Below are 56,500 nucleotides of genomic sequence, written 5' to 3'. Positions count from 1 at the left end.
GGAACGGCTGTTCGCCCAGCTCGGCGACGGCCTCCTTGCGCTCGGCAGGGCTGAGGTCGGCAAGGTGTCGCGGGGGCTTGGCGCCGCGCGGCGCGACAAAGGTCAGTTCTCCGGGCTTAGGCATGGTCCGTCCAGTGTCGCAGACCGCGGAACCTCCCCATAAACGGCGAACGGCCCCCGAATCGGAGGCCGTACCGGTCGGGCGCCCGTCAGTTGCCGACGAAGACCGTCAGCAGCAGCCAGACCACCGGGGCGGTCGGGAGCAGCGAGTCCAGGCGGTCCATGATGCCGCCGTGGCCGGGGAGCAGGGTGCCCATGTCCTTGATGCCGAGATCGCGCTTGATCATGGACTCGGCGAGGTCGCCGAGGGTCGCGACGACGGCCGCGCAGCCGCCCAGGATCAGGCCCTGCCACCAGGAGCCGCCGTCGATCAGGAAGTGCATCAGCAGCGCGCCGGCGATCATCGACAGGCCGATGCCGCCCGCCAGGCCCTCGCGGGTCTTGCCGGGGCTGATGGTCGGGGCGAGCTTGGTGCGGCCGAACTTGTAGCCGACGGCGTACGCACCGGTGTCCGAGCAGATGGTGACGACCAGGAACAGCAGGATCCGCCAGGCGCCGTCGTCGGCGGCCAGGATCAGCGCGACGAAGGTCGCCAGGAACGGCACGTAGAAGGCCGTGAACACGCCGGCCGTTATGTCGCGCAGGTAGTTCTCCGGCGGCGTGGCCATCCGGGCGACCATCATCGCCAGCCCGGTGAGCGCCAGGATCGCCGCCGCCCACTGGCCGCCCTCGAAGTAGCCGGCCACCACCATGCCGACGCCGCCGACCAGCAGCGGGATCTGCGGGACGTGGATGTCCTTGCGCTCGGCGAGCCGGCTGGTGAGCTCCCAAATGCCGACGGCGACGGCGGCGGCCACCACCACCATGAAGACTGCCTTGACCACGAACAGCGAGGCCGCGATCACCGCCCCGAGGCCGACTCCCACACCTATCGCGGCGGGCAGGTTGCGGCCGCCGCGCGGCTTGCGGGGCTGCTGTTCGGTCTGGGCCACGGAGGTCTCCTGGGCGGGGGGCATGAACTGAGTCTGTGCCGCGCCGCCCCCTTCGCCATACCGGAGGCCGCCGCGAGTGACCCGTTTGGTGCCGGCCCGGGTCGAGCCGCGCCCCGGGCCGGGCGGATGAACCGCCGGTCCGGGGCGTACGCGCGAGGGTCTGGGGTCAGACCTCCAGCAGCTCGGCTTCCTTGTGCTTGAGCAGCTCGTCGATCTGCGCCACGAACTTGGCGGTCAGGTCGTCGAGCTCCTTCTCGCCGCGGCGGCCGTCGTCCTCGCCGATCTCCTTGTCCTTGACCAGCTTGTCGATCGCGTCCTTCGCCTTGCGGCGGACGGAGCGGACCGAGACCTTGGCGTCCTCGCCCTTGCCGCGGGCCTGCTTGATGTACTCGCGGCGGCGCTCCTCGGTGAGCTGCGGCAGCACCACCCGGATGACGGAACCGTCGTTCGACGGGTTGACGCCCAGGTCCGAGTCGCGGATCGCGGTCTCGATGGCCTTCAGCGCGGTCTTGTCGAACGGGGTGACCATGGCCATCCGCGGCTCCGGAACGGAGAACGAGGCCAGCTGGTTGATCGGCGTCAGGGTGCCGTAGTACTCCGCGACGATCTTGGCGAACATCGCCGGGTGTGCACGGCCGGTGCGGATGGCGGCGAGGTCGTCCTTGGCGACCGCGACGGCCTTCTCCATCTTCTCCTCGGCCTCGAGGAGGGTCTCGTCAATCACTGTGTGCTCCCTGTCCGGTTCATCTGCTGTTGTCCCGTACCGGTGCCCCGGACGGCTGTTGCTGCTCGGTGCCCCCGACGCCTAGGCCCGGGCGGAGTCCTCGCTGATGAGTGTGCCGATCTTCTCACCCTTGACCGCACGGGCGATATTGCCCTCGGCGAGCAGTTCGAAGACCAGGATCGGCAGACCGTTGTCCTTGCACAGGGTGATCGCGGTCAGGTCGGCAACCTTCAGGTCGCGGGAGATCACCTCGGTGTAGTCCAGCGAGTCGAACCGGACCGCGGCCGGGTTGCTGCGCGGGTCGGAGTCGTAGACGCCGTCGACGCCGTTCTTGCCCATCAGCAGGACGTCGGCGTGGATCTCCAGCGCGCGCTGGACGGCGGTGGTGTCGGTGGAGAAGTACGGCATGCCCATACCCGCGCCGAAGATCACCACGCGGCCCTTCTCCAGGTGCCGGATCGCGCGCAGCGGCAGGTACGGCTCGGCGACCTGACCCATGGTGATGGCGGTCTGCACACGGGTCTCCATGCCCTCCTTGATCAGGAAGTCCTGGAGCGCGAGGCAGTTCATCACGGTGCCCAGCATGCCCATGTAATCGGAGCGGGCCCGGTCCATGCCGCGCTGCTGAAGTTCGGCGCCGCGGAAGAAGTTGCCGCCGCCGATCACGATGGCGACCTCCGTCCCCGCGCGGACCACCGTGGCGATCTCACGGGCGATGGCGTGCACCACGTCCGGGTCGACGCCGAGGCCGCCTCCGCCGGCGAACGCCTCGCCGGACAGCTTGAGCAGTACCCGGCGGCGGGTGCCGTCCGGTGCGGTCTCCTGCGTCTCCTGCATGGACTTTCCCTTCTCCGCCTGCTGGTCAGCAGATCTGCAAGTGCTACTCACGCCACCGGGCGTGCGGGCCCGGTGCCGTGTACACGAGAGGAGGCCACTGCCGCGGGAACCGGTACGGTCTCCTGCACGGCAATGGCCTCCTCGTCGTTCATGGTGCCGACGCCGCCCTCATGGGGTACTGGAGGGCGCGATCGGCGCGTTCCACCGTCCCTGCGGACGGGCGCTCTCCTACCTTATGTCCGGCTCGGGGCCGGTCCTGGCGGGAGGAGCTGCGCGGAACGGTCTCAGGCGCCGACGCGGAAGCGAACGAAGCGCTTGAGGGTGACGCCGGCCTCGTCGAGGACCTTGGCGACGGACTTCTTGTTGTCCTTGGCGAACGCCTGCTCCAGGACGGAGTTCTCCTTGACGAAGCCGGTGACGCGACCCTCGACGATCTTCGGCAGGGCAGCCTCGGGCTTGCCCTCCTCACGAGCGGTGGCCTCGGCGACGCGGCGCTCGTTCTCGAGCTCCTCGGCCGGGATCTCCTCGCGGGAGAGGTACTTCGGCGCGAACGCGGCGATGTGCTGCGCGACGTCCTTGGCGGTCTCGGCGTCTTCCTTGTCGAGCTCGACGAGGACACCGATGGTCGGCGGCAGGTCCGGGTCCGACTTGTGCATGTAGACCGCGACGAAGCCGTCGTTGTCGAACTGGGCGAAGCGACGGAAGACGATCTTCTCGCCCAGGGTCGCGTTGGCCTCGTCCACGAACTGCTGGACGGTCTGGCCCGCGGCGATCTCGGAGGCCAGGGCGGCGTCCAGGTCGGCCGGGGAAGTGGCGGCAACGTGCGCGGCGATCGCGTTGGCGACCTCGACGAACTTGCCACCCTTGGCGACGAAGTCGGTCTCGCAGTTCAGCTCGACCAGGACGCCGGACTTCTTGTCCTCGGCGATCAGCGCGGCGACGGCACCGTTGGAGGCGTCGCGGCCCTCGCGCTTGGCAACGCCCTTCTGGCCCTTGATGCGAAGGAGCTCGACGGCCTTCTCGACGTTGCCCTCGGCCTCGTCCAGGGCCTTCTTGCAGTCCATCATGCCGGCGCCGGTGAGCTCACGGAGCTTCTTGACGTCCGCGGCGGTGAAGTTCGCCATGGTGTGATCTCTTCTCACGTCTCGCGTGTCTGCGTGGGAAAGTGCCGGGGCCCAGGGTTGTGGGCCTCGGCACGGGAGAGAGGGGCACCCACCGGCTCAGCCCGGCCGGTGCCCCTCACCCTGGTGGTACGTCAGGCCTGGTCGGCCTCGGCGGCCGGAGCCTCGGCCGGGGCCTCGACAGCAGCCTCGGCGGCGGGGGCCTCGGCGGCCTCGACCTCGGCGGCGGGGGCCTCGGCAGCGGGGGCCTCGGCGGCCTTCTCGCCCTCGAGGATCTCCTTCTCCCAGGCGGCCAGCGGCTGGTCGGCGCCCGGCTCGGCCTTCGCGTCGCCCTTGGCGACACCGGCGCGGGACTTCAGGCCCTCGGCGACGGCGTCGGCGATCACGCGGGTCAGCAGGGTGACGGAGCGGATCGCGTCGTCGTTGCCCGGGATCTTGTAGTCGACCTCGTCCGGGTCACAGTTGGTGTCGAGGATGGCGACGACCGGGATGTTGAGCTTCCGGGCCTCGCCGACCGCGATGTGCTCCTTCTTGGTGTCCACGATCCAGACAGCGCTGGGGACGCGCTGCATGTCGCGGATACCGCCGAGGGTCTTCTCCAGCTTGTCGTACTCGCGCTGGAGGACCAGGAGCTCCTTCTTGGTGAGGCCCGAGCCGGCCACATCCGTGAAGTCGATCTCGCCGAGCTCCTTGAGGCGCTGCAGACGCTTGTAGACGGTCGAGAAGTTGGTCAGCATGCCACCCAGCCAGCGCTGGTTGACGTACGGCATGCCCACGCGGGTCGCCTGCTCGGCGATGGCCTCCTGGGCCTGCTTCTTGGTGCCGACGAAGAGGACGCTGCCGCCGTGGGCAACGGTCTCCTTGACGAACTCGAAGGCGCGGTCGATGTAGTTCAGCGACTGCAGGAGGTCGATGATGTAGATGCCGTTGCGCTCCGTGAAGATGAAGCGCTTCATCTTCGGGTTCCAACGACGGGTCTGGTGACCGAAGTGGACGCCGCTCTCCAGCAGCTCCCGCATCGTGACGACGGCCATGTGCCGTGCTCCTCTGTGTCGCCCGGCGCGCCGCGAGGCAGGTGCGCTCTGCGGGGTGCCGGGGCTCTCGGTTGTCCGTGTCGGTCGGGCGACCGCCACGCCTGACGCCCCGACGTGCCAAGCCGCTTGGCCTGCTCGGGGCTTGCGGCCTCGGCAGGCTCGGCGGACCGAGCGGCACTCGCACCGTGCGACCGTTCCCGGAGGGGCGGCCGTTGGTGGCGGGGCGTGCGAAGTCGACCCGGCAGACCGGGTCGCGTGTGAAGTGTACGGGAAGCCCCGAGCGGCGGGCGACTCCGTGCGGTCCCGCCGCCCTGTTCAGCACCGCTGCGGGCGGCCCGGCGACCGGCGTTCACCCCTGCGGGGGACGGCAGTTGTCCACAGCCCGGGGTTTGTCCACAGCTTCCGGAATCGGCGGGTGCTACGGGCGGTCCGGCCTCCATGGTGGGGGACGCGCCCGCCGAGCGGGCTTGTCGTGGTGTGCGCCGTGTTCGCCGTGCGAGGGAGGAGGTCGGGTCGACGTGGGGCTGGTCGGGGCGTTTCGGGTGGGGGTGGCACTGGCGGTCGCGCTGGTCGCCCCGGTGCTCGCCGGTGCGGGTGCGGGTGCGGGTGCGGGTGCGGGTGCGGTCGAGCGTCCGACGGCGGTGGTGGCCGCCGTGGGGCCTGCGGCGGTGTCGGTGTCTCCCCCCGGGCCGGGGCGGGTGTGGCCGGTCGGTGACCGGTCCGGGTTGCTGCGGCGGTTCGACCCGCCTCCGGCGCGCTGGGCTGCCGGGCACCGGGGCGTGGATCTGGCGGCTGCGGCCGGGGCGACGGTGCGGGCGGCCGCGCCCGGTGTGGTGACGTTCTCCGGGCAGGTGGCCGGGCGTCCGGTCGTGGTGATCACCCACCCCGGCTCGGGCACTCCCCCGCTGCGGACCAGCTACCTTCCGGTCGCCGGGTCCGTCCCGGTCGGCACCGCGGTCGCGGCGGGCGACCGGATCGGCGAGCTGACCGGCGACTCCGGGCACTGTCCTGTCGACTGCCTGCATTGGGGCCTGCTCCGCGGCGCCCGCTACCTCGACCCGCTCGCCCTGCTCGGCACCGGCCGCGCCCGGCTGCTGCCGCTCGACGGCCCCGCCGCCGGATCAGCCCGGGGCCGGACCGGGCTCCGGCTCGACCTGGGGCGCAGCGACGGCGCCGGACCGGAGACCGTCCAGCGCGAACCGCACCGCCGTGTCGGCGATCTCCGTCCCGTCGGCGGCCTCCCTGGCCCGCTCGATCTGGCGGACCGCCGCCTCCACCACGCCCTGGAGCAGCGAGGCGGCGACGGCCGGCCTGGCGTGACCGAGCTCCTCCAGGGTGTGCACCACCATCGCGGTCAGACCGGTGTGCGCGGCCCTGATCCGCGCCCGCGCGGCATCGTCGAGTTCGTACTCGGCGACGGCCACCAGGGCGCGGTGCACCGGGTCGGTGGCCAGCGCCAACTGGCCCCGGACGTACGCCTCGATCCGCTCGGCCGCGCCGTCACAGGCAGCCATGCCGGCTTCGATCTCGGCGGCCCACAGCGGAAGGTCCACCGCGCAGAGCGCCTCCACCAGCTCCGACTTGGACCGGAAGTACTCGTACACCGAGGACCTCGCCAGGCCGGTGCGCGCAGCGAGGGCGCCGAAGTTCAGCGCCTCCCTGCCGCCTTCGGCCAACAGGACGCGCGCAGCGTCCAACAGTGCTGCCTGCTGCAACTGTCGATGCTCGGCCACCGTGGCCGCCCGGATTTTCGGCACGCACCAACTCTACGGACGCCGACGGCCGACGGGGGCGCACACCGCGCACCCGCCGACCCGTCGACCGTCGCGTCGTGGCCCGCTCTCAGCGGACGTCCGACATCTTCGCCCGCAGTTGCAGCACCGACTTGGTGTGGATCTGGCTGACCCGGCTCTCCGTCACCCCGAGCACCTGGCCGATCTCGGCGAGCGTCAGGCCCTCGTAGTAGTAGAGCGTCACCACGGTCTTCTCCCGCTCGGGCAGGGTGTTGACCGCAGAGGCCAGCAGGCGGCGCAGCTCGCGGTCCTCGGCGATCTCGACCGGGTTGTCGGCGCCGTTGTCCGGCAGCGTCTCCATCAGGGTCAGCCGGTCGCCGCCCTCGCCCGCCGAGTGCAGCAGTTCGTCGAGCGCCACCACGTTGGCCAGCGACAGCTGACTGAAGATGGTGTGCAGTTCGTCCAACGCGATGCCCATCTCCGCCGCGACCTCGGGGTCGTGCGGCGTCCGCCGCAGCCGGGCCTCCAAGGTGGCGTAGGCCCGCTCGACCGCCTTCGCCTTCTGCCGCACCGACCGCGGGATCCAGTCCAGCGCCCGCAGCTCGTCGATGATCGCGCCGCGGATCCGGCTGATCGCGTAGGTCTCGAACTTGATCGCCCGATCGATGTCGAACTTCTCGATGGCGTCGATCAGTCCGAACACCCCGGAGGACACGAAGTCCGCCTGCTCCACATTGGCCGGCAGCCCGACCCCGACCCTCCCCGCGACGTACTTCACCAGCGGCGAGTAGTGCAGGATCAGCTGGTCGCGCAGCCCCTGGTCCCCCGTCTCCTTGTACGAGCGCCACAGCGCCTTCAGCGCCGACTGGTCGCTGCCCTTCGCCCCGCCCCGCTCCCCTCCCCCGCTCGGGTTCTCCGTCCGGCCCTCCGCGACACCCGCTGCGGGCGCGGGAGTGGGCACAGGCACGGACGCGGGCGCAGGCACGGACGCGGGCGTCGGTGCCGCGGCCGGCCCGGGCAGCACGACCGACGGCGGGCCGACCGGCGACGGACCGACCGACGGCGGACCGACCGACGGCCCGGGCTGCGACGCGTCGCCTTCCGGCTCCGGCTCCGTCTCCGTCTCCGGTGCCGGGGCGGGCGTCTCCACGGAACGTTCCGCCTCCGGGCCGTTCGCCTGCCTGCGAACCTGCGAGCTCCGGACCGGAGGCTCGCCCGGTTTCACCTTCGACCGCGCGCCGCGCCTGGACTGACCACGCACCGCCCGACCGTTCGAGGCCGCCGCCTCGGCGGCGGAGGCGCTCTCCGCTGGTTCGTCGGCTGCGGTCCGCCCGAACGGCGGCCCGCCGTCGCCCGGGCGGTCGGCGCCCGGCTGTTCGGCGCGCGGCCCGCCGAACGGTGCCGACCCGCTCGGTGGACCGTCGGGCTCCTCGGTGCGCGGCCGGGGTCTGGCCGCGGAGCTCGACGGCCCTGTCTGTGGGCAGGGCAGCAGTTGGCCGTGGCGCTCGACGGGTGGGCGCGTCGAGGACTGCCGGTCCGACGGCCCCTGGGGGACGGGGGGACGGGGAAGGGGCGAGGGCGAGGCGGGACGGGCCTGGGACTGTGGGGTCGCGGTCGGGGGGGTGCCCGACCTCGTCATTCCCACGACTCCCGAGGGCCTGGCCCGCAGCTCCGCGGCGTTGCGGGTCTCGGCCCCCGTCCCGTCCGAGGACCGACCGTCACCGGTCACCCTGTGTCCGGGAATGTGAGTGGGCATGCGTTGGTCTGCGCCGTTCTGCCGAGTCATGTGCTGATAGGGACGCCATAAGGGAGCGTAGCGTGACCACGTAGCTGCACAGTGCTACCGCCACTCGGGCGTCCCCCGATCCGGTGGCAGTGGCGGGCTTCACCGGCGCGTCGCGGAACGCGCCCCGACCGGCCGCCGAGTGCGCCGTCCCCGCCGGGCCGCCGACCAGCGCAGACCTCTCCCGACACGTCGGAGCCTCCGCGTCACACTGGTTCACCGTTGTCGCCCACCCGGGCTCGGCCGCTTCGGCGCTGCTCTCAACTCACCTGGGGTTCCTTCCTGTTGACGGCGTGCTCCGTTCGGTCGACTTTCCGTGTCCGCTGTTGCGCAGATCCGATCACTTGCGTCGCACCAGCCTCCAATGCGCCCCGTGCCGCTCGACGAAACCAAGCGAGCTCAGCTCGTGCAGGTGGTGCACGGTCTCCTGGTCGGAGAGCGCGGCGTACTGGGCGAGTCGCTGCACCGGCGCGCCGTCCGCGCTCGCCGGCACCGCTTCCAGCACGCGGGCCACGGGCGGTGCCAGCGCGTCGCGCGGAAGGATCGGGCCGGCTCGCTCCGGTGCCAGGTCGTCGCCGATGGAGCCGATCAACTCGCCCACCTCGGCACCGTTGGTGACGAGCGTCGCAGCGCCGCTCCTGATCAACGCATGGACTCCTGCGGAGAGTTCGGACGTCACCTGGCCCGGGACGCCCATCGTGTGCCGGTGGAGGTCCAGGGCGCGTCGCGCGGTGCTGAGCGCTCCACTGCGCGGCGCCGCCTCGACCACGACAGTGCCTCGGGTGAGCGCCGCTATCACGCGGTTCCGCAGCACGAACCTGAACCTGGTCGGGTTCATCCCGAGCGCCAGTTCGCTCACCAGCAGCCCGGCGTCCCCGATCCGGGCCATCAGTGACTCGTTCCCGCGCGGGTAGCAGATGTCTACGCCGCTGGCCAGGACCGCGATCGTCATCCCGTTGACGGCCAGCGCGCCCAGGTGGGCCGCCGTGTCGACTCCGTACGCCGCTCCGGAGACCACCACCCAACCGCGCTCGGCCAGTTCGGAGCCGAGTTGGCCGGCGATGTGCCGCCCGTAGGCGGTGCAGGCCCGGGATCCGACGATGGCGACCGACCTCAGTGCCAGCAGGCGCAGCGAGGGAAGTCGTGGCCCCGGCCGGCCCCGGATCCACAGTCCGACCGGGCGGCCGTCTCCGAGGTCGTCCAGCTGTGAGGGCCACTCGGTGTCGCCCGGAATGATGAACTTCCCACCGAGCTTGGCGATTCGTTCGAGGTCCGTGGCCGGGTTGAACTTTCGCAGCCTCTCCTGGTAGGCGGCGATCCGGTCTGCTCCCAGCCCCAGCCGGTTCGGCGATGCTCCGTGGTAGAAGCCCTGCACCAGGCCGACCGCGCCGAGGCGTTGGATCGCCCGGCCGATGGCTGCGTCGCCCGGTTCGATCAGCCGGGTGAGCGCCGCCCTGGCCACCCGATCGGGCTCGGGCGGGTCCGGCGTGGTCGCCGCCGCGGCCCACCTGGTGGGGCGGATGGCTCGCGGGTCGCCCCGCGCCGCGCCCGTGCGAGTGGAATGACTCGCGGTGGCCGGTTCGGCGGTGCAGTGCCGGCTCGTCGTGGCGGTGGGGGCGGCATGCTGTTGGGGCGTGGGAAGTGCTGCGGTCATGGACATTCTCCAGCGGTGGTTCGGTGGGCGGGCGGTTCGGTGAGCAGGCGGTTCGGTGCCGGGTGACGGGCGGTCAGAGTTCGCCTCCCGGGTCGACATCCGTGTCGTAGTGCGGGTCGGGCCGGCGGTCGGTCGGGCGGGTGACGCGCTGGACTCCGGTGCGGAGGGTGAGCGCGGTCTGGACGTCGGTGCGGGTGGGGCGAGGCCGGCGGGCGAGGTCGGCGACCGTCCAGGCGACGCGGAGGATCCGGTCGAGGCCTCGTGCGGTGAGCAGGCCGCGGTCGAGGTCACGCTCGGCGTCGGCGAGCGAGCCGGGTGCGAGTTGCCAGCGCGTGCGCAGTTCGTGCCCGGGCACTTCGGCGTTCGTCCGCCACGGGGTGTCGGCGAGGCGAGCGGCGGCTCGGTCGCGGGCTTCCCGTACGCGTTCGGCGACCGTGGCCGTGCTCTCGGCCTTTGCTCCGTGCTGCATCAGCTCGGCTCTGCTGACCGCGGAGACCTGAACCTGGAGGTCCACTCTGTCGAGCAACGGCCCGGACAGTCTTGCCTGGTAGCGGTTGACCATGACGGGTGTGCATTCGCAGCCTTCTCCTCTCAACGAATAGCGGCCGCAGGGGCAGGGGTTGGCGGCCAGACAGAGCAGGAAGCGGGCGGGCAGCCGCATCGAGCCTGCGGCTCTGGCGATCATCACCTCTCCCGATTCGAGGGGTTGGCGCAGGGCGTCGAGGACCCGGGCCGGGAATTCGGGTGCCTCGTCGAGGAAGAGCACGCCGCGGTGGGCGAGGGAGACGGCGCCGGGTCGGGGCAGTCCCGTCCCGCCGCCCACGATGGCGGGCATGGTGGTCGAGTGGTGCGGCGCGCAGTAGGGCGGGGTGTCGATCAGTGGGCGGTCGGGTGGCAGGAGGCCGGCCACGGAGTGGATCGCGGTCACTTCGAGGGCTTGGGCTTGGGTGAGCGGCGGGAGCAGGGCGGGGAGCCGTTCCGCCAGCATGGTCTTGCCGGCTCCGGGCGGCCCTTTGAGGTACAGGTGGTGGCCGCCCGCTGCGGCGATCTCCAGGGCCTGTCTGGCTTCGTGCTGCCCGGCCACGTCGGCGAGGTCGGGTCGGCAGGCCTGGTCCGAGGTGACGTCGCGGACGCCGAGCCCGGGGAGCAGGAGTCCGGCGAACGAGGAGTCGGGGCGGCCGGTGGACGGGTCGGGCGGTTCGTCGGGGACGGGGGCGTTGGTGAGGATCGCGATGAGTTGGCGCAGGGTTCGCACCCCGAGGACGGAGACGCCCGGCACCAACTCGGCCTCGGCAGCAGTCTGTTCGGCGACCACGATCTGGCGGTAGCCGGCGTCCGCCGCGGCGAGTACTGCGGGCAGGACGCCGCGCACCGGGCGTACCCGGCCGTCCAGTCCGAGCTCGCCGATGATCAGCAGGCCGTCGATCGACGCGGGGTCGAGCCGTTCGGCGGCCGCCAGTACGGCGCAGGCGACGGCCAGGTCGTACCCGCTGCCGCTCTTGGGTACGGAGGCCGGGGTGAGGCCCACGGTCAGTTTGCGCAGCGGCCACTTCTCACCGCTGTTGGAGACGGCTGCGCGGACCCGGTCGCGAGCTTCCAGGAGGGCCTTGTCGGCGAGGCCCACCAGGCTGAAGGCAGCGAGTCCGGGTTCGAGGTCGGCCTGTACCTCGACCACGACGCCGTCCACCCCGACCAGGGCGACCGAGCAGGTACGGGCGAAGGCCATCTCACACCGCCCCGCGCAGGTGCTCGACCGCGGCGGCGCCCCTGAGGGGGTTGACCACGGCGACCAGGTCGATGCGGACTCCGCCCGGCGGCGGGGGTGCCGGACCGGTGGCCGCGACTTCGTCCGGCGGTTCGCCGTCGTCGCCCAGTTCGGCAGCCAGTGCCAGTCGGGAGAAGTGCATCGGCCAGCGTTCGGCGAGCCACCGTTCGGCAAGGTGGCGCAGTCGGTCGGCCTTGGTCCGGTCGATCGCCTCGGACGGCTGTTGGAAGCCGCGCTCGGACCTGGTCTTCACCTCGCACACCGCGAGGGTGTCCCCGTCCAGCGCGACGATGTCGAGCTCGCCCTCGGCGCAACGCCAGTTGCGCTCCAGGATGCAAAGCCCGCCCTCCGCGAGCCGGCGGGCGGCGACCTCCTCGCCGTAGCGTCCGAGGCCGCTGGTGGAAATCTTGTTGGGATTCTGCACGGCAATCACCTCCGGCCGGAAGGTTGCCGCCACGGCCGGGAAGTGGGCCACCGAAATCGCCGGACCTGTGGATAACTCGGGCCTGTGGATAACTCAGGTCGCTCGCCCGAGTGACAAATCCAAAAATGCGCTGGACAACCGGAGATCTCAGCGACCAGTCTCGGTGGCCCGGGCATCGCCGCAGGTCATTACGGTGCGGCCGCTCGGGGGAAGGGCGCGGTCGGCCGCGCCGTTCCTCGCCCACCCCGGGCGGTCGGGCCCGGGGCGCTCCCGGGCCGGCCGTTCAACCGCAGAGCGGTCAGTTCCCGAATGCGGAGTCGTCCGAGGGCAGCTCGAGATCGCTCTTCGCCAGCTCCTCGATATTCACGTCCTTGAAAGTCAGCACGCGGACCTTACGAACGAACCGGGCCGGTCGGTACATGTCCCAGACCCACGCATCCGCCATCGACACCTCGAAGAACACCTCGCCCTGCACCGAGTGCACCTGCAGGTCGTAGTCGTTCGTCAGATAGAAACGCCGCTCGGTCTCGATCACGTACTTGAACAGGCCGACGACATCCCGGTACTCCCGGTAGAGCTTGAGCTCCATCTCGGTCTCGTACTTCTCGAGGTCTTCGGCACTCATTCCAAGCGTCCCCTCACTCGTCACGTCCACCCCATTGTGGACCACCGGGCCAGTGCTCAGAGCCGTACTGGCGGTTCTGGCGGTCCTTCCGCCACAACCTGCTCGATCAACGCGGCCAGTCCGCGCGGGTACACGGTCTCCGCAGTGGTCCTCAACTCCCCCGCCGTCCACCAGCGGAGGCCCAGCAGCAGCGCATGCTCCTCCGCTCCGCTCTGGCGCAGTGCCACCGCGCGCCGACCGGTGCGGGCCAGGTGGAACCACTGTTCCTGTTCGTAGTCCCTGCCTCGGAAGGAGAACTCCACCGTGCCGTACGCAACCAGCGGTCCCCACTCCACCTCGGTCAGCCCGATCTCCTCGCCGAGTTCGCGCCGGGCTGCTTCGACCGGGCTCTCGCCCGGCTCGATGCCGCCGCCCGGCGTGATCCACCACTCGGCGCCCGGCGTGGCCGGGTCGATCCCGTGCAGCAGCAGGACGCGCCCGTCCGGATCCAGCAGCAGCACGCGAACGGCTCTGCGACGCTCGACCGCCACCTGGTTCAGCTCCGTCCTGAGGTTCTGCGCGCGTTTCCGGGCCGGCCCCGGGGTGCCGCCGGCCCCCGGTTCAGGCCTTCCGCCGCCCCTGCAGCTTGCGGCCCAGCGAGACCGCCCAGCCCGCCGCCGAGGCGAGCACGATCAGGGCCGCCCCGCCGACCGACGTCCAGGCGGCGGGCAGCAGTGCGCCCGCCTGGTGCGCACGCGGCGCACCCAGTTCGTCGAAGGCTGTGGTGCGCCCCTCCAGCCCTGCCCGGGACATCGGCAGGATCGCCGCCTCGACTCTCGCCTTCACCGCGGAGGCGGGAACGGAGCCGGAGGCCACGTCCAGGTGGCTGCGCGAGTCCAACGAGTTCCCGCGGAAGTCTCCGAGCAGGAACAGCCGCCCCTCGGGCACCGTCACCGAGAACTCGGTGGTGAGCACGGTGGCCTTCGCCAGGTACGGCTCCTCCACCCGGTGGCCGTTGACGGTGATCCGCCCCTCGCGGTCGCCGGAGACGGTGTCGCCGCCGACCGCGACCACCCGCTTGACCAGGGTGGCGTTGCCCCAGTCCGAGTCCTGGAGGACCACGATGTCGCCGCGTCCGATCGACTTCCCGTCGGCGGTGTGGGCGAGGACGGTGTCGCCGATCTGCAGTGTGGGGGACATCGACCCGGTGGGGATCTTGTAGGGCCGGTACTGGACGGCGAGCACCGCGAAACCCCCGACAAGCATCACGAATCCGATCGCGATCACCAGGCCCTGCACGATCGACGCCGAACTCCGGCGGCGAGCCGGTCGGGCCTCGGTGGGCGGTGTCCGCTCCGCGACGCTGCTCATCGGCTTCGCCCTCTCCTGGCGCTCACGCGCTCCGGGCGAGCGCTCGCTGCCGGCCCGGCCCTCGCTGTCCTGGGCTGGACAGCACTGCGGGCCGTGGCACGTGCGAGCAGACTACTCACGAGTACCACGGCCCGCGCAAGAGTCGGTCGCGGACAGGATGCGACCGGTCAGCGACGGCGCTTGCGCACCCACCACACGGCGGGGGCAGCCAGGGCCGCACCGGCCAGCGGCGGGGCGAGCGGCCCGCCGGCCGCCAGACCCTTCTGGTCGAAGGTGTCGGGGACGGGCAGCGTCGCCCAGTCACCGATCGGCCAGGCCACCACGAACGCGCGGCCGACGACGTTTCCGACCGGCACGGTGCCGCCGCCCGGCTGGTCCATGTGGTACCGGGAGTCCAGGGAGTTGGCGCGGTGGTCGCCCATCACCCAGATCCGACCGTCCGGCACCTTCACCGGACCGAACGGCTTCTCCCCGCACGGGGTGTTGCCGGCGAAGATGTACGGCTCGTCGAGCGCGAGGCCGTTCACCTTGACCGGGCCGGACCCCTGGCACTCGACGGTGTCGCCGCCGACCGCGATGACGCGCTTGATCAGATCCTTCTCGTCACTGGACGGCATCAGCCCGATGAAGCTGAAGACGTCCTGGATGCCACGCACGAAGGAGTTGCTGCTGCGCTGGGCGGGCTCGTCGTTCAGCCAGCCGCCCGGGTCCTTGAACACCACCACCTCACCGCGCTCCGGCTCCGAGCCGAACCACGGGGTGAGCTTGTCCACCAGCACGCGGTCGCCGACCTGCAGCGTGTTCTCCATCGAACCCGACGGAATCGAGAACGCCTGGACGAAGAAGGTCTTGATCACCAGGGCCAGGATCAGGGCGATGCCGACCAGGATCGGCAGTTCCTTCCAGAAGGAGCGCTGCTTGGGAGCCTTCTTGGCCCTGCCCGACGATTCCGAATCGCCCTCCTCCGCCGCGTCGGACTCGGCCGCCCGCAGGGCGTCACCGTCCTCCACGTGCCGGCCCTCGGCATTGCCCGAAGGCTCACCGTCGGGCTCCGGAGCACCTGAGCGGGCACCGATCACCAGATCCCCCACGACATCTCCTCCCTGCTGTGCGGACGCCTGCGCGCCCGCGCTCACCAGTGCCGCACAGCGGGCACCACACTCTGCGATCGATCGAAAACCCGCCTCTGGCTTGCCCTACTCGGGCACGCCCGACACCAGGCCGGAACCGAGCACTTCAGCACTTCTCTATCACTCCCGGTCGGCCAGCCCGTGTTTCCACGCGCCGACCGGAACATCAGTCAGCCATCGGCCCGGCCCGACGGCGCGCTCTCCACCGCCGAACAACGACCGGGAGGACGCCCAACACACCCATAACGAGCGGGGGTTCCGCAGGAATCGGCCCAACGGCGGATGATCCTGCCACTCGCACCGGCAGAGAGGAGAGTGAATCGGAAACACCCAGTTGACCGAAGTGGGAGAGCGGCCATGCGACCACGAACGCACGGCCGACCACGTTCCCCACCGGCACGGTCCCGGAACCCGGATTGCCCATGTGGTAGCGGGAGTCCGCGGACAGATCGCGGTGGTCCCCCATCACCCAGATCCGGCCCTGAGGAACCGTCACCTTGAAGGTGATCCGCGACGGCACGTTGCCCGGCGCGATGTACGGCTCGTCCACCGGGGTGCCGTTCACGCTCAGTCGGCCCTGGGCGTCGCAGCACTCCACGGTGTCGCCGGCGACACCGATCACCCGCTTGATCAGATCCCGCTCGTCGTCGGAAGGAAGGAGTCCCACCGCGGAGAACACCGACTTCGCCCGGTGCAGCACGGACCCGTCGGGGGACGACGTGCGGTCGTTCTCAAGCCAGCCGCCCGGGTCCTTGAAGACCACCACCTCGCCGCGCTCCGGCTCCGAGCCGAACCACGGGGTGAGCTTGTCCACCAGCACGCGGTCACCGACCTGCAGGGTCGGTTCCATCGAACCGGAGGGAATGACGAACACCTGGACCAGAAAGGTCTTCAGCACCACGGCGATGACCAGCGCCACCAGCACGATCACCGGCAACTCGCGAAGAAAGGAGTGCCGACCACGGCGCGCGACCCGCTTGGCAGTGCGCCGCCGCTCGGCGCGGCCCCTCCCGGGCCGGCCGCCCATGGCGCCGTCACCACCGTCCTCGGCCGCGCCCTCCACCCCGCCGTCCTCGGCCGTGCCCCCGACCCCACCGGTCCTGTCGGCGTCGTCGACTCCGCCGGAGTCCTCGGGAGCAGGGTCGGGCAGGTACACGGATTCCGGCGGCTCCTGGGGCGAGTCGTGGTCGGGGCGGCCCCCGGTGCCCGCCGTGCCGTCGGTGGCGGCCCGGGGTCTACCTCTGCTCCCCATGGCCACCGGTCCCCTCAATCGCGGCGAATGCCGCCGGCCGGTCGAGCGAGGTCGTCCGGTCAAGGGGGAACATCAGCCAGTCGGCGCGTCCGATCACCCGGTCCACGGGCACGGTGCCGCCTCCGGGCTCTCCAAGGTGGTCCCGGGAGTCGCGGGACGCGCTGCGGTGGTCTCCCATCACCCACAACTTGCCGGAAGGAACCACGATGTCGAACGGTACCGCCGACGGTGCGTCGCCGGGGAGCAGGTAGTCGCTCTCGTCCAGCGGGACTCCGTTGATCCGGAGGCGGCCGTCGGAGCCGCAGCAGGTGACCCGGTCGCCGCCCACGCCGATCACCCGCTTCACGTAGACCGTGTCACCGGCCGGGGCCAGCCCGGCCCCGCTCAGGAACCGCTTCACCCCGGACGGTTCGTCCCGGTAGGGCAGAAAGGAGCCGATGCCGTCGAAAACCACCACGTCGCCCCGCTGGGGGTGCCCGCCGAAGGCGTAGGCGAGCTGGTTGACCAGGACGCGGTCACCGGGCCGCAGCGTCCCCTCCATGGAGCCCGAGGGCACCGCGAAGGGACGGGCCACGAAGGCGTTCACCAGCAGCAGCACGACCACGCACACCGCGCCGATCCACAGCAGGTCCCGCGACCACCGCCGCCCACCGGTGCCCTCGTCGCCGGCGGCTTCGTCGCCGCCCGCGTCACCCGAGACCTCACCGGCACCACCGACACCGTCGGCACTACCGGCACCGCCGGCACCGCCGGTGCCCTCGGCGCCCTCGGTGCCCCCGACGCCACCCCCGGCGTCCAGGTCCGGCCCGGAAACGGCAACGGACCGCGCCGGTGTGTCCGTACCCGTGGGTGCGGGACTGCCGTCGCGGTCCGTCGGTGGCTCGTGCGTGCTCATCGGGGGTGAGCTTATCCTCCCGGTCTAAGCCGGTCGGAGGGCCTTCCCCGTCGAGCCTGCGCGATCACGCGTCGCGCTTCTCCTTGATCTTCGCGGCCTTGCCGCGGAGGTCACGCAGGTAGTACAGCTTGGCGCGGCGGACCGCACCACGGGTCACGACCTCGATCTTCTCGACGATCGGGGTGTGCACCGGGAAGGTGCGCTCGACACCGACGTTGAAGCTGACCTTGCGAACGGTGAAGGTCTCACCGATGCCGGCGCCGTGACGACGGATGACAACGCCCTGGAAGACCTGGACGCGCGAGCGGTTGCCTTCGATGACTCGGACGTGCACCTTCAGGGTGTCGCCGGAGCGGAAGGCGGGGATGTCGGTACGCAGCGAGGCCGCGTCGACAGCAGCGAGCTTGTTGCTCATCGTTGCTCTCCATCGCAGGCGCCACGGGCCGCCCACGGAAATTCGTCTCAAATGGTTGGTGCTGTGGGCCGCTTCGGCTGGCGGTGAACCCCCCGTGGCGGGGGCACCGGTCCACTGACTCCCACGGAGGGGAGCCGGGCGACAGACAACAGTCGCCTATTCTTCCACAGGCTCTACCGCAGACCGAAATCGGCCGGCGGAGTCGTCCCAGGCCAGGCCGAGGACGCTGAGCGCCTCGCGTTCCTTCTTGGTGAACGCGTCGCGCGGCCAGCGGGCGACCAGGTCGGGCCGGTTGGCGAGGGTACGGGCGAAGGCCTGCTCGCGCCGCCACTGGGCGATCTTCCCGTGGTGGCCGCTCAGCAGGATCTCCGGCACCTCGCGGCCGCGCCACTCGGCGGGCTTGGTGTACACCGGGCCCTCCAGCAGATCGGCCATGGCGCCGGGGGCGAAGGAGTCGTCCCGGTGCGACTCGGCGTTGCCGAGGACGCCGGGCAGCAGCCGGGCGATCGCCTCGACCATCACCAGCACGGCGACCTCGCCGCCGGCCAGCACGTAGTCGCCGATGGAGGCTTCGACCACGGGCATCCGGGTCGCGGCCTCCTCGATGACCCGCCGGTCGATGCCCTCGTAGCGGGCGGGCGCGAAAGCCAGCCAGCTGCGGGACGCCAGGTCCTGGGCGAGTTCCTGGGTGAACGGCCGGCCGCTGGGAGTGGGCACCACCAGGGTCGGCACCTCGCCCTCGGGTCCGGCGGCAAGGACGGAGTCCAGCGCCGCGCCCCACGGCTCGGGCTTCATCACCATGCCGGGGCCACCGCCGTACGGGGTGTCGTCCACGGTGCGGTGGATGTCGGTGGTCCACTGCCGCAGGTCGTGCAGGTGCACGTCGAGCTGGCCCCGGGCCCGCGCCTTGCCGACCAGCGAGACGTTCAGCGGCTCCAGGTACTCGGGGAAGATCGTGACGACGTCGATCCGCATGTCGGTCACGCCGCACCCCCGGCCGCACCCTCGGAGCTGTCGGAGCCCTCAGAGTCCTCGGACCCCGCAGAGCCCTCAGGCCCTTCGGAACCGTCAGCGGCGCCGGCGGAGCCCTCCTCGCGCGACGAGGCGACCACCGCGTCGACCGCGTCGACGGGGTCGATCAGGCCGGGCGGCGGGGTGATCACGGCGCGCTGCTCGTCCAGGTCGATGGTGGGAACGATCTGCTCGACGAACGGGATCAGCACCTCGGTGCCGTCGGGGCGCTGGACGGTGAGCAGGTCCTGGTACGGAAGGTGGACCACCTCGGTGAGTTCGCCGATCAGGGTGCCGTCGGTGAGGACGACGTCCAGGCCGATCAGCTGGTGGTCGTAGTACTCGTCGGGGTCATCGGGAGTCTCCTCCGGGTCGACCTCGGCGATCAGGAAGGTGCCGCGCAGCGCCTCGGCGGCGGTGCGGTCCTTCACTCCGGCGAAGCGCAGCAGCAGGCGTCCGCTGTGCACCTTTCCGGACTCGACGGTCAGCGGTCCGATGCCGGCCGGGTCGGTGAGGAGGACCGCGCCGGGTCCGAGCCGCAGTTCCGGCTCGTCGGTGCGGACCTCGACGCTGACGTCCCCTCGGATGCCGTGGGCGCGGCCGATCTTGCCGACGACGAGCTGCACGGTGATCGTTCTCCTGAGATCAGCCTGGGTGAGGCGAGCGTGATGGTGAGGGTTCGGAAGAACCCGGAAAACGGGAAGGACCGGCCGGGACGGATGCGTCCCGGCCGGTCCGGAAACCCGGTGGTCGACCTGTCGATTGACGTTGCCGGTCGATCGCGGAGGTCAGCGAATGCTGTCCACGTCGACCAGGTCGACCCGGACATTGCGACCGCCGAGGGCGCCGACCACGGTGCGCAGTGCGCGAGCCGTGCGGCCGCCCCGGCCGATCACCTTGCCGAGGTCGTCGGGGTGCACCCGCACCTCGATGGTGTGACCGCGACGCAGGTTCCGCGAGCGGACCTGCACCTCGTCGGGGTGCTCGACGATGCCCTTCACCAGGTGGTCGAGGGCTTCCTCGATCATGCTCAGGCCTCGGTGGAAGCGGCCTCGGCCTCGTCAGCCTTGTCCGACTTCTTGGCCTTCGGGGTGATGGCGACACCAGTGGTGGCGTCCTCGAAGCCGGCGACGGCCTTGGCGAACAGGTGCGAGAAGTCCTCGACCTTGGGCTCGGCGACCTTCAGCGGCTCCGGAGCCGGCAGGCCCTTGAACTTCTGCCAGTCGCCGGTCAGCTTGAGGATGGCGAGCACCGGCTCGGTCGGCTGGGCGCCGACGGACAGCCAGTACTGGGCGCGGTCGCCGTCGACCTCGATCTTCGAGGGGTTGTAGGTCGGCTGGTAGATGCCGATCTCCTCGATCGCGCGGCCGTCACGCTTGGTGCGCGAGTCGGCGACGACGATGCGGTAGTGCGGGGAGCGGATCTTGCCCAGACGCTTCAGCTTGATCTTGACAGCCACGGGTGTGGATTCTCCTGGTTTTGACGTGGGTGAGCAGCGCTCCGCCGCGTGGGGCTGCGGCGCGAGGTGCCGTTCAAGGGACACGCCAGCCGTTAGGAGAGAGGGTCCTGCCTGGCTGCCGAGTACTCAGCTGTCCATTCTGCCACATCGCGGATACCCCCGAACCGCGCCCTCGCCCCGAACGAGCCCCCGAGCGAGCCCTGCAGGAGCCCGCCAGAAGCCCGGAACATGCCCGACGCGAGCACGGAAGGAAGCCGGGAAGAGCCCGGAAAGACCCCGGAAGAAGACCCCGGAAGTAGGCGCTGGAAGAAGGCGGTAGAAGAAGGCGCTGGAAGAAAGCTCCGGAAAGGGCCCGGAAAAAGTGATGTCGACCGCCCCCCGAAGGGGCCGGCCGACTCGTGGCCAGGTCCGCGGGCACCCCGCCCGCGGCCCGGAATCAAGCGATCTTGAACGGCTGCTGGCAGGCGCCGCAGACGATCGACGCCTGCGCCAGCACCGACGGGACGACGCGGACGTTGCGACCGCAGCCGCAGACCGCCTTGACCCGCACGCCGCCGCCCGAGGAACCGTGCCGGGCGGCCGGTCCGCGGAAGGCGCGGTGGTTGCCCTCGCCGGCGACGGCGAGCTGGTGCGCGCCCAGCGCGCGGTCGAGCCGCTCGATGGTCTCGGCGTAGCGCTCGCGGGTCTCGTGACCCATCGTCACCTGGGAGAACCCGCTGCTGGCGTGCGGCTCGACCGGGTGGGCCAGGCCCAGCTCGGAGGCGAGCAGCAGGAAGCGGCGGTTGTGGTAGCGCCCGGCCCGCGACGTGTCGCGGATCTCCCGGGCGGCAGCCAGGCCGTGCGCGGCCTCGTGCAGCAGGCGCTCGAAGTTGAGTCGGGTGCCGCAGGCCGACGAGGACTCGCCGATCAGCGCCTCGGGAGACGCCAGGTCGGGCAGGTCCCGGTGGTGGGCCTGGATGTCGCTCCAGGCGGCGGCCAGTTCGGCCGCAAGGACGAGGGGCTGTGTCGTGCTCACGCTGTACCAACGATGGGGAGAGAGCCGATGTTCCGCCGGACCCGGTGGTTCGGGAATTCCCAGCGGACTCTCAGGAATGCACTTCCGCGCACGAATTGCGCGGTTCCGGACTGACGCAAGACCAACCCCCTGCACGTTTGGACCCGGCGGGATCGCCGGGGCTCTCGGCACCCGTCGCGGAGCCCAACATCCCCACGGCGGACGGCCCGCGACACTGTCCGAAAATTGACAGGGCCACGGGCCGTATACCGTACCGCTTGTCAGGTACCGCCGGGAGTTGACTGGGCAGTAGTTTCAACTACCGGTATGCGAACGGGGGTTAACGTTTCACCCGGCCCGTTCGGGAGCTTCGCAGCTCACTGCGGTGATCACGCTCCGCACAGGGCCCCCGGGCCGAAGCCCGGGGACGCTGCCCGAAGATCGGATCAGTACGCGCGGGCGACCAGGGCGACGTTGCCCTCCTGGTCGTCGGCGGCCGGCACGGAGCCGTCGGCGGCGACGATGCAGCGCACCGACACGCCCTGCTCGGCCAACTTCGCCTCGCCCTCCGGACCGAGCTCGGCCCAGGAGATCCGGCCCCAGCCGGTGGCGGCGGCCTCGACGGCCTCGTCGATGGTCTTGACGTCGACGGTGCGCGACTCGCGGCGCTCGCGGGACTCGCGCAGCAGCTGCTCCTGGTCCTCCTCGAGGATGCCGGGGACGATCGCGGCCAGCGAGTCGACCTGGACGGGCGCCTTGCCGCCGGCGATCCGGCGGACCAGCATCGCGGTGCCGGCCTCCAGGTCGCGCGGGCCGACCTCGATGCGCAGCGGCACGCCCTTGAGCTCCCAGTCGACGGCGCGGCGGCCGAACGGGGTGTCGGTGCGGTCGTCGACGACGACGCGCACGCCCACGGCCTCCAGCTGGGCGCCGATCTCGCGGACCTTCGCCAGCACCGCGTCCTCGCCCTTGATGGCCAGGACCACGACCTGGACGGCGGCCAGGCGCGGCGGAACCCGCAGGCCGTTGTCGTCGCCGTGGGACATGATCAGGCCGCCGACCATGCGGGTCGAGACGCCCCACGAGGTCTGCCAGACGTACTCGCGCTCGGCGCCCTGGAGCTGGTAGGTGGTGTTGAAGGCCTTGGCGAAGTTCTGGCCCAGCTCGTGGCTGGTGCCCATCTGCAGCGCCTTGCCGTCACGCATCATGCCTTCGAGCGTGAGGGTGTTGATCGCGCCGGCGAAGCGCTCCTTGGCGGTCTTGCGACCGAGCACCACGTCGATGCCGAGCACGTTGGTCATGAAGTCGCCGTACACGTCCGTGTGGATCCGCGAGGCGTACGCGCGGGCGTCCTCGTAGGTGGCGTGGGCGGTGTGGCCCTCCTGCCAGAGGAACTCGGTGGTGCGCAGGAAGACGCGCGGGCGCAGCTCCCAACGGACCACGTTGGCCCACTGGTTGATCAGCAGCGGCAGGTCGCGGTGGCTCTGCACCCACTTGGAGAAGTACTCGTTGATGATCGTCTCGGAGGTCGGCCGGACGACCACCGGCTCCTCGAGCTCCTTGCCGCCGCCGTGGGTGACCACCGCGAGCTCGGGGGCGAAGCCCTCCACGTGCTCGGCTTCCTTGGTCAGGTACGACTGCGGGATGAACATCGGGAAGTACGCGTTCTGGGCGCCGGCCTGCTTGATCCGGGCGTCCATCTCCTGCTGCATCCGCTCCCACAGGCCGTAGCCGTACGGTCGGATGACCATGGTGCCCCGCACCGGACCGTTGTCGGCCAGCTCTGCCTTGTTGATGAGGTCCTGGTACCAGCGGGGGAAGTCTTCCGCCTGGGGGGTGAGAACGGGTGCCTTAGCCATGGGCCGAATGGTACGGGGAGCGGCGGCCCGACCGTGAATCCGTTTTCCCCCGCCCCGGCCCGCGGACAGGGCGGCAGCACGCCCGCGCACACCCCGGGGCGCACACCCGCAGCGCGCGGAGACCTGCTCGCACCCCTCTGGACGACGGTGGCGACCCGCTGTTCGCTGAGAGGGGCCGGGGGGTGCCGGGCTGCGGCACACGCAGCCGATTCCGAGGACCGACGTGGACCGATTGGGAGGCCGCGATGGCTTCAGCGCAGGTGACCGGCAGCACCGTGGACCGGGTACGGGCGGACGGTCCGGCGGAGCGGTGCGGTCGGGCGCGGGACTGGGCGGAGATCCAGGAGCGCATGCTCGTCCCCCTCTACCAGGACGTTTACCGCCGGCTGGAGGTCGGCCCGGCGACCAGCTTGCTCGGGGTGGGGTGCCGGTCGGGGCTGGCGCTGCTGCTCGCCGAGGGGCGCGGCGCGCAGGTCGCTGGGGTGGAGTGGGACGAGGAGCTGCGGGAGCTGGCGGCGGCCCGCGGGCTCCAGGTGGCGCCCGGCGGGAGTCTCGCCCGTTCGGCGCACCCCGTCCCCCGGCCGGCGCACTCCCTGGTGACGGTTTTCGAGCGGACGCCGACGCCCGCGCTGGTCGCCTGGTCGGCGCAGCGCACGCTCCCCGGCGGGCTGCTGGTGCTCGCGGGCCGGGGCCCGGCGGAGCGCTGCGAGAGCACGGCGGTGCTGGAGGTCGCGCACCGGCACGCGCCGCCGGAGGATCCGCAGCACCTCGCGCTGGAGCCGCTGCTGCTCGCCGCCGGTCTGCGCCCGTCCGCCACCGGCCGGGCGGTCTGCCCGTTCGCCTACCCGGGCCTGGACTCGGCGGTCCGCGGCCTGCTGGCCACCGGTCTGTTCGACCGGGCGGAGCAGCAGGCCGGGGCGGCGTTGGTGGCCAAGGAGTTGGAGGAGGCGCTGCACCCGTTCCTGCGTCCGGACGGCTCGGTGCGGATGGTGGACGAGTTCCACTGGGCAGCGGGCGCCGGGGCTACTCGCGACTGAGCCCGGCGGCGGCGTAGGCGGCTTCCTCGTCCAGCGTCTCGGCCTCCAGCAGGGCGGTGGCGAGGGCGTCGAGCCGGTGGCGGTGGCGGTTGAGCAGGACGATCGCCTCCTCCCAGCACTCGGCGACGATCCGGCGGGCCTCCTCGTCGACGGCGTCCAGGGTGGTGGGCGCGGCGGACAGCCCGTACGGGGACTGGCCGTCGTTGGGGATGGCGGTGACCCGGCCGACCAGGCTGCTCATGCCCCAGCGGCCGGCCATCGAGCGGGCGATGGTGGTGAGTTGTTCGAGGTCGCTCTCGGCACCGGTGGTGACCACCCCGTAGACCACCTGCTCGGCGGCCATGCCGCCGAGGGCGCCGATGATCCGGCCGCGCAGGTAGAGCTCGGTGTAGGAGTAGCGGTCGGTGTCGGGGGTGGAGAGGGTGACGCCGAGGGCGCGGCCGCGCGGCACGATGGTGACCTTGCGGACCGGGTCGGCGCCGGGCTGGAGCATGCCGAGCAGGGCGTGTCCGGACTCGTGGTAGGCGGTGCGTTCGCGTTCCTGCTGCGGCATCACCAGCGGTCGCACCGCGCCGAGTTGGACCTTCTCCAGGGCCTCGGACAGGTTCTCCTGGTTCACCGCGTCCTGCTGGTGCTTGACCGCCAGCAGCGCGGCCTCGTTGACCAGGTTGGCCAGGTCGGCGCCGGTCATGCCGGGGGTGGTGCGGGCGACGACGTCCAGGTCGGTGCCCTCGGCCAGCGGGACTTCGCGGGCGTGGATCCGCAGGATCTGCTCGCGGCCGGTCCGGTCGGGCGGGCTGACGGTGATCCGCCGGTCGAAGCGGCCGGGGCGCAGCAGGGCGGGGTCGAGGATCTCGGCGCGGTTGGTCGCGGCGATCACGATCACGCCCTCGGAGCCGGAGAAGCCGTCCATCTCGGTGAGGATCTGGTTGAGCGTCTGTTCGCGTTCGTCGTGGCCGCCCATGCCGCCACCGCCGCCGCGCTGGCGGCCGATGGTGTCGATCTCGTCGATGAAGATGATCGCGGGGGCGACCTTGCGGGCCTCGGTGAACAGGTCGCGGACCCGGCTGGCGCCGACGCCGACGATCATCTCGATGAACTCGGACGCCGAGGCGGAGAAGAACGGGACGTCCGCCTCCCCGGCGACGGCGCGGGCGAGCAGCGTCTTGCCGGTGCCGGGCGGGCCGGACAGCAGGACGCCGCGGGGCATCTTCGCGCCGAGCCTGCGGTAGGCCTGCGGGTTCTTCAGGAAGTCGACGACCTCGCTGAGTTCGGCCTCCACCTCGTCGATGCCCGCCACGTCATTGAACGTGGTGCGCCGGCCCTGGGTGGTGTCCACCGGCTTGGGCGGGGCCTTGCGACCGAGCGCGCCGCCGCCCAGGCCGCCGGCCATCCGGCGGGCCAGGAACACCCAGACCGCGATCAGCAGCAGCATCGGGGCGAGCGAGATCAGCAGGTTCGCCAGGAAGCTGCGCTGCTGCACCACCGGGCGGGCGGTCACCTCGACGTTGTGCGACTGGAGCGTGCTCCACAGGCTGTCGGTGGCGAACGCCGGGCGCTGGGTGGTGAATTCGGTGTAGTCGCCCTTGCCGCCGTCCGGCTTGGGCTGCTTGTTCCGCAGGGTGCCCTCGATGGAGTCACCCTTGGAGTAGATCTTGGTGATGTTGTCGCTGTTGAGCTGCTTGCTGAACTCGGTGTACGAGATGGTGGTGGACCCGCCGCCGCCGAAGAAGCTCAGCAGCAGGTCCGACAGCAGGAACACCACCAGGGCGGTGAGGATCAGGCCCGTCCAGCCGCCCGGCATCTTCCTCTTCGGCGGCGGAGGGGGCGGCGCCCCCTCGGACCGCCAGGGCTGGTCGGGGGTCTGGCGCGGCGGCACGGGGTTGCTCACCCGTCGGACAATACGGACATGCCGCCCGCCGGTCGGTGCGCAACGCCGCGACGCCGCGACGCCGCGACGGCGCGACGGCTCGACGCTGCAACGGCTCGACGACTCGACGCCCGTCAGCGTACGGGGACCGGGGTCGGCCACTCCTCCGCCGTCAGCGCGAACCGCTCGTGGTCGCGCCAGGTGTCCTGCAGGAACAGCATCCGCGGCGAGAAGCCCTCGTGCCGGAAGCCCAGCCGGCGCGCCATCGCCACCGAACGCTCGTTGTCCGGCTGCACGTTGATCTCCAGCCGGTGCAGGCCGAGCCCGCCCTCCTCGGCCGGCGTGAAGCACCGCTCCACCACCAGCCGCATGCCCTCCGACATCCGGCCCGTCCCCTCGAACGGCACGTACGAGTCGTAGCCCAGCACACCGCAACGGAACCGGGCCATCACGATGTTCGCCACGTTGCACTTGCCGACCAGGCCGCCGGTCTCCCGGTCGAAGACCATGAACGTCCGCAGGCCCATCCCCTGACGGCTCAACAGATCCGGCAGCCCGTCCGGCTCCACCGGGTTCCACCGCCCGATGTGCTCGGCGGAACGGCGAACCGCCTCCGCGTAGGGAACGACGTCGTCGGGGCGGGGGGCTCGGATCGTTACGCGCATGCGAGCCATCATGACGCAGCGGGCACGGGCGGGAGCGAAAACAGGGGCGCGGGGAACTGCGCGAAGGGGAACGCACCCGACCGCAAGATTGCGACGCAGGACAATGACCTGCACGTGATCGCGACCCTACGGACGGGGTCCTCCCGCATCGCGCAGTTCCCCGCGCCCCTGGCTGTGCTCCTACAGCAGGTCCTTGAACTCCTTGGGGAGCTCGAAGTCCGACGGCCCCTTGCCCGGCGGGAGGCCGAACGCGTTGCCGTCGGCCTGGCCCGGCCCGAGGGCCTTGCGCTCGGCGGCTGCCGCCTCTTCCTGCGCGCGCTTGAGCGGGTTGCCGCTCTTGCGCTTGCCCTTGGCGACCGGGGCCTTCTTGCCGGAGCGCTTGCCGCCGCCGCCCATGCCGGGGATGCCGGGCATGCCCGGGATTCCCTTGCCGGAGGCCATCGCGGACATCATCTTGCGGGCGTCGAAGAACCGCTCGACCAGGCTGGAGACCTCGCCGACCTGGACGCCGGCGCCCTTGGCGATGCGCAGGCGGCGCGAGCCGTTGATGAGCTTCGGGTCGGTGCGCTCGGCCGGCGTCATCGACTTGATGATCGCGCCGACCCGGTTGACGTCCTTGTCGTCGATGTTGTTGATCTGGTCCCGGATCTGGCCCATGCCGGGCAGCATGCCGAGGAGCTTGGAGATCGAGCCCATCTTCTGGACCTGCTCCAGCTGCGACAGGAAGTCGTCGAGCGTGAACTCCTTGCCGCCGCCCTGCAGCTTGGCGGCCATCTTCTCGGCCTCGGCCTGCGAGAAGGTCTGCTCGGCCTTCTCGATCAGGGAGAGGACGTCGCCCATGCCGAGGATGCGCGAGGCCATCCGGTCGGGGTGGAAGGCGTCGAAGTCGTCGACCTTCTCGCCGTTGGAGGCGAACATGATCTGACGGCCGGTGACGTGCGCGACGGAGAGCGCGGCGCCGCCGCGGGCGTCGCCGTCGAGCTTGGAGAGCACCACGCCGGTGAAGTCGACGCCTTCGAGGAAGGCCTGCGCGGTGGTGACCGCGTCCTGGCCGACCATGGCGTCGACCACGAACAGGACCTCGTCCGGGTCGACCGCGGCGCGGATGTCCGCGGCCTGCTGCATCAGTTCGGCGTCGATGCCGAGGCGGCCGGCAGTGTCGACGACGACGACGTCGTACTGCTTCTGCTTGGCGTACTCGATGGAGTCGCGGGCGACCTGCACCGGGTCGCCGACGCCGTTGCCGGGCTGCGGGCCGTAGAAGGCGACGCCCGCGCGGTCGGCGACGACCTGCAGCTGGTTGACGGCGTTGGGGCGCTGGAGGTCGCAGGCGACCAGCAGCGGGGTGTGCTTCTGGGCCTTGAGCCAGTGGCCGAGCTTTCCGGCCAGGGTGGTCTTACCGGCGCCCTGGAGACCGGCGAGCATGATCACCGTCGGGCCGGTCTTGGCGTACCGGAGGCGGCGGGTCTCGCCACCGAGGATGCCGATGAGCTCCTCGTTGACGATCTTGATGATCTGCTGGGCGGGGTTCAGCGCGCCGGAGACCTCGGAGCCGAGGGCGCGGTCCTTGACCTGCTTGATGAAGGCGCGGACCACGGGGAGCGCGACGTCCGCCTCCAGCAGGGCGATCCGGATCTCGCGCGCGGTGGCGTCGATGTCCGCCTCGCTGAGACGGCCCTTGCCCCGGAGGTTCTTGAACGTCGCTGCGAGGCGGTCGGAGAGAGTGTCGAACACGTCGGTCGCGGGTCCCTTGCGGCATCGAGTACGGGTACTGTCGTCGCCCCCAAGGGTAGCCGTACGCCCGGTGGGCGGTCTGCGCCCCTGCGTCAACGCGCTACCGGCCGGTCTCCAGGGCGTCCTGAACGGCCCTCGCCACCTGCCGCGCACGGGCCGGCGGCAGCGGTCGGCCGTCCTCGGTGGTCAGGTAGAACGCGTCCACGGCCTCCGCTCCGAGGGTGGAGACGTGCGCGGTGCGGACCCGTACGCCCGCGGTGTCCAGGGCGCGGCCGATCCGGTGCAGCAGGCCGGGGGCGTCGTGGGCGCGCACCTCCAGCACGGTCGCCGAGCGGGACGCGGTGTCGGGGGCGACGGTGACCAGCGGCGGCGGGGTGCGGATGCCGGGTCGGAGCGGGGCGGCGGCGTCGCGTTCGGCGAGTCGGCGGGCGACGTCCAGCGAGCCGTCCAGGGCGCGCCGCAGGTCGGACCGGAGCCGCGCCGCCTCGGGGACGTCGCCGTACTGGGCGGCGACCGTCCAGTCGATCAGCAGGACGGGACCGGCGCCGACCGGGTCGAGTGCGCGCAGCACGGCCTTGCGGACGGCGAGCCGGTGCACGGCCAGCAGGCCCGCCACGGTGCCGAGCAGGCCGGGGCGGTCGGGGACGGCGAGGGTCAGTTCGACGCCGACGGCCTCGGCGCCGTCGGCGGGTTCGGCCTGCGCGCGCAGGGCCAGCACGGGGGCGCCGGTGCGGGCGGCCTCGACGACGAGGCGCTCCTGCTCGACGGTGGGGGCGCCGGCGGTCGGCGGGCGCGAGCCGGCCAGCCGGGCGGCGGTCCGGACGACCAGCTGGTCGACCAGGGTGGCCCGCCAGGCGGACCAGGCGGCGGGTCCGGTGGCGGTGGCGTCGGCCTCGGTGAGCGCGTGCAGCAGCTCCAGGTGGGTGCGGTCGCCGACGGCCCCGGCGATCAGGTCGGCGGTGGCCGGGTCGTCGGGGTCGCGGCGGGTGGCGGTGTCCACCAGCGTCAGGTGGTGGCGCACCAGCAGCGCCAGGGTGTCGGTGTCCGGCTTGTCGAAGCCCATCCGGACGGCCAGGTCGCGGACCATCGCCCCGCCGGTCTCGGAGTGGTCGCCGGGCCGGCCCTTGCCGAGGTCGTGCAGCAGCGCGGCGACCAGCAGCAGGTCGGGGCGGGAGGTGCGGCGGGTGAGCGCGGCGGCGCGCACCGCGGTCTCGATCAGGTGCCGGTCGACGGTCCAGCGGTGCACGGCGTTGCGCTGCGGGCGGCAGCGGACCGACTCCCAGTCGGGCAGCAGCCGGACGATCAGCCCTTCGGCGTCCAGCGCCTCCCACACCGGCAGGCAGGCCTCGCCGGCGCCGAGCAGGGTGACCAGCAGGTGGCGGGCCTCGTCGGGCCAGGGCACCGGGAGCGGTCCGGTCTCGGCGGCCAGCCGGCGGACGGTGGCGTGCGCGACGGGCAGTCCGGCCTGGGCGGCCGCGGCGGCGGCGCGCAGCGGCAGCACCGGATCGGCGGCCGGGCGGGCGGCCCGGGCGAGCACCGCCTCGCCGTCCTGCTCGACCACGCCCTCGGCGAGCGGTCGGCGTTCGACCGGCGCGGACCGGCGGGCGCCGCGGAACGGGAGGCCGAGCCGGGCCGGTCGGCGGGCGGCGAGGACGCGCTCGACGGCCCGCCAGGTGACGTCGGAGGCGTACGCGACGGTGCGGGCGGCCCGGTAGACCTGCCGCAGCAGGGTGTCGGCGTCGGGCAGGCCGAGCCGGGCGGCGACCTGGTCCTGGTCCTGCAGGGCGAGTCGTTCGGTGGCCCGGCCGCAGGTCAGGTGCAGGGCGTCGCGGACGTCGGCGAGGGTGCGGGCGGCGGCGTCCAGGCCGTCGCGGGGGGCGTCGGCGAGCCAGCTGGCCGCGACCGCGTCGAGTGCGACCAGGTCGCGCAGGCCGCCGCGGGCCTCCTTCAGGTCGGGTTCCAGCAGGAAGGACGCCTCGCCGTGGCGTTCGGCCCGGGCCCGGACGAGGGCGTGCAGGTCGGGCAGCCGGACGGGGGCGGCGGCGCGCCAGTCCGCGAGCACCCGGGTGCGCAGCGCGGCGGTGATCCGCGCGTCGCCGGCCAGGTGGCGGGCGTCCAGCAGGCCGAGGCCGGCCTTGAGGTCGGCGGCGGCGACCTTGCGGGCCCCGTCGGGGGTGCGGACGGCGTGGTCGAGGGCGATGCCGCTGTCCCAGACGGGGTACCAGATCCGTTCGGCGAGCCCGGCCGGGAGCGGGCCGTCGTGCAGCAGCAGCACGTCGAGGTCGCTGCGTGGGGAGAGTTCGCCGCGGCCGTAGCCGCCGACGGCGACCAGCGCGGTGCCGGGGGGCGCGCCGGCCGCCCGGTACAGGTCGGCCAGCCAGTCGTCGGTGAGCCGGGCCAGTGCGGTGCGCCGCTCGCGTCCGGTGCGGGCGGGGTCGGCCAGCAGCCGGGCGCGTTCGGCGGGTCCGCCGCGGTCGGTGCTCGTCACGGCTGCTCCCGGGTCGGGGTCAGAGGGCGTCGGGGCCGCGTTCGCCGGTGCGGACCCGCACAGCGGTCTCCACCGGGACGGACCACACCTTGCCGTCGCCGATCTTCCCGGTCCGGGCGGCCCGGACCACCACGTCGATCACCTGCTCGGCGTCCTCGTCCTCGACCAGTATTTCCACCCGGGCCTTGGGCACCAGGTCGATGGTGTACTCGGCGCCCCGGTAGACCTCGGTGTGGCCGCGCTGCCGGCCGTACCCGCTGGCCTCGGTGACGGTCAGGCCGTGCACCCCGAACGCCTGCAGGGCCTCCTTGACCTCGTCCAGGCGGTGCGGCTTGATGACGGCGGTGATGAGCTTCATCGGGCGTCGACCTCGGTCTTCTCGGTGATCGCGAACGTGGGTGCGGTGCGGGCCTGGCCGGCTCCGGCGGCGGTGAAGTCGTAGGCGGACTCGGCGTGTTCGGCCTGGTCGATGCCGGACAGTTCGACGTCCTCGGTGACCCGGAAGCCGATCGTGCGCTGGATCGCGGTGCCCAGCAGCCAGGAGAGCACGAACGAGTACACCAGCACGACGGCCACGCCGAGCGCCTGCTTGCCGAGCTGTCCGAGACCGCCGCCGTAGAACAGGCCGGCCGCGCTCTGTCCGACGTGGCCGGTGGCGAACAGGCCGATCAGCAGCGAGCCGATCACGCCGCCGACCAGGTGGACGCCCACCACGTCGAGCGAATCGTCAAGGCCGAAGCGGTACTTGAGGCTGATCGCGGCGGCGCACACCGCGCCCGCGAGCAGGCCGACGGCGACCGCGCCGAGCGGCGACACCGAGCCGCACGCGGGGGTGATGGCGACCAGCCCGGCGACCGCGCCGGACGCCGCGCCGAGGGTGGTGAACGCGCCGTGCCGCAGCCGCTCGTACGCCAGCCAGCCGAGCATCGCGGCGGCGGTGGCGACCTGGGTGTTCAGGAACGCCATGCCCGCGATGCCGTTCGCGGCCAGCGCCGAGCCCGCGTTGAAGCCGAACCAGCCGAACCACAGCAGGCCGGAGCCGAGCATCACCAGCGGCAAGCTGTGCGGGCGCATCGGGTCCTTGCGGAAGCCGATCCGCGGGCCCAGCACCAGCGCCAGGGCCAGGCCCGCCGCACCGGCGTTGATGTGCACGGCGGTGCCGCCGGCGAAGTCGATCACGCCGTTGCGGTCGCCGAGCCAGCCGCCGTGGCCGCCGTCGAAGAAGAACACCCAGTGCGCGACCGGGAAGTACACGATCGTCGCCCAGAGCGCCACGAACAGGCACCAGGACGCGAACCGCGCCCGGTCCGCGATCGCGCCGCTGATCAGCGCCGGGGTGATGATCGCGAACATCAGCTGGAACACGGCGAACGCGGTGACCGGGATGCTGCCGGTGAGCGCGTTCAGGTCGATGCCGCGCAGGCCGACGAAGTCGAGGTTCCCGATCAGCCCGGCGCCGGCGTCCGGCCCGAAGGCCAGCGAGTACCCGTAGAGCACCCAGAGCACGCTGACGATCGCGAGCGAGACGAAGCTCATGGCGAGCATGTTGAGGGTGCTGCGGACCCTGACCATGCCCCCGTAGAAGAAGGCCAGGCCCGGGGTCATCACCATGACCAGGGCCGCACTGATGAGCACGAATGCGGTGTCGCCCGCGCTGAAGCCGTCCGGCATCGGCGTCTCCTCCGAAGTGGAAGCCGCTCCATGCCGGGACGGGTGACCGTCCCGGCATGTCGGCGTTGGGAGGAGCGTGCCGAAGGCGGGTTTCCGCCGATGCGGCTCGGTGTTTCACTGCGGTGACGTGGTCGACGCGCTCGTTACGGGCGCGTGAACCGCGAGGGCCGGTCAGACCACCGAGACGAACTCCGGGATGTCCTGGACCACCCGCTCGGCGAGCCGGTCCACCCCGGACACGCCGCGGAAGTCCCGGGTGGCGGCCTCGGAGGTCTTTCGGACCCGGGTGTTCAGCCGCTCGGAGCGCACCTTGCGGGCGATGTCCACCGCCGCCTCGCAGTACTCCGCGGCGTCCTCCGGCTCGCGCTGCAGCAGCCGCACCGAGGCCATGCCGACCAGGTTGAACGCGTAGGTGCGGACGTGGTCGCCGTCCTCGCGGAACATGTCGACGGCCTTGGTGATCATCGGCTCGGCGGACTTGGCCATCGCGACGCCCCGGTCCGAGGTGTAGGCGAGGTCCCGGTAGGAGTGGCCGTTCTCCGCGTTGAGCTCGGCCTCCGAGAAGAACCGCAGCCAGTTCGGCGACTCGTCACCGGCGTTGATGTCGCTGAAGGTGTCCTCGGAGAGTCGGATCGCCCGGGCGCAGCGGTTGACCTCGCCGATGGTGGCGTACGCACGGGCCTCCATCGCGTACAGCAGCGACTGCTGGCGGGTGCTCGCGGTGTCCCGGCTGCCGTACTGGGCCAGGTGGATCAGCTCCAGCGCGTCCTCGCCGCGGTTCAGGTGGATCATCTGCCGGCACATGTCGGTCAGCACGTGCGCGCCGAACGGCCGGTCACCGGCCTCCTTGGCGGCGTGCAGCGACAGCACGTAGTACTTCTGCGCGCTCGGGTGCATGCCCACGTCGTACGACATGAAGCCCGCCAGGTGGGCGAGTTCGGCGGTGAGCCGGAACAGCCGCTTGGTGATGGCCTCGGGGTACGTCTCCTGCAGCAGGTCGGTGACCTCGTGGAGCTGGCCCACCACGGCCTTGCGGCGCAGGCCGCCGCCGTTCTGGGCGTCCCACTTCCGGAACATCTCGGTGGTCTGCTCCAGCAACTGCATCTCCGGCTCGGACAGTCGGCCGGAGAACTGGTCGCCCCCGTTGGCCGCCGCCAGGATCGGCGTGGGCTCGCCGTTCGGGCCCGGCGTCAACCAGCGCTGCATCGGCTCGATCAGCGCCGCGCCGGCCGTCAGCGCCAGCGAAGTGCCCAGGAAGCCGCGGCGGTTGAGCATCAGGTCGCTGCGCGAGTACTCGCTGATCGCCTGCACCGTCTGCTGCGGGCTCCACGGCAGGTCGACCCCGCCGCCGACCGTCGTCACCGGGATCGCGGCGCGCAGGCCGAGGTCCTCGATCGACACCACCGAGCCGAAACGCTCGGAGAACAGCTCCGACATGATCTTCGGAATCGGCTCGCGCGGCTGCTCCCCGTCCAGCCATCGGCGCACCCGTGAGGTGTCCGTGGAGACGTGGTGCGCGCCGATCTGCCGCGCTCTCCGGTTCACCTGGCGGGCCAGTTCGCCCTTCGACCAGCCACTCCGCGCGAACCAGGAGCCCAGCTTCTCGTTCGGCTGCTTCTCACCCATGGGACCGTCCCCATCCCGCCCCGACAGGGGCTCCCGCTCGCCTTGACGACTCGTCACTTCGCCGACCGCTGTGACCGGTCCGCTGCATTCCGTATCCAGAACGTAGCGCCCCTCCGCCATCCGAGGGAGCAACGTCGGGGAAACGCCACCTTTCGCCACCCCCACGAGTGAACTACCGGGCGCGGAGCCGCGATTCACTATGTGACAGCTCGTCATGACCCCGGCACATGCCCGGATTCCGATGGAGGCACGCGTGCGGCAACGACGATCCGGCATCCGAAGCGCCGGTGCAAGGCACCTGCTCGCCCGGGCCGCTCGAATCGGTGTGCGCCGGTCCACGCGCGCCTCCGGCGCACCACGCACCACGCGCCCACCAAGCGACGCACCGCCTCCGTCCCGTAACCACCCGGAACCGGAACCTGTTGGGGGAGGCATGGACAAGCTGCTCGGCACCCTGCGACTCGCGCCCCTGGCCGGCCGCCGCCGCACCCGGCCCACCGCGCTCCGCACCGCCGGCGAGTACTCCGAGCGCTGGGGCTGGACGCTCGCCGCCGGCAGCCCGCCGCCGCACGCCTCGCTCCGCTGCGACTGCGCCGTCCCGCTCTGCGCCGCACCCAACCTGCACCACCGGGTCGGCCCGCTCATCCCGCCGGGGGCCGACGCGGCCGAGCTCGCCGCGAGCTGCCCCGCGGGCGCGCCGCTGCTGCTGCCCACCGGCCACCAGTTCGACGTGCTGGACGTGCCGGCCCGACCCGGCCTGCAGGCCCTGGTCCGGCTCGAACGGATGGGCACCCAGGTCGGTCCCGTCCTCGCCTCCCCCACCGGCCGTCTGCTCTTCTTCGTCGCCCCGCGCACCGCCGAGCGCCTGCCCGACCTGCTCTACCGCATGGGCTGGGACGACGCCTCCCTCGACCTCGGCTGCCACGGCCTCGGCTCCTACCTGGCCGCCCCGCCCGTCGCCCTCGGCCCGCTCGGTCCGATGCGCTGGCTCCGCCGCCCCACCCCCGACACCCGTCCCCCGGAGGCCCGCCTCCTCCTGGGCACGCTGGCGTACGCCTGCCACCGCACCCGCGACCGCGAGACCTCGCTGGCCGGTTGACGGGCCGCACACACAGCAAGGTCCGTCCCAGGAGAGAGCGTCTCTCCTCGAACGGACCTTGCCGACGGGTGTCCGTCAGCCCAGCAGCGCGTCCACGAACGCCCCCGGCTCGAACGGCGCGAGGTCGTCCGCGCCTTCGCCGAGGCCGATCAGCTTGACGGGCACGCCGAGTTCGCGCTGCACCGAGATCACGATGCCGCCCTTCGCCGTGCCGTCCAGCTTGGTGAGCACGATGCCGGTGATGTCCACGACCTCCGCGAACACCCGGGCCTGCACCAGGCCGTTCTGACCGGTGGTGGCGTCGAGGACGAGCAGCACCTCGTCCACCGGCCCGTGCTTCTCGACGACTCGCTTGACCTTGCCGAGCTCGTCCATCAGGCCGGTCTTGGTGTGCAGGCGGCCGGCGGTGTCCACCAGGACGGTGTCGACGCCGTCGGCGATGCCCTGCTTGACGGCGTCGAACGCGACGGAGGCCGGGTCGCCGCCCTCGGGACCGCGGACGGTGTGCGCGCCGACGCGCTCGCCCCAGGTCTGGAGCTGGTCGGCGGCCGCGGCACGGAAGGTGTCGGCGGCGCCGAGCACGACCTTGCGGCCGTCGGCGACCAGGACGCGGGCGAGCTTGCCGGTGGTGGTGGTCTTGCCGACGCCGTTGACGCCGACCACCAGGACCACGGCGGGGCCGCCGCCGGCCTTGACGGAGTGGACGGTGCGGTCGAACTCGGGGCCGATCAGCTTGACCAGCTCTTCGCGGAGCAGCCCGCGCAGTTCGTCGGGGGTGCGGGTGCCGAGCACCTTGACGCGGGTGCGCAGGTTGTCGACGAGCTCCTGGGTGGCGCCGACGCCGACGTCGGCGGTGAGCAGGATCTCCTCGATCTCCTCCCAGGTGTCCTCGTCGAGGCGGTCGCGGGAGAGCAGGGTCAGCAGGCCCTTGCCGAGCGTGGACTGCGAGCGGGAGAGCCGCGAGCGCAGTCGGACCAGGCGTCCGGCGGTGGGTTCGGGAACCTCGATCGCGGGGGCGGCTTCCGCCTCCTCGACCAGCACCTCTTCGGCGGGGGCCGCGGCCGGGGGCTCCTCGACCACCGGTGCGGCCGGGGTCTCGGCGGCCGGGGGCGCGGTGGGCTCGGCCGCGCCTTCGGCGGGCTTGGCGGGCGCGCTCGGGCGGTCGGCCTTCGACGGCGCGGTGATCGTCGGGGTCTGGGTCGGCTTGTTCAGCTCTTTGCGTCGTTTGCCGGAAACGACGAGTCCGGTGATCGCGCCGATGGCGACCACCGCGATGACAACGGCAAGGATCACGTATTCCATAACCCGTCCAGTATCACTTAGCGCCTACGCCGGCCCGGGTTGCGCGGGCTCCAGCCTTTCCGTCCTGCCCCGCCGTGCCGTCCGGCATTCGCAGGCGCTGGCTGATCACCTGGGAGATGCCGTCTCCCTTCATGGTCACGCCGTACAGGGCGTCGGCGGATTCCATGGTGAGCTTCTGGTGGGTAATGACGATCAGTTGGGAACTCTCCCGCAGTTCTTCCATGATCGCGACCAACCGGCGCAGATTGGTTTCGTCGAGCGCGGCCTCGACCTCGTCCATGACGTAGAACGGGCTGGGCCGGGCCTTGAAGATCGCCACCAGCAGTGCCACGGCGGTCAGTGAGCGTTCGCCGCCGGAGAGCAGCGAGAGTCGCTTGACCTTCTTGCCGGGCGGCCGGGCCTCGACCTCGACGCCGGTGGTGAGCATGTTCTCGGGGTCGGTGAGGACGAGCCGGCCTTCGCCGCCGGGGAAGAGCCGGGCGAAGACGCCCTCGAACTGGGCGGCGGTGTCCTGGTAGGCGGCGGTGAACAGCTGCTCGACCCGGGCGTCGACGTCGCGGACGATGTCGAGCAGGTCGCGGCGGCTCTTGCGCAGGTCGTCGAGCTGTTCGCCGAGGAACTGGTGGCGGGCCTCCAGCGCGGCGAACTCCTCCAGCGCGAGCGGGTTGACCTTGCCGAGCTGCTGGTGGGCGCGTTCGGCGGCCTTGAGCCGCTTCTCCACCTCGGCTCGGACGTACGGACGCGGCTCCCCGGGCTCCTGGCCGCACTGCCCGTCCTGCTCGTCCTGCCCGTCCTGCCCGTCCCGGCCGTCCTCGGGCAGCGGCGCCGGAACGGGCCGGTCGGGGCCGTAGCCGGCGAGCAGTTCGGCACCCTCGATGCCGAACTCCTCCAGCGCCTTGGCCTCCAGCTGTTCGATCCGGAGCCGTTTCTCCGCGCGCAGCACCTCGTCGCGGTGGCCGGCGTCGACCAGCCGGTCGAGTTCGGCCTGGAGTTCGCGGCCGTTCTCGCGGAAATGGCGGAGTTCGGTCTCGCGGGCTGCCCGGTCGGCCTCGACGCCGGCGCGTTCGGTCTCGGCGGTGGCGAGGGTCTCCTCGATCCGGCCGAGGAGTTGGCGGGCGGCGGTGGCGACGGCTCCGGCGACGGCGGCTTCGTGGCGGGCGCGGGCGCGGCGTTCGGCGGCGCGGGCCCGGGCTTCGCGTTCGGTGCGGGCGGCGCGGTCCAGCTGCTCGGCGCGACCGGCCAGGCCGCGGACGCGTTCCTCGTGGGTGCGGACGGCGAGCCGGGCTTCCATCTCGGTCTGCCGGGCGGCGGTTCCGGCGGTGGCGAGCCGGTCGCGTTCGGTGCTGTCGGGTTCGTCCTCGCCGCGGTCGGCCGACTCCTCGGCGGTGGCGAGGCGTTCGGCGAGTTCCTCGGCGGCGGCGGTGGCCTCGGCGAGGCCGCTCTCGGCCTTGGCGGCGGCGGTGGCGGTGCGTTCGGCCTCGCCGGCGGCGGCCCGCGCGGCGCCGCCCGAACGGCCGAGCGCTCCGGCGAGTTCGGCGCGCTGCTTCTCGCCCTGCCTGCGCAGCACGGCCAACTGATCGACCTCGGCCGCGAGTTCGCGCCGATGTTCGACCGCCTCGGCGAGCCGCTCGGTCAACTCCGCACAGCGCTCGTCGAGTTCCTCGATGCCGCGGGCGGCCTCCGCGACGGCGGCCCGGGTCTCCAGCGCACTGGGGGCGCCGGCCGAGCCGCCGCTCGCGAAGGCGCGGGACAGCAGGTCGCCGTCCGTGGTGACGGCCGTCCACTGCGGGTGGCGGTCGATCAACTCCTGCGCCGCACCGAGGTGTTCCACCACCGCGACGGCCCGCAGCAGCCGCCGCGCGGCCCCGGCCATCGGCCCGTCGACCAACTCCCCCGCCCAGCGCGCCCCTTCGGGCAGCCCGTCGCCGACCCCCTGATCCGGCACGGCGATCAGCAGGGCCGCCCGCCCCTCGTCCTCGGCGCGCAGCCCGGCGAGTGCTTCGGCGGCGGTGGCGGCGTCCTCGACCGCGACGGCGTCCGCCGCGGCGCCCAGCCCGGCCGCGATCGCGAGTTCGAACCCGGGCTCGATGCGCAGCAGTTCGGCGGCGGGTCCGAGGACGCCGGGCCGCCCGAGCAGGGTGGCGCTGCCGTCCTTGCGGCGCAGGCCGAGGGCGAGGGCCTCGTGTCGGGCGGTGAGCGCGGCGCGTTCCTTCTCGGCTCCGGCGAGCGCGTCCCGGGCCGCGCCGGCGGCCCGTTCGGCGTCGGCCAGCGCGGCCCGGGCCAGCTCGTGGCGGCTCTCGATGTCCTGGTCGCCGGCCTCGGTCAGCTCGTGCTGTTCGAGGAGTTCCCGGTACTCGGCCCGGGCGGCCTCGGCGCGCAGCAGCGCTTCGTCGCGGGCGGTGGCGAGCCGTTCGGTCTCGGCTTCGGCGGCGGTGGCGCGGGAGCGGGCGGCGGCGGCCCGGCCCTGCAGTCGGGCCAGGCCTTCGCGGCGGTCGGCGATCGCCCGGGCGTCCGCCTTGAGCCGCAACTCCTCGGCGGTGAGGGCGCGTTCGAGTTCGGCGCGTTCCTCGACGGCTTCGGCGAGCGCGTACCGGGCCTCTTCCAGGGCGGCTTCGAGGGCGGCTTCCTCCTCGCGGACCCGGGCGGCTTCCCGTTCCAGGTCCTCGGGGTCGCGGCCGCGCCGTTCCTCCGGCTGCCCCGCGGTGGCGGCGGCCCGGATCCGGGCCTCGGCGAGTCCGACGGTGCCGCGGGTGCGTTCGGCGAGCGCGGACAGCCGGTACCAGGTCTGCCGGGCGGCCTCCAGGGCGGGCCCGAGCTGTTCGACCTGGGCCTCCAGGACGGCTTCGCGCTGGACGGCGGCGGCGAGCTGCTGTTCGACGGTGGTGCGGCGCAGCTTCAGCGCCAGCTCGTCGGCGACTTCGGCCTCGACGGCCTTGCGCAGGGTGAGCAGGTCGTCGGCGAGCAGCCGCAGTCGGGCGTCGCGCAGTTCGGCCTGGATGCCGGCGGCCCGCCGGGCGATCTTCGCCTGCCGTCCCAACGGGCCGAGCTGGCGGCGCAGTTCGGCGACCAGGTCCTGGACGCGGTTCAGGTTGGCCTGCATCGCGTCGATCTTCCGCAGCGCCTTCTCCTTGCGCTTGCGGTGCTTGAGGACGCCGGCCGCCTCCTCGATGAAGGCGCGCCGCCCCATCGGGTCGGCGTGCAGCACGGAGTCGAGCCGGCCCTGTCCGACGATGACGTGCATCTCGCGGCCGATGCCGGAGTCGGAGAGCAGTTCCTGGATGTCGAGGAGCCGGCAGCCGGTGCCGTTGAGCGCGTACTCGCTGCCGCCGTTGCGGAACATCGTCCGGGTGATGGTGACTTCGGTGTACTCGATGGGCAGCGCGCCGTCGGTGTTGTCGATGGTGAGGCTGACTTCGGCGCGGCCGAGCGGGGGTCGCCCGCTGGTGCCGGCGAAGATCACGTCCTCCATCTTGCCGCCGCGCAGCGACTTCGCGCCCTGTTCGCCCATCACCCAGGACAGCGCGTCGACGACGTTGGACTTGCCGGAGCCGTTGGGGCCGACGACGCAGGTGATGCCGGGTTCGAAGCGCAGGGTGGTCGCCGAGGCGAAGGACTTGAACCCGCGCAGGGTCAGGCTCTTCAGGTGCACCCGGCCGTCCTCCTCGCCCGCTGTCGCCGCCGCCGGCGCCGGGCCGTCCCGTCCGGGGCCCGTCGCTTGGCGACTGTATCCGGCGGGGCCGCCCGACTGCCCCCAGGTGGCGGTTTGGCCACGCCGTGAGCGGGGCAGGTTGGGACGAAAGGAGACCGCGCACACGACGAAGGGACGTCCGCCTCGGACGTCCCTTGCAGGCTGCCATCCCCGAATCGGGGACGCTCAGTGCGTCACAGCGTCGATCGTGAGGACCACGAGCGATCGGTTGACCGTTTCGATCAGGTGAGGGCCGGCTCGCGCTGGTCCAGGTCGATGCTGTTGAGCAACGAATGCTCGTCAGCGACGGCGATCAGCGCGTCGTTCTCGGCCTGGAGTTTCGTGAGCTCGTTCTCCAGGTCCTGGACGCGCTGCTGAAGCCGCCGCATCTCGGAGAGCATTCGCGGGTCGGGGCCGCCGACGTACCCGAGAAGCGCCTTTGCCATGATGTGTGGTCCTCCACGCTGAGTGACCGAACCGTGTACGGTGTGGGTCTTGGGGGAAGGGATACGCACGCGCCTGGGCGCCGGACGTGCTGGCTGGGCACTACGGGACAGCCGCTGGTGAGTGGCATGCTCACACGGCGGAGCCTCGCCGGTAAACTCAGGCCTGTACGCGGGTTTCCAGCGTCTCACCAAAGACCGTACGGGTCAACACGATCACCGCACGCTACCGCGCCCCTGTCACCTGCATGGCGGGGTCGTCACGCCATCGGCCGGGGTAGTGGATCACTACGCCTGCGGAGTCAACCACGAGTCTGCCCGGTTGGCAACCGCATGACACCGGCAGTTGCCGGCGGCTCTCCTCCGACCGGCAACTGCGGTGTGTTCATCGGATCGCGAAGCTCTCGTATCCGTCGCCCACGGCGCTCCAGATTTCCGTGACTCCGCTGACCCGACCTGGCGTTCCGGGCCCGCGCAGCGCGGCGAGCAGCCGCTCGCAGTCCGCGCGCGACCCCTCGGCGACCACCTGGACGCGGCCGTCGCCGAGGTTGCTCGTATAGCCCGTCAGCCCGATCTCCAGGGCCCGCGCCCTGGTCCACCAGCGGAACCCCACCTGCTGGACGCGCCCACGCACCCAGATGGTGGCGCGGACGGAACGATGACTGTCGCGACCTTGCATGCGTCGACCATAGTCGGGCACTTCAGGGGCGCACGGAACGGGCTTCACGCCCCTTCCACCGTGCCCCCTCATCGGCCCGTGCGCATCCACGGCATCGACATCGCCGCCGCCCGGGGCCACCTCAGCGGTGCGGCTCGGCCAGCCGGTGCAGCGTCCAACCGCGGCCGGCCGGATCCAGCGGGGCGGTGGCGGCGGTGAACAGTTCGGCGGCGCGGCGGTAGGAGAGTCGGGCCCGGCCGGTGAGCGGGCAGCGGTCGCGCTCCGGGGTGCCGGCCGGGGCCCGCCGGTCGGTGAGGAACAGCGGGCCGGCGCTGCGGCCGGCGATCAGCAGCGGCAGCAGCCGGGCGGCGCCGCCGCGCCAGCGCAGCGGGCGTTCGCCGACGGCGGGCCGGGTCTGCCGGTCGGCCGGGTCGAGCCGGTCGACGTCCAGCGCCAGCAGGCGTTCGATGGGCGCGCCGGTCTCCCGCACCAGGTGCCAGAGCACCTTCTCGCGCAGCGGCGCCCGCAGCGCCAGCACGGCCCGCACCTGGGCGTCGGTGAGCGCGGGTCCGGGCGCGGCGGCGGGCAGCGGACGCAGGCCCTCGGCGGGGTCGCCGGTCAGCCAGCCCCGCTCGCGCCAGTGCCGCACGGCGGCCCGCAGCGCGGACAGTTCGCGGTTCGCGGTGCGCGCGCCGACCGCCTCGGCCCGGGCGGCGAACGCCTCGGCGACCCGCCGGGGCGCGTCCGGCCCGTCCAGCAGGGCGAGCGGCAGCACCGGCGGCGCGGCCCGCCGCCGCTCGGCGCCGACCGGCGGGGTGCGCCCGACCAGCAGCCAGGCCCAGGTGTGCAGGGCGATCCGGTAGACCCGCCGGGAGCCCGCCGAGAGCGGGGCCTCCGTCAGGTAGTGCTCGGCCGCGACGGCGAACTCCACAGGTGCCATGCCCGCAGTAAATCGCCGAGCCGACGTGACGTCAATACCCGCCTCCACTGCGGTAAACAGCACGGTTTACTGCGGCACTGAGCACCCTCCGAAAAATTGATGCCGCGACGCTCAAGTTTCTCCCCGGAAGTCCTTGCCGGACGCCGACGCGGCGGTGCAGTCTGCCGGTCATGGTGCTGACCTCACGGCGGCTCGCCGTCCTGCGCGGGCGGGAGTTCCGCCTCTTCTTCCTCGGCTATGCCGTCTCCCTGTTCGGGTCCTCGATGGCCTCGGTGGCGGTGGCCTTCGCGGTGCTCGACGGCGGGGGCGGCGGCTCCGGGCTGGGAGTGGTGATGACCGCGCGGATCCTGCCGATCGTGCTGCTGCTGGTGCTCGGCGGCGCGGCCGCGGACCGGCTGGGCCCGCGCCGGGTGATGCTCGGCTCGGACGGGCTGCGCTGCGCGACCCAGACCGCGATGGCCCTGCTGCTGTTCACCGGGCACGGCGGGGTGTGGGCGCTGGCCGCGCTGATGGTGCTCTGGGGTCTGGCCGAGGCGGTGTTCATGCCGGCCCTGGACGCGTTGCTGCCGCGCCTCGTCCCGGCCGGTGAACTCTCCGACGCCAACGCCCTGTTGGGGATCGCCCGGAACGGCGTCGCGGTGGCCGGCCCGGCCCTCGCCGGCCTGCTGACCGCCGTCGCGGGCCCGGGCTGGGTGCTGCTGGTGGACGCCGCCTCGTACGCGGTCGGCGGCGTGGCGCTGGCCCTGCTCCGGCTGCCCGCCGTCACCCGGGACGCCGCCGACGAGCCCTCCTTGCTGTCCGAACTGCGGGCCGGCTGGAGCGAGTTCAGCTCCCGGCGGTGGCAGTGGGCGAGCGCGCTGCAGGGCTGCCTGTTCAACCTGCTGGTGTGGGCGCCGTTCCTGATCCTCGGCCCGGTGGTGGCGGACGACCGGCTCGGCGGGGCGGGCGGCTGGGGCGTGGTGATGGGCGCGTACGGGGCGGGCGCGGTGCTCGGCGGGCTGCTGCTGCTCGGCCGCCGACCGTCCAGGCCGCTGCGGACGGCGATCGCCGTGACGGCGGGCTGGGCGCTGCCCTCGGGTGCGCTGGCGCTGGGGTGGCCGCTGCCGCTGGTGGCGGTCGCGGCGGCCGGCGCGGGGGTGACCTCGATCGTCTGCGGCACCCTGTTCGCGACGTTGACGCAGCGTCATGTCCCCCCGGAGGCGCTGGGCCGGGTCAGCGCGTACGGGACGCTCGGCGCGTTCGCGTTCGGCCCGGTCGGGCTGGCGCTGGCCGGGCCGATCGCCGACCGGGTGGGTGCGGGCTCGGTGCTCGGCTTCGGCGCGGTCTGGCAGCTGGTGTCCTGCGCGCTGACGCTGCTGGTGCTGGGCCGCCGCGAGCCCGCCGACCCGGCCGCCGTCGGAGCCGAGGCCGGCGAGGCGGGCGAGGCAGGCGAAGCCCCCTCCCCCGCCCGGGCATGACAGCGGCCCCCGGTCCGCAGACGGGACCGGGGGCCGGGCAGGGGAGGTTCGACGTCAGTCGCCGAAGCCCCCGCCGAAGTCGCCACCGCCGCCGAAGTCCCCGCCACCGAAGTCCCCGCCGCCGAAGTCGGCACCGGAGAAGTCGGAGGAGTTGAAGGCCGCGCCCGAGTACTCGCCGGCGTCCGCGCCGCCGGTGTAGTCGGTGCCGCCCCCGCTGTAGCCGTGGTCGTGGTGGCCGCCCGCGTAGGCGTAGCCCGGGGAGGAGATCATCGAGCCGAGCATGGTGCCGACCAGCAGGCCGGGGAGCATGCCGCCGCCGAAGTAGCCGCCCGCCCAGGGGCTGTAGGCCGGGCCGGCGTTCCAGTACGGCTGGTGGCCGTGCTCGGTCTCCACGGTGCGGATGTACGGGTCCTGACCGACGGCCAGCCGGTTCGCGTCGTCGGCGCAGGCGGGGACGGTGCGCGCCGCGCCGCCGGGGGGAGCCCAGGTGACGTCAATGGTGGAGGGGCCGTGCCGCGGGTCGAAGAAGCACGGGACGCGGCGCTCGGGCAGCGGGCGGCCGTCGCGGCGGGCGGCGAGGGTGGCCAGCGCGAACCGGCCGTCCTCCAGCGCCTCGGTGACCGGGCGGACGTCGTCCGGCTTCTTGGCCTCGTCCATCGTCCGCTTGGCGCGGTCGTAGGAGTCCAGTGCCCGGGTGTAGTCGGTGCGCTGGGCGTCGTCCGCGCCGGGGGCGCCGGGGTTGAAGTCGAGCCGGTCGAGTTCCTCGCCGAACGCGGTGATGTCCTCGTCCACCACGGTGCGCAGCTGGGCGAGTTCGGCGCGGGCCTTCTCCGCCTTGCGCTTCTTGGCGCGGCGGAACAGCAGGAACACGCCGCCGCCGGCCAGCGCCAGCAGCGCCACGGGGACGACGATCCAGGCGGCGGAGGTGCTGTGCTGCGGGCCGTCGCCCTTGGTCTGCTTGACGGCCTGGTCGACGAAGTCGTTGACGGTGGCGTTGATGTCGCCGTTGTTGGCGCGGAAGGCGGAGCCGGCGATGTTGCTGACGGAGCCCTTCGACAGCGCCTTGGCGTCGGCGCGGGCGTCGAACGCGTTGCCGCGCCACACCGCGTAGACGCCGACGATGCCGACCTTGGTCCGCACGTCGTTCATCAGGCTCTTCGCGGGGTACGCCTGACTGTCCGGCAGCACCGCGACGAAGATCGGCTTGTCGGCCTTCTTCAGCTTCTTCGCCAGCGCGTCGGCCTGGTCCTTGGAGAACCGGCCGCTCATCGCCGGGTCGACGTAGACCTGGGTCTTCTTCAGCGTGTCGGTGGCGTCGTTCAGGCCCGCCGCCTGGGCGGGCACGGACAGGCCGAGGACCATCAACAGGCCGAGCAGAGCGGCCAGCACGGCGGCCGGCCCGGTGGCTCGGGAGCGGCGAAGCACAGTTCTCATACCCCAGACCGTACCGGGCCCGACCCCGGGTCCACGCCCTACCCCGGGACGGTCCGACCCTGAGGTCGTCCCCTACTCGGGGACGAGGCCACCCGGCCGAACCCCCGCCGACCGGCCGGAGTCGGGCCCCGCCCGGCCGTGTCGGGGCGTCGAGCAGGCATAGTGGTGCCGATCTTCCCTCCCCCGACAGGAGCTCCCAGCGTGATCCTCGGCCTCGTCACCGCCGTCGCCGCGTCCGTCTGTTACGGCACCGGATCGGTGCTGCAAGCCGTCGGCGCCCGGCGTTCGGCCCGGCAGGAGGCGGCCGACGGCACCGTCACCGAGCACGGCGGGCCGAGCCTCGCCTCGACCGCGAAGGCCGCCGTCACCTGGGAGTTCATCCTCGGCACGGTGCTGGACTTCATCGGTTTCGGGCTGGGTGCGCTGGCCGCGCGGCTGCTGCCGCTGTTCCTGTCGCAGACCATCATCAGCGCCAACCTGGTGATCACCGCGGTGCTGTCGGTCAAGCTGCTCGGGCTGCGGCTGCGGCAGTTGGAGTGGTTGTCGATCGGCATCCTGTGCAGCGCGCTGGTGCTGCTCGCGGTCGCCGCCGGGCCGGAGGGCGGGCACGAGGCCGCCCGGTCCTTCCACTGGGCGCTGCTGATCGGCTCCGCGGTGCTGATCGCCGGCGGTTCGCTGATCGTCCGGCGGATGGGCTCCAACGGCGCCATCGTGGCGGGTCTGCTGTCCGGTCTCGGCTTCGGCGTGCTGGGCATCGGGGTGCGCATCCTGGACGGCATCGAGCCGTTCTCGATCACCGCGCTGCTGGCCGACCCGGCGCTGTACGCCATCCTGGTCGGCGGCATCGGCGGCATGTACCTGCACACCGTCGCCCTGCAGGTCGGCTCGGTCAACGGCGCGACCGCCGCCCTGGTGGTCGGCGAGACCGTCGTCCCCGGCGCGGTCGGCGTCCTCTGGCTGGGCGACTCCTCCCGGCCGGGCCTGGCCTGGCTGGCCGTCCTCGGCTTCGTCCTCGCGGTGGTCAGCGCGGTCGGCGTCGCCTACTTCGGCGAGGAGGGCGGGGCGCTCCAGGCGGCCGCCGACGAGGAGGAGGCGAAGGCCGCGCACCGCTGACGGGTCAGCGCGGGCGGCGCTGGCACTTCGGGCAGTAGTAGCTGGAGCGGTTCATCCAGGCGTCGCGGCGCATCGGGGTGCCGCAGCGGCGGCAGGGTTCGCCCTCGCGGCCGTAGGCGTCCAGGTCGCGGGAGAAGTAGCCGCTCTCGCCGTTGACGTTGACGTACAGCGAGTCGAAGCTCGTCCCGCCGACGGCGAGGGCCGCGGTCATCACGTCGCGGGCGTGCTGGAGCAGGCCGAGCGCGGCGGGGCGGGTCAGGGTGGCGGTGGGCCGGTCGTAGTGCAGGCGGCTGCGCCACAGGGCCTCGTCGGCGTAGATGTTGCCGACGCCGCTGATCAGGGTCTGGTCGAGCAGGGCCCGCTTGACGGTGGTCCGCTTGGCCTTCAGCGCGGTGACGAACCCGGCGTCGTCGAAGCGCGCGTCGAGCGGGTCGCGGGCGATGTGGGCGAGCGAGAGCGGCGTGCACTCGGGGTCGTCGGGTTCGGTCTCCTCGACGGCGAGGCCGCCGAAGGTGCGCTGGTCGACGAAGCGCAGCTCGGTGCCGCCGTCGGTGAACCGGAGCCGCACCCGCAGGTGCACGGAGTCGGCCATGTCGGCTTCCTGGACGAGCAGTTGGCCGCTCATGCCGAGGTGGCCGATCATCGACAGGCCGTCGCCGAGCGGCACCCACAGGTACTTGCCGCGGCGCTGCGGCGTGCCGAGGGTGCGGCCGCGCAGCAGGGCGGTGAACTCCTCGGCGCCGCCTGCCTGTCGGCGGACGGCGCGCGGGTGCAGCACCTCGATGTCGCCGACGGTCCGTCCGGCGGCCCAGCGGGCCAGGCCGCGGCGGACGACTTCGACTTCGGGGAGTTCGGGCACGGCGCGGTCAGACCGTCGTGGCCGGCCGGTCGCCCTCGCCGTCCTGCTTGGCCTTGATGGAGCGCCAGGCGGACTCGGCGGCCTTCTGCTCGGCTTCCTTCTTGGAGCGTCCGCTCCCGGAGCCGTAGTCCTGGCCGGCCACCCGGGCGGCGGCGGTGAAGGTCTTCTCGTGGTCCGGTCCGGACTCGGCGACCACGTACTCGGGAACGCCGATGCCGACGGCAGCGGTGAGTTCCTGGAGGCTGGTCTTCCAGTCGAGGCCCGCACCGAGCAGCGCCGATTCCGCGATCAGCGGGTCGAACAGCCGGTGGACGAAGTCCGTGGCCGAACCCAGGCCCTGGTCGAGGTAGATGGCGCCGATCACGGCTTCGACGGTGTCGGCGAGGATCGACGACTTGTCGCGGCCGCCGGTTCCTTCCTCACCCTTGCCGAGCCGGATGAAGGCTCCGAGGTCCAGCCCGCGGCCGACCTCGGCGAGCGCGCGGGAATTGACCACCGCGGCACGGAGTTTGGCGAGCGTCCCCTCGGCGACCTCCGGGTGGAGGCGGTAGAGGGTGTCGGTCACCACCAGGCCCAGCACCGAGTCGCCGAGGAATTCCAGGCGCTCGTTGGTGGGCAGCCCGCCGTTCTCGTACGCGTACGAGCGGTGGGTCAGGGCACGTACCAGAAGGGCGCGCTCAAGTGAGTACCCGAGGCGCCCTTCCAGGACGTCGTATTCGGTCGAAGCCGGCCCGCCGCCCTTACCCCCGTTGGTACCGGGGGTCGGCTTGCGAGAAGAATTGCTGCCGTCCGACATCGATCCGTGCACCCCGCCGATCAGACCGAGAGGACCTGGCGACGGTTGTACGTGCCGCAGCTCGGGCACGCGATGTGCCCAAGCTTCGGCTCGTGGCAGCGGTCGCACGCGACGAGCGCGGGCACGACGGCCTTCCAGTTGGAACGCCGGTGACGCGTGTTGCTGCGCGACATCTTCCGCTTCGGAACAGCCACGGTAAATCTCCTGGTTCTACGGCGAGACCCTCACGGGTACCGCTGTGTCTTATTCCTCGTCACCCTCGTCGCCGGGGGCGGCGGAGAGTCCCTGCAGGGCCGCCCACCGGGGGTCGGCGGCGTCGTGGTGGTGCGCCGGGTCGTCGCTCAGGCGGGCCCCGCATTCGGAGCACAGACCCAGGCAGTCGTCCTGGCACACCGGCTGCAGCGGCAGTGCGAGCACCACCGCATCACGCAGCACCGGCTGGAGGTCGAACAGGTCGCCCTCCAGGCGGTAAGTCTCGTCCTCGGACTCCTCGTCGAAGTCGTCTCCCGCGATCGCGCGGTGACGCTCCTCGGACTCCGGGTAGTAGTAGAGCTCCTGGAAGTCGACCTCCAGGTCGTCCTCCAGCGGCTCCAGGCAGCGGGAGCACTCGCCGGTCACGTGGGTCTCGGCGGTGCCGGTGACCAGCACGCCCTCGACCACGGACTCCAGCCGGAGCTCCAGCTTGACCTCGCTCTTCTCCGGGACGCCGATCACATCCGCGATGCCCAACTCCGCCGGGGCCTCCAGGGTGCGGGACACCTTGCGCAGCGAGCCGGGGCGACGGCCGAGCTCGTGCGTGTCGAACACGAGGGGGTCGCGGTGGTCGAGGCGGTTCAAGGTTTCCTGACTTCCTGGTGGCGCACGCATTCCTGCGTGGCGCGAGTGCGGTTCCTGCGGTGCGCGGCCCGGACGCGGGCACGCGGCGAACCCGGCACAAGCTGGCCGGAGTGGTCAGACTACCCGAGAGTCCGGGCCGAACCCAACTCGCCCGGGGTCAGCGTCCGCCGAGCTCCCGCAGCCGGGTCATGTCGATCATGCTGGTGTCGAAGAAGCTGGTCTCGTCCAGCCCGGCCTGCTGCTGGGGCAGCTGCGGCACCTGCTGGGGCTGCTGCTGGTAGCCGTTCGGGTCGGCGGGCAGCGGGTTGCCCCACTGGTCGTAGCCGGGCTGCTGGTACGGCTGCTGCTGGTAGTACGCCGGGTCGGCCGCCTGCTGGTAGCCGTACGGCTGCCCGTACGGGTCGGCCTGCGGGGGCGCCGCCGGGTCGTAGCCGCCGCCGTACGCCTCGGCGTACTGCGGGGTCTGCGGCTGGCCGTACTGGTCCTCGGCGGGGTTCTGCCAGCCGGCCGCGGCCGGGGCGGGCTCGGGCCAGCTCTGCTGCTGCGGGACGTCCGCGTACCAGGACTGCTCGCCGTCGCCCGTGGCGAAGCCCGCCGCGACCGCCTCGGCGCGGTCCTTGAGCTGCTGGGCCTCGTCGGCGGCGGCCAGGTAGGCGCCCAGATCGTCGATCGGGGCCTTGCCGAGCAGCTTGTCCCGGCCCTTGCCGACCGCCTCCAGGGTCGCCGACAGCACCGCCTCCAGGGTGGCGAGCTTCACATCGACGTACTCGTCGGCCTCCGGGCTGGGGCTGATCCGCTGCGGCTGGAACTCCTCGCCGTCCTCGGCGCCCTCTGCGCCCGACTGGTACACCCCGGCCTCGCCGCGCAGCTTCTGCCGGCCGCGGCCGACCGCGCCGAGCGTCTTGGTGAGCACCACCTCGAAGTTGGCGAGCTTGGAGTCGACGTAGTCGTCCGCCTCGGCGAGCTTGGTGCGCTCCTCGGCGCGCGCCTCGGCGAGGATCCGGTCCGCCTCGGCCTGGGCCTGCCGCACGACCCCGGTGTCGGAGATCAGCGAACCGCGCTCGTCGTGCGCGCCGCGGATGATCTGGTCGGCCTGCGCCTGGGCGTCGGCCACCATCTGCTGATGGTCCGCCACCACGGACTGCGCCTGGGCGAGTTCGGCGGGCATCGCCTCGCGCAAGTCGCGCAGCAGGCCGGTCAGTTCGGCACGGTTGACCACGCAGGAGGCCGACATCGGCATCGCCTTGGCCTTCTCGACCATCGCGAGGATCTCGTCGAGTTTCTGCTGCACGTCCACGGGCGTCTTCAGTCTTTCCGTGTGCCGCCGAAGTGCGGCGGAGGCAGTGCCACGAGTCCGCGAACGGCGGTCCCGGGGCCGGGAGTACAGACTGTACGGCCACCCACCCCGCCGCTCACAACGCCTTCGTCACTTGCGGCGTTCGGCGATCCGCTCGACCAGTCGCGCGTGCACCAGCGCCGGCAGCAGGTGGGAGACGTCGCCGCCCAGCGTGGCCACCTCCTTGACCAGGCTGGAGGACAGGAAGCTGTACGTCGGCGAGGTCGGCACGAACAGCGTCTCCACGCCGGTCAGGCCGTGGTTCATCTGCGCCATCTGCAGCTCGTAGTCGAAGTCGCTGACCGCGCGCAGGCCCTTGATGATCGCCGGGATGCCGCGTTCCCTGCAGTAGTCCACCAGCAGGCCGCTGTGCGGCTCCACCTGGATGTTGCCCAGGTGTGCGGTGGTCTCCTCGATCAGGCCGATCCGCTCCTCGGCCGTGAACATCCCCTGCTTGCTGCGGTTCACCGCCACCACCACGTGCACCACGTCGTACAGCTTCGAGGCCCGCTCGATGATGTCGAGGTGTCCGTTGGTGATGGGGTCGAAGGACCCCGGGCAGACGGCGCGGCGCATGGGTGTGCTCCCTTGTGGGGCGGGATGTTCTGCTACGAGTCTTGGTCAGCCCCGGCAGCGGCGCGACCGTACCAGAGCGTGCCCTCGCCGTACCGGCGCGAGCGCAGCCCTTCGAAGCCGTCCGGCCAGCCGAACTCGCCGCCTCGGGTGCTGCGTTCCACGGTGACGAGAACGTGCTCGGACAGCCAGCCCCCCGAGCGGAGTGTGACCAGCATCTCCCGCAGTACGGCGTCCTCCACCGCGTACGGCGGATCGAGGAACACCAGGTCGTACGGCTCGGCCGGCGGCGGCCCCTCGATCACCTTCTCCGCCTTGTCCGCCCGCACCTCCGCGCCCGGCAGCCCCAGCGTCCGGACGTTCTCCCGCACGGCCTTCACCGCGCTCGCGTCCGCCTCCACCAGCAGCGCGTGCGACGCGCCCCGCGACAGCGCCTCCAGCCCGACCGCGCCGCTGCCCGCGAACAGGTCCAGCATCCGTGCCCCGGCGATCGGCCCGAACAGCGACTCGACGGTGGAGAACATCGCCTCCCGCGCCTTGTCGGAGGTCGGACGGGTGTTCCGGCCGGGCGGCACGACGAGCCGGCGGCCTCCGGCATGGCCGGCGATTACGCGGGGCATTACGTTCCTTAGGTGGGAGGGGCTGCGCGCCCGACCATAGCTGACAAATAGTGCATGGCCGGGCGCGCAGCCCCTCACGTCAGGCCCTACTCGTTGGACGCGGCGCCGAGCAACGTGGGCGACGCGTACCGCGACCAGGACAGGCAGCCGTCCGGCGGGCAGTACTCCGGGCGGCGCGGGTCGTGGCCGAGCTCGCGCAGCTTGGTGCGGACGGAGTCGGGCGTGCGCCCGTAGCGGGCGGCGATCCGGGCGATGGTGTCGCCGTCGTGGAAACGGCGGACCAGCTCCTCCTCGTGCTGCGGCACCCACGGGGAGCCGTGGCCGGGGTAGAGCTCGCGCAGCACGTCGCGGTCGGGGATGGGCTCGGAGACGTCGGCGACGATCGCCAGCGCGCGCAGGGCGCGGTTGAGCGCGATGCGCAGCGAGGCGACGTCCTCCACCGGGAGGCGGAGCTTGCCGGAGGCGACCGGGTTGGCGGCGTTGCCCTCGCGCCAGCCGGTCAGGGTGAGGGTGACTTCTCGGTCGTCTTCGCTGGCGACCTCGATCCGGAAGACCTTGTCGCCGAGCGGGAGCTCGTTGAGGTGACGGAATGCCATGCAATGACCCCCAAGTCTCGCGCCGGGGACGCCACTTGAAGTGCGCCCCGAACAACTCCATTCTCTCTCGGGGCACTGACAATCGGTCCTGTTCGAACGGCCCTTCTCAGCCCTTCTCCAGATACTCCGCGCGGTCCTCGTCGAGCAGGCTCTCCAGGGCCGTGCGCAGCTCGGGGTGGGCGGCGAGTTCGGGGTCGGCGGCGACCAGTCGGGTGGCCTCGGCGCGGGCGGTGGCGATGACGTCCTCGTCGTCGAGGACGGACAGCACCTTGAGCGAGGACTTCACGCCGGACTGGGCCTGGCCGAGGACGTCGCCCTCGCGGCGCTGTTCGAGGTCGATCCGGGAGAGTGCGAAGCCGTCCAGGGTGCCGGCCACGGCGTCGAGGCGGGCGCGGGCGGCGCTGGCCGCCGGCATGTCGCTGACCAGCAGGCACAGGCCGGCCGCGGAGCCCCGGCCGACCCGGCCGCGGAGCTGGTGGAGCTGGGAGACGCCGAACCGGTCCGCGTCCATGATCACCATGACGGTGGAATTGGGGACGTTGACACCGACCTCGATGACGGTGGTGGCGACCAGCACGTCGACCTCGCCGGCGGCGAACCGGCGCATCACGTCGTCCTTGGCGTCGGGGGCGAGCCGGCCGTGCAGGATCTCCACCCGCAGCCCGGCGAGCGGGCCCTTGGCGAGCTTCTCGGCGGTCTCCACCACGGCGAGCGGCGGCCGCCGCTCCTCGCTGCCCGCTCCCCCGTCCACTTCTTCCGGGTCGTCCTTGCGCTTCTTCTTCCCCTTCGGCGTGTCCTCCTCGTCGCCGATCCGGGGGCAGACCACGTACGCCTGGTGGCCCTTGCCGACCTCCTCGCGGACGCGTTCCCAGGCGCGGGTGAGGAAGTTGGGCTTCTCCAGCGCGGGGACGACGTGGGTGGAGATCGGGGAGCGGCCGGACGGCAGCTGGTCGAGGACGGAGGTCTCCAGGTCGCCGAAGACGGTCATCGCGACGGTGCGCGGGATCGGGGTGGCGGTCATCACCAGCAGGTGCGGGGGCTGTTCGCCCTTGGCGCGCAGCGCGTCGCGCTGTTCGACGCCGAAGCGGTGCTGTTCGTCGACGACGACCAGGCCGAGGTCGGCGAACTGCACCTTGTCCTCGATCAGGGCGTGCGTGCCGATGGTGATGCCGGCCTTGCCGGAGGCCATGTCGAGCATCGCGCCGCGGCGGGCGGCGGCGCCCATCGAGCCGGTGAGCAGGGCGACCCGGGTGCCGATCTCCGAGCCGCCGATCATGCCGGCCTCGGCGAGTTCGCCCATCATCTCGACGATCGACCGGTGGTGCTGCTGGGCCAGCACCTCGGTGGGCGCGAGCAGCACGGCCTGGCCGCCGGCGTCGACCACGGCGAGCATGGCGCGCAGCGCGACCAGGGTCTTCCCGGAGCCGACTTCGCCCTGCAGCAGGCGGTGCATGGGGTGGTCGGTGGCGAGGTCGGCGAAGATCTCGGCGCAGACCTTCTGCTGGCCGTCCGTCAGGGTGAACGGCAGCCGGGCGTCGAAGGCGTCCAGTACGCCGTCGGGGACGGCGCGGCGCGGGACGGCGGGCAGCGCGGAGTCGGCGGCGCGGCGCTGGGCGAGGGCGACCTGGAGGACGAACGCCTCGTCCCAGCGCAGCCGGTTCTGGGCGCGTTCCTTGTCGACCTGGTTGCGCGGGCGGTGGATCAGTTCGAGCGCCTCGGGCAGCGGGATCAGCTCGTGCTCGGCGCGCAGGTCGGCGGGCAGCGGTTCGCCGACGTCCGCCAGGTGTTTGGTGAGGGCGAGTTCGACGCAGAGCGAGAGCTTCCAGCTGGGCAGCTGGGCGCTGGCCGGGTAGACCGGGATGAGCCGGCCGGCGAACTGTTCGGCCGCCGACGAGCCCTCCTCGCCGTCGATCAACTGGTAGTCGGGCGAGGCGAGTTGGCGGGTCCGGTTGAACATGCCGACCTTGCCCGCGAACAGGCCTTGCAGGCCGGGCTTGAGGTCCTTCTGCCGCCAGCCCTGGTTGAAGAACACCAGCGACAGCCGGGAGCGGCCGTCGGTGACCACCACCTCCAGCCGGTCGCCCTTGCGGCCGCGGAACGGGATCAGCGTGACCTTCTCGATCCGGGCCAGCACGGTGACGTGCTCGTCCACCTCCAGCTCGTCCAGGCTGGTGAGCTGGCCGCGCTCGACGTACCGGCGCGGGTAGTGGTGCAGCAGGTCGCCGACCGTGCGCAGCTTGAGGGAGTCGGCCAGCACCTTCGCGGTGCGGTCGCCGACCAGGTCCTTCAGTGGTTCATCGAGAGCGCCCATCGGGTCCCATTTCACACCACAGGTCGGACGTCCCGGCTCACTCGACGCCGATCAGCAGCGGCGCGGCCTCCTGGCCGCCCCGGTAGGCGACGGTGTCGACCTCCGGGCGGGTGCGCCTGGCGTGCGCGATCAGCCGGTCGGCGAGGTCGGCGGGGGCGTCCTCGCCGAGCACCAGGGTGACGAGTTCGCCGGACGCGGCGATCATCCGGTCCAGCACGGCGACGGCGGTCTCGGTGAGGTCTCGGCCGATCACCGCGACGTCGCCGTCGATCAGGCCGAGCACGTCGCCGGCCTGGCAGACGCCGGCCATCGTCCAGGACTCGCCCTCGGCGACGGCGAGTTCGGCGTACCGGGTGGCGCCGGCGGCGGACGTCATGGCGACCATGTCCTCGTCGAAGCGGCGGCCGGCGTCGTGCACGGCCAGCGCGGCCAGGCCCTGCACCGGGGAGCGGGTGGGCAGCACGGCGATCCGCACGCCCTCCTCGCGCAGCTGGTCGGCGGCGGCGCCGGCGGCGGCCCGCAGTTCGGGGTCGTTGAGCAGCACGATCACCTCGCGGGCCGCGCAGCGGTGCACGGCGGCGACCAGTTCGGCGCTGGCGGGGGCGCGGTCCGGGTCCGCTTCGAGGACCACCGAACCGGCCTGCTCGCACAGTTGGGCCAGCCCGCTGCCGGTCACCACGCTCAGCACGGCCCGGCCGTGCGAGACGGTCTCCTCGCGCTCGCCGGAGCGGGCCGCCGCCTCCGCGAAGTGCGTGATCCGGATCCGGTACGGCCGTCCGGCCTCGACGCCGGCCTCCACGGCCGCGCCCGCGTCGTCCACGTGCACGTGGACGTTCCACAGGCCGTCGCCGCCGCCGATCACCAGCGAGTCGCCGAGCCGCCCCAGCCGTTCGCGCAGCCGCGGCAGCTGCCCGTCCTCGGCCTCCAGCAGATAGATCACCTCGAACGCGGGGTGGCCCGGGCCCGGCGGGCGCTCGTGGCCCTCGCAGCCGGCCACCACCACCGGGTCCTCGCGGCGCAGCGCCACCGGACCCATCGGCTGCTGCCCGGACACGGCGTCCACCAGCGCGCCCAGCACGGCCACCAGCCCCCGGCCGCCGGCGTCCACCACGCCCGCCTCGGCCAGCACCGTCAGCTGGTCCGGGGTGAGCAGCAGCGCCTGCCGGGCCGCCCGGTACGCCTCCCGGGCCTGGCCGGTCAGCCCGTCCGCGGCCTTCGCGGCGTCGGCGGCGGCCGCGGCGACGGTCAGCAGGGTGCCCTCGACCGGTTCCGCGACGGCCAGGTAGGCGGAGCGCGCGCCGTTGCCGAGCGCCTCCGCCAGCCCGCCGCCCTCGGCCAGCACCTCGGCGAGGCCGCGCAGCCACTGCGCGAGGATCACGCCCGAGTTTCCGCGCGCCCCGATCAGCGCTCCGCGCGCCGCGACGTTCGCCGCCGCGGCCAGCGTGGGCTGCTCCTCCTGCGCGAACATGCCGTCCAGCGCCTCGGCGGCGGACTCCACGGTCAGGTACAGGTTCGTCCCGGTGTCGCCGTCCGGTACCGGGTAGACGTTCAGCGCGTCGATCTCCTCGCGGGCCTGGCCGAGGGCCGCCAGCGCGAGCCGGCACCACGTACGGACGGCCGGGGCGTCGAGGGTGTCCAGCACCAGGTCTCCTCCGGGTGAACGCCACGGAAACCCGACGGGACGCGGTGGCGAGGGCGATGCTGGCAGGTTATCGGCCCTCGCGGCACCGCCTGCGGCACCCTCCGACCCAGGTCGGGGGAACGATCACCCCGGCGGCCGTGGTAGTTTCGTTGAGCGGGATGCACCGTTGTATGCTCTCCCGGTTGCCTGGAACACCCCGGGCTGTTCAAGTTCCTGATCTGAAGTCTTGGAGTGACTCCTGTGGCTGCCAACTGCGACGTCTGCGGCAAGGGCCCGGGCTTCGGCAACAGCATCTCCCACTCGCACCGCCGCACCCCCCGTCGTTGGAACCCCAACATTCAGACGGTGCGCGCTGTGGTTGGACGCACGCCGAAGCGCCTGAATGTCTGCACCTCGTGCATCAAGGCCGGTAAGGTCTCGCGCTGACGCGTAACCGGTACGCCGGTCACCTTCTCGCTCGGTGAAAGCCGATCACGCCCTTCGGGGATCGTGGTCGGCTTTCTCCTTTTCTGTTGTCAGGGGCTCGGGGGGGCGCCGGGGCCGGGGGGCGGGGTGGGCCGCGCCGAGACCCCCGCCCCGGCCCAAAAA

52 protein-coding genes and 1 pseudogene (1 of these 53 cut by a window edge) are annotated in these 56,500 nt (G+C 72.3%); 6 read left to right on the top strand and 47 right to left on the bottom strand.

The annotated features are described in order from the left end of the window. The 6 genes from rlmN to rpsB all read right to left on the bottom strand — a co-directional run. Nucleotides 1-124, bottom strand: the 5' end (the start) of a protein-coding gene (gene rlmN / locus ACFV4P_RS32680) for a 23S rRNA (adenine(2503)-C(2))-methyltransferase RlmN (protein ID WP_380477125.1). The gene continues 977 nt to the left of window position 1, outside the view; 124 of the gene's 1,101 nt are visible here — the first part of the coding sequence; its start codon is at nucleotides 122-124; its stop codon lies off the left edge, out of view. Nucleotides 125-209: 85 nt separating this feature from the next. Then, the gene (locus tag ACFV4P_RS32675) at nucleotides 210-1,076 is read right to left on the bottom strand and encodes a phosphatidate cytidylyltransferase (protein WP_380477124.1); all 867 of its coding nucleotides are present in this window, start codon (nucleotides 1,074-1,076) and stop codon (nucleotides 210-212) included. 142 nt (nucleotides 1,077-1,218) lie between these two features. Then, nucleotides 1,219-1,776, bottom strand: a complete 558-nt coding sequence (gene frr, locus ACFV4P_RS32670) for a ribosome recycling factor (RefSeq protein WP_380477123.1) — start codon at nucleotides 1,774-1,776, stop codon at nucleotides 1,219-1,221. Nucleotides 1,777-1,857: 81 nt separating this feature from the next. Further along, nucleotides 1,858-2,613, bottom strand: coding sequence for a UMP kinase (gene pyrH, locus ACFV4P_RS32665; RefSeq protein WP_073813889.1), 756 nt, complete (start codon nucleotides 2,611-2,613; stop codon nucleotides 1,858-1,860). A gap of 284 nt (nucleotides 2,614-2,897) precedes the next feature. Further along, nucleotides 2,898-3,737: a translation elongation factor Ts gene (gene tsf / locus ACFV4P_RS32660; protein WP_380477122.1), complete on the bottom strand. Its 840-nt coding sequence runs from the start codon at nucleotides 3,735-3,737 to the stop codon at nucleotides 2,898-2,900. A 131-nt stretch (nucleotides 3,738-3,868) separates the two neighbouring features. Next, complete coding sequence (gene rpsB, locus ACFV4P_RS32655; protein WP_380477121.1) at nucleotides 3,869-4,768, bottom strand: 30S ribosomal protein S2; 900 nt, start codon at nucleotides 4,766-4,768, stop codon at nucleotides 3,869-3,871. Between the two features lie 5 nt (nucleotides 4,769-4,773). Here rpsB and ACFV4P_RS32650 point away from each other — a divergent pair. Continuing rightward, nucleotides 4,774-5,817, top strand: a pseudogene (locus ACFV4P_RS32650) (M23 family metallopeptidase); the annotation flags it as partial. A gap of 72 nt (nucleotides 5,818-5,889) precedes the next feature. Here the strand turns inward: ACFV4P_RS32650 and ACFV4P_RS32645 are convergent. The 18 genes from ACFV4P_RS32645 to proS all read right to left on the bottom strand — a co-directional run bounded on the left by ACFV4P_RS32645 (nucleotide 5,890) and on the right by proS (nucleotide 23,117). Then, the gene (locus ACFV4P_RS32645) at nucleotides 5,890-6,483 is read right to left on the bottom strand and encodes a TetR/AcrR family transcriptional regulator (RefSeq protein ID WP_380477120.1); all 594 of its coding nucleotides are present in this window, start codon (nucleotides 6,481-6,483) and stop codon (nucleotides 5,890-5,892) included. Between the two features lie 127 nt (nucleotides 6,484-6,610). Next, entirely contained in the window at nucleotides 6,611-7,468 is an 858-nt protein-coding gene (gene whiG / locus ACFV4P_RS32640) for an RNA polymerase sigma factor WhiG (RefSeq protein WP_380477119.1), read from the bottom strand. 1,156 nt (nucleotides 7,469-8,624) lie between these two features. Continuing rightward, nucleotides 8,625-9,938: a DNA-processing protein DprA gene (gene dprA / locus ACFV4P_RS32635; RefSeq protein ID WP_380477118.1), complete on the bottom strand. Its 1,314-nt coding sequence runs from the start codon at nucleotides 9,936-9,938 to the stop codon at nucleotides 8,625-8,627. Nucleotides 9,939-10,011: 73 nt separating this feature from the next. Beyond that, entirely contained in the window at nucleotides 10,012-11,664 is a 1,653-nt protein-coding gene (locus ACFV4P_RS32630) for a YifB family Mg chelatase-like AAA ATPase (RefSeq protein WP_380477117.1), read from the bottom strand. Nucleotide 11,665: 1 nt separating this feature from the next. Continuing rightward, nucleotides 11,666-12,136: a YraN family protein gene (locus ACFV4P_RS32625; protein WP_380477140.1), complete on the bottom strand. Its 471-nt coding sequence runs from the start codon at nucleotides 12,134-12,136 to the stop codon at nucleotides 11,666-11,668. A gap of 289 nt (nucleotides 12,137-12,425) precedes the next feature. Continuing rightward, on the bottom strand, nucleotides 12,426-12,752 hold the full coding sequence (locus ACFV4P_RS32620; protein WP_030458804.1) for a DUF2469 domain-containing protein: 327 nt from the start codon (nucleotides 12,750-12,752) through the stop codon (nucleotides 12,426-12,428). A gap of 56 nt (nucleotides 12,753-12,808) precedes the next feature. Continuing rightward, the gene (locus ACFV4P_RS32615; RefSeq protein ID WP_380477116.1) at nucleotides 12,809-13,282 is read right to left on the bottom strand and encodes an NUDIX hydrolase; all 474 of its coding nucleotides are present in this window, start codon (nucleotides 13,280-13,282) and stop codon (nucleotides 12,809-12,811) included. 70 nt (nucleotides 13,283-13,352) lie between these two features. Then, entirely contained in the window at nucleotides 13,353-14,102 is a 750-nt protein-coding gene (lepB, locus tag ACFV4P_RS32610) for a signal peptidase I (protein WP_380477115.1), read from the bottom strand. A 167-nt stretch (nucleotides 14,103-14,269) separates the two neighbouring features. Then, complete coding sequence (lepB, locus tag ACFV4P_RS32605; RefSeq protein WP_143200316.1) at nucleotides 14,270-15,193, bottom strand: signal peptidase I; 924 nt, start codon at nucleotides 15,191-15,193, stop codon at nucleotides 14,270-14,272. A 205-nt stretch (nucleotides 15,194-15,398) separates the two neighbouring features. After that, entirely contained in the window at nucleotides 15,399-16,388 is a 990-nt protein-coding gene (gene lepB, locus ACFV4P_RS32600) for a signal peptidase I (RefSeq protein ID WP_380477114.1), read from the bottom strand. 79 nt (nucleotides 16,389-16,467) lie between these two features. Next, complete coding sequence (gene lepB / locus ACFV4P_RS32595) at nucleotides 16,468-17,379, bottom strand: signal peptidase I (RefSeq protein WP_380477113.1); 912 nt, start codon at nucleotides 17,377-17,379, stop codon at nucleotides 16,468-16,470. Between the two features lie 64 nt (nucleotides 17,380-17,443). Further along, nucleotides 17,444-17,794: a 50S ribosomal protein L19 gene (rplS, locus tag ACFV4P_RS32590; RefSeq protein ID WP_073813905.1), complete on the bottom strand. Its 351-nt coding sequence runs from the start codon at nucleotides 17,792-17,794 to the stop codon at nucleotides 17,444-17,446. Nucleotides 17,795-17,950: 156 nt separating this feature from the next. Then, nucleotides 17,951-18,769, bottom strand: coding sequence for a tRNA (guanosine(37)-N1)-methyltransferase TrmD (trmD, locus tag ACFV4P_RS32585; RefSeq protein ID WP_380477139.1), 819 nt, complete (start codon nucleotides 18,767-18,769; stop codon nucleotides 17,951-17,953). A 5-nt stretch (nucleotides 18,770-18,774) separates the two neighbouring features. Further along, on the bottom strand, nucleotides 18,775-19,431 hold the full coding sequence (gene rimM, locus ACFV4P_RS32580; protein WP_380477112.1) for a ribosome maturation factor RimM: 657 nt from the start codon (nucleotides 19,429-19,431) through the stop codon (nucleotides 18,775-18,777). 162 nt (nucleotides 19,432-19,593) lie between these two features. Further along, a complete protein-coding gene (locus ACFV4P_RS32575; RefSeq protein WP_043916171.1) occupies nucleotides 19,594-19,833 on the bottom strand; it encodes an RNA-binding protein in 240 nt (79 codons plus the stop codon). 2 nt (nucleotides 19,834-19,835) lie between these two features. Then, nucleotides 19,836-20,264 carry a 30S ribosomal protein S16 gene (rpsP, locus tag ACFV4P_RS32570; RefSeq protein ID WP_043916170.1) on the bottom strand — a complete coding sequence of 143 codons (429 nt, stop codon included), beginning with the start codon at nucleotides 20,262-20,264 and terminating at the stop codon, nucleotides 19,836-19,838. A 436-nt stretch (nucleotides 20,265-20,700) separates the two neighbouring features. Further along, nucleotides 20,701-21,279, bottom strand: a complete 579-nt coding sequence (locus ACFV4P_RS32565) for a hypothetical protein (RefSeq protein ID WP_043916169.1) — start codon at nucleotides 21,277-21,279, stop codon at nucleotides 20,701-20,703. A gap of 425 nt (nucleotides 21,280-21,704) precedes the next feature. After that, nucleotides 21,705-23,117 carry a proline--tRNA ligase gene (gene proS, locus ACFV4P_RS32560; RefSeq protein ID WP_380477111.1) on the bottom strand — a complete coding sequence of 471 codons (1,413 nt, stop codon included), beginning with the start codon at nucleotides 23,115-23,117 and terminating at the stop codon, nucleotides 21,705-21,707. A gap of 245 nt (nucleotides 23,118-23,362) precedes the next feature. Here proS and ACFV4P_RS32555 point away from each other — a divergent pair, with 245 nt between their 5' ends. Continuing rightward, a complete protein-coding gene (locus ACFV4P_RS32555) occupies nucleotides 23,363-24,154 on the top strand; it encodes a class I SAM-dependent methyltransferase (protein WP_380477110.1) in 792 nt (263 codons plus the stop codon). Here the strand turns inward: ACFV4P_RS32555 and ftsH are convergent. The 7 genes from ftsH to ACFV4P_RS32520 form a co-directional block, all read right to left on the bottom strand. Next, entirely contained in the window at nucleotides 24,141-26,045 is a 1,905-nt protein-coding gene (gene ftsH / locus ACFV4P_RS32550; protein ID WP_380477109.1) for an ATP-dependent zinc metalloprotease FtsH, read from the bottom strand. The two genes, ACFV4P_RS32555 and ftsH, sit on opposite strands and share 14 nt — an antisense overlap. 113 nt (nucleotides 26,046-26,158) lie before the next feature. After that, nucleotides 26,159-26,689 (bottom strand): GNAT family N-acetyltransferase, encoded by a 531-nt coding sequence (locus ACFV4P_RS32545; protein ID WP_380477108.1) that lies wholly within the window; start codon nucleotides 26,687-26,689, stop codon nucleotides 26,159-26,161. Between the two features lie 180 nt (nucleotides 26,690-26,869). Further along, a complete protein-coding gene (ffh, locus tag ACFV4P_RS32540; protein ID WP_380477107.1) occupies nucleotides 26,870-28,423 on the bottom strand; it encodes a signal recognition particle protein in 1,554 nt (517 codons plus the stop codon). Nucleotides 28,424-28,523: 100 nt separating this feature from the next. Next, nucleotides 28,524-30,911, bottom strand: a complete 2,388-nt coding sequence (locus tag ACFV4P_RS32535) for a [protein-PII] uridylyltransferase (protein WP_380477106.1) — start codon at nucleotides 30,909-30,911, stop codon at nucleotides 28,524-28,526. A 19-nt stretch (nucleotides 30,912-30,930) separates the two neighbouring features. Then, a complete protein-coding gene (locus ACFV4P_RS32530) occupies nucleotides 30,931-31,269 on the bottom strand; it encodes a P-II family nitrogen regulator (protein WP_073813920.1) in 339 nt (112 codons plus the stop codon). Continuing rightward, nucleotides 31,266-32,582: an ammonium transporter gene (locus ACFV4P_RS32525; protein WP_073813921.1), complete on the bottom strand. Its 1,317-nt coding sequence runs from the start codon at nucleotides 32,580-32,582 to the stop codon at nucleotides 31,266-31,268. Before ACFV4P_RS32525 ends, ACFV4P_RS32530 begins: the two co-directional genes overlap by 4 nt. A gap of 171 nt (nucleotides 32,583-32,753) precedes the next feature. Beyond that, nucleotides 32,754-34,235, bottom strand: coding sequence for a hypothetical protein (locus ACFV4P_RS32520; RefSeq protein ID WP_380477138.1), 1,482 nt, complete (start codon nucleotides 34,233-34,235; stop codon nucleotides 32,754-32,756). Between the two features lie 406 nt (nucleotides 34,236-34,641). Here ACFV4P_RS32520 and ACFV4P_RS32515 point away from each other — a divergent pair, with 406 nt between their 5' ends. Next, nucleotides 34,642-35,307 (top strand): bifunctional DNA primase/polymerase, encoded by a 666-nt coding sequence (locus tag ACFV4P_RS32515; protein WP_380477105.1) that lies wholly within the window; start codon nucleotides 34,642-34,644, stop codon nucleotides 35,305-35,307. A 75-nt stretch (nucleotides 35,308-35,382) separates the two neighbouring features. On the opposite strand, the gene ftsY is transcribed toward ACFV4P_RS32515, so the two are convergent. The 5 genes from ftsY to ACFV4P_RS32490 all read right to left on the bottom strand — a co-directional run bounded on the left by ftsY (nucleotide 35,383) and on the right by ACFV4P_RS32490 (nucleotide 42,338). Further along, the gene (gene ftsY, locus ACFV4P_RS32510) at nucleotides 35,383-36,609 is read right to left on the bottom strand and encodes a signal recognition particle-docking protein FtsY (RefSeq protein ID WP_380477104.1); all 1,227 of its coding nucleotides are present in this window, start codon (nucleotides 36,607-36,609) and stop codon (nucleotides 35,383-35,385) included. A 13-nt stretch (nucleotides 36,610-36,622) separates the two neighbouring features. After that, nucleotides 36,623-40,258 (bottom strand): chromosome segregation protein SMC, encoded by a 3,636-nt coding sequence (gene smc / locus ACFV4P_RS32505; protein ID WP_380477103.1) that lies wholly within the window; start codon nucleotides 40,256-40,258, stop codon nucleotides 36,623-36,625. Nucleotides 40,259-40,539: 281 nt separating this feature from the next. Further along, nucleotides 40,540-40,743 carry a hypothetical protein gene (locus ACFV4P_RS32500; protein WP_073813930.1) on the bottom strand — a complete coding sequence of 68 codons (204 nt, stop codon included), beginning with the start codon at nucleotides 40,741-40,743 and terminating at the stop codon, nucleotides 40,540-40,542. Between the two features lie 382 nt (nucleotides 40,744-41,125). Continuing rightward, on the bottom strand, nucleotides 41,126-41,419 hold the full coding sequence (locus tag ACFV4P_RS32495) for an acylphosphatase (protein ID WP_380477102.1): 294 nt from the start codon (nucleotides 41,417-41,419) through the stop codon (nucleotides 41,126-41,128). A 121-nt stretch (nucleotides 41,420-41,540) separates the two neighbouring features. Then, on the bottom strand, nucleotides 41,541-42,338 hold the full coding sequence (locus ACFV4P_RS32490; protein ID WP_380477101.1) for a hypothetical protein: 798 nt from the start codon (nucleotides 42,336-42,338) through the stop codon (nucleotides 41,541-41,543). Between the two features lie 170 nt (nucleotides 42,339-42,508). On the opposite strand from ACFV4P_RS32490, the gene ACFV4P_RS32485 reads away from it, so the two are divergent. Further along, a complete protein-coding gene (locus ACFV4P_RS32485) occupies nucleotides 42,509-43,795 on the top strand; it encodes an MFS transporter (RefSeq protein WP_380477100.1) in 1,287 nt (428 codons plus the stop codon). Between the two features lie 54 nt (nucleotides 43,796-43,849). On the opposite strand, the gene ACFV4P_RS32480 is transcribed toward ACFV4P_RS32485, so the two are convergent. Further along, the gene (locus tag ACFV4P_RS32480; RefSeq protein WP_380477099.1) at nucleotides 43,850-45,229 is read right to left on the bottom strand and encodes a hypothetical protein; all 1,380 of its coding nucleotides are present in this window, start codon (nucleotides 45,227-45,229) and stop codon (nucleotides 43,850-43,852) included. A 201-nt stretch (nucleotides 45,230-45,430) separates the two neighbouring features. Between ACFV4P_RS32480 and ACFV4P_RS32475 the strand changes: the two genes are divergently transcribed. Next, nucleotides 45,431-46,342, top strand: coding sequence for a hypothetical protein (locus ACFV4P_RS32475; protein ID WP_380477098.1), 912 nt, complete (start codon nucleotides 45,431-45,433; stop codon nucleotides 46,340-46,342). Between the two features lie 4 nt (nucleotides 46,343-46,346). On the opposite strand, the gene mutM is transcribed toward ACFV4P_RS32475, so the two are convergent. From mutM to ACFV4P_RS32425, 10 genes are all read right to left on the bottom strand, one after another. Further along, entirely contained in the window at nucleotides 46,347-47,201 is an 855-nt protein-coding gene (gene mutM, locus ACFV4P_RS32470) for a bifunctional DNA-formamidopyrimidine glycosylase/DNA-(apurinic or apyrimidinic site) lyase (RefSeq protein WP_380477097.1), read from the bottom strand. Between the two features lie 7 nt (nucleotides 47,202-47,208). After that, nucleotides 47,209-47,997: a ribonuclease III gene (rnc, locus tag ACFV4P_RS32465; protein WP_380477137.1), complete on the bottom strand. Its 789-nt coding sequence runs from the start codon at nucleotides 47,995-47,997 to the stop codon at nucleotides 47,209-47,211. Nucleotides 47,998-48,017: 20 nt separating this feature from the next. Further along, entirely contained in the window at nucleotides 48,018-48,191 is a 174-nt protein-coding gene (rpmF, locus tag ACFV4P_RS32460; protein WP_030056747.1) for a 50S ribosomal protein L32, read from the bottom strand. A gap of 49 nt (nucleotides 48,192-48,240) precedes the next feature. Then, complete coding sequence (locus ACFV4P_RS32455) at nucleotides 48,241-48,864, bottom strand: YceD family protein (RefSeq protein WP_380477096.1); 624 nt, start codon at nucleotides 48,862-48,864, stop codon at nucleotides 48,241-48,243. 127 nt (nucleotides 48,865-48,991) lie between these two features. Then, a complete protein-coding gene (locus ACFV4P_RS32450) occupies nucleotides 48,992-50,131 on the bottom strand; it encodes an ATP synthase F0 subunit B (protein ID WP_380477095.1) in 1,140 nt (379 codons plus the stop codon). Nucleotides 50,132-50,260: 129 nt separating this feature from the next. Beyond that, complete coding sequence (gene coaD, locus ACFV4P_RS32445; RefSeq protein WP_073813950.1) at nucleotides 50,261-50,746, bottom strand: pantetheine-phosphate adenylyltransferase; 486 nt, start codon at nucleotides 50,744-50,746, stop codon at nucleotides 50,261-50,263. Nucleotides 50,747-50,778: 32 nt separating this feature from the next. Continuing rightward, the gene (gene rsmD / locus ACFV4P_RS32440; RefSeq protein WP_380477094.1) at nucleotides 50,779-51,363 is read right to left on the bottom strand and encodes a 16S rRNA (guanine(966)-N(2))-methyltransferase RsmD; all 585 of its coding nucleotides are present in this window, start codon (nucleotides 51,361-51,363) and stop codon (nucleotides 50,779-50,781) included. Between the two features lie 86 nt (nucleotides 51,364-51,449). Then, on the bottom strand, nucleotides 51,450-51,959 hold the full coding sequence (locus ACFV4P_RS32435; protein WP_380477093.1) for a hypothetical protein: 510 nt from the start codon (nucleotides 51,957-51,959) through the stop codon (nucleotides 51,450-51,452). Nucleotides 51,960-52,065: 106 nt separating this feature from the next. Beyond that, entirely contained in the window at nucleotides 52,066-54,270 is a 2,205-nt protein-coding gene (gene recG / locus ACFV4P_RS32430) for an ATP-dependent DNA helicase RecG (RefSeq protein ID WP_380477092.1), read from the bottom strand. A gap of 37 nt (nucleotides 54,271-54,307) precedes the next feature. Continuing rightward, entirely contained in the window at nucleotides 54,308-55,912 is a 1,605-nt protein-coding gene (locus tag ACFV4P_RS32425; protein ID WP_380477091.1) for a DAK2 domain-containing protein, read from the bottom strand. Nucleotides 55,913-56,152: 240 nt separating this feature from the next. On the opposite strand from ACFV4P_RS32425, the gene rpmB reads away from it, so the two are divergent. Further along, nucleotides 56,153-56,338 carry a 50S ribosomal protein L28 gene (rpmB, locus tag ACFV4P_RS32420; RefSeq protein WP_073813963.1) on the top strand — a complete coding sequence of 62 codons (186 nt, stop codon included), beginning with the start codon at nucleotides 56,153-56,155 and terminating at the stop codon, nucleotides 56,336-56,338. Nucleotides 56,339-56,500 lie beyond the last annotated feature (162 nt).

Source organism: Kitasatospora sp. NPDC059795 (assembly GCF_042732175.1).
In the GTDB taxonomy this organism is placed as follows: domain Bacteria; phylum Actinomycetota; class Actinomycetes; order Streptomycetales; family Streptomycetaceae; genus Kitasatospora.
Note: the sequence above shows the minus strand (reverse complement) of the source record. Positions and strands in the feature narration are given on the sequence as shown.

Coding starts and splice junctions, on each gene's coding strand:
- ACFV4P_RS32675 (WP_380477124.1), bottom strand. CDS start 1,076: ATGCCCCCCGCCCAGGAGACCTCCGTGGCCCAGACCGAACAGCAGCCC.
- pyrH (WP_073813889.1), bottom strand. CDS start 2,613: ATGCAGGAGACGCAGGAGACCGCACCGGACGGCACCCGCCGCCGGGTA.
- tsf (WP_380477122.1), bottom strand. CDS start 3,737: ATGGCGAACTTCACCGCCGCGGACGTCAAGAAGCTCCGTGAGCTCACC.
- rpsB (WP_380477121.1), bottom strand. CDS start 4,768: ATGGCCGTCGTCACGATGCGGGAGCTGCTGGAGAGCGGCGTCCACTTC.
- dprA (WP_380477118.1), bottom strand. CDS start 9,938: ATGACCGCAGCACTTCCCACGCCCCAACAGCATGCCGCCCCCACCGCC.
- ACFV4P_RS32630 (WP_380477117.1), bottom strand. CDS start 11,664: ATGGCCTTCGCCCGTACCTGCTCGGTCGCCCTGGTCGGGGTGGACGGC.
- ACFV4P_RS32620 (WP_030458804.1), bottom strand. CDS start 12,752: ATGAGTGCCGAAGACCTCGAGAAGTACGAGACCGAGATGGAGCTCAAG.
- lepB (WP_380477115.1), bottom strand. CDS start 14,102: ATGAGCAGCGTCGCGGAGCGGACACCGCCCACCGAGGCCCGACCGGCT.
- lepB (WP_380477113.1), bottom strand. CDS start 17,379: ATGAGCACGCACGAGCCACCGACGGACCGCGACGGCAGTCCCGCACCC.
- rplS (WP_073813905.1), bottom strand. CDS start 17,794: ATGAGCAACAAGCTCGCTGCTGTCGACGCGGCCTCGCTGCGTACCGAC.
- trmD (WP_380477139.1), bottom strand. CDS start 18,769: ATGCGGATCGACGTCGTCACGATCTTCCCCGAGTACCTGGAGCCGCTG.
- ACFV4P_RS32575 (WP_043916171.1), bottom strand. CDS start 19,833: ATGATCGAGGAAGCCCTCGACCACCTGGTGAAGGGCATCGTCGAGCAC.
- proS (WP_380477111.1), bottom strand. CDS start 23,117: ATGGCTAAGGCACCCGTTCTCACCCCCCAGGCGGAAGACTTCCCCCGC.
- ACFV4P_RS32555 (WP_380477110.1), top strand. CDS start 23,363: ATGGCTTCAGCGCAGGTGACCGGCAGCACCGTGGACCGGGTACGGGCG.
- ACFV4P_RS32545 (WP_380477108.1), bottom strand. CDS start 26,689: ATGCGCGTAACGATCCGAGCCCCCCGCCCCGACGACGTCGTTCCCTAC.
- ACFV4P_RS32530 (WP_073813920.1), bottom strand. CDS start 31,269: ATGAAGCTCATCACCGCCGTCATCAAGCCGCACCGCCTGGACGAGGTC.
- ACFV4P_RS32525 (WP_073813921.1), bottom strand. CDS start 32,582: ATGCCGGACGGCTTCAGCGCGGGCGACACCGCATTCGTGCTCATCAGT.
- ACFV4P_RS32515 (WP_380477105.1), top strand. CDS start 34,642: ATGGACAAGCTGCTCGGCACCCTGCGACTCGCGCCCCTGGCCGGCCGC.
- ftsY (WP_380477104.1), bottom strand. CDS start 36,609: ATGGAATACGTGATCCTTGCCGTTGTCATCGCGGTGGTCGCCATCGGC.
- ACFV4P_RS32500 (WP_073813930.1), bottom strand. CDS start 40,743: ATGGCAAAGGCGCTTCTCGGGTACGTCGGCGGCCCCGACCCGCGAATG.
- ACFV4P_RS32495 (WP_380477102.1), bottom strand. CDS start 41,419: ATGCAAGGTCGCGACAGTCATCGTTCCGTCCGCGCCACCATCTGGGTG.
- ACFV4P_RS32490 (WP_380477101.1), bottom strand. CDS start 42,338: ATGGCACCTGTGGAGTTCGCCGTCGCGGCCGAGCACTACCTGACGGAG.
- ACFV4P_RS32485 (WP_380477100.1), top strand. CDS start 42,509: ATGGTGCTGACCTCACGGCGGCTCGCCGTCCTGCGCGGGCGGGAGTTC.
- ACFV4P_RS32480 (WP_380477099.1), bottom strand. CDS start 45,229: ATGAGAACTGTGCTTCGCCGCTCCCGAGCCACCGGGCCGGCCGCCGTG.
- rnc (WP_380477137.1), bottom strand. CDS start 47,997: ATGTCGGACGGCAGCAATTCTTCTCGCAAGCCGACCCCCGGTACCAAC.
- ACFV4P_RS32455 (WP_380477096.1), bottom strand. CDS start 48,864: ATGCGTGCGCCACCAGGAAGTCAGGAAACCTTGAACCGCCTCGACCAC.
- coaD (WP_073813950.1), bottom strand. CDS start 50,746: ATGCGCCGCGCCGTCTGCCCGGGGTCCTTCGACCCCATCACCAACGGA.
- rsmD (WP_380477094.1), bottom strand. CDS start 51,363: ATGCCCCGCGTAATCGCCGGCCATGCCGGAGGCCGCCGGCTCGTCGTG.
- ACFV4P_RS32435 (WP_380477093.1), bottom strand. CDS start 51,959: ATGGCATTCCGTCACCTCAACGAGCTCCCGCTCGGCGACAAGGTCTTC.
- recG (WP_380477092.1), bottom strand. CDS start 54,270: ATGGGCGCTCTCGATGAACCACTGAAGGACCTGGTCGGCGACCGCACC.